The organism is Candidatus Neomarinimicrobiota bacterium, from assembly GCA_021734025.1.
In the GTDB taxonomy this organism is placed as follows: Bacteria; Fidelibacterota; JAANXI01; order JAANXI01; family JAANXI01; genus JAANXI01.
In genome coordinates, this window is the sequence record JAIPJS010000024.1 from 1 (window position 1) to 55,489 (window position 55,489).

Sequence of the window (55,489 nt, forward strand, 5' to 3'; positions counted from 1 at the left end):
TATATCGAGATCTTCTATAACCGCCAGCGGAAACACTCCACCCTCAACTACCAAAGTCCGGAACAATATGCACAGATGCTCCACAACCAAGCCGCCTAACTACTTCGGGTGTCCATTTTATTGTTGCAACTCCAGGGAAAATATAGGTGATTCGAAATCATGTTCCCCTTCCTCTTCCGAAGAGGAAGGGGTTAGGGGATGGAGTTGTGTTGGGGTTCGAAGAGTGAAAATTCAAAATGTATAAGGAAAAAAGAGGAAGAGGAAAAGCCAAGGAACGGGAGCAATGGAATTGGACTACTTTAACACGGTAAGATCTTCAGTTGCTAAAACTAAAGAGGGCGGGCCCTATTTCTCCAACACTTGCTCCGGGAGGAGTCCCTTCCGGGAAACACCCGCCCCGAAGGGATCTCTTTAGGTAACATTTTATCACTCGAACACTTGAGAATACTTCGACACTCTGTCAATGCCGTTCAAACATGTGCCGGAGCTCGTCATTAAACGCCTGTTCCGTATTGTCGTCGAACAGCACAAACCGGACGTGATTCACCGATTCGGAGGACTGCAAAAACTCGATGGTCTGGTTCAGCATCACGCTGGCGCACTGATGGACTTCCACACCCCCGGTGCCGGCTCCGATGGCAGGCAGACTTATCGAGGTCAAACTATACTTTTCTGCCAGTTTCAGCGCAGCAAGTGTCGCCCTGCCGATATAATCGGTATTTGTCTTCAAATCCTGCCCCATACTCGCTGCATGAATCACATACTCAGCCTTCAAGTCTCCCGCTTCGGTTATGACGGCTTCCCCGATATTGATGGGGCCCTGTTTGATTGCATTCGCTTCAATCTGCTGGCCACCTTTTTTCTTGATGGCACCAGCAACACCCGAGCCCATCCAGAGATGGTTATTGGCAGCATTCACCACCGCTTTTGTTTCCTGTTCCGTAATATCGCCCTGAATTATCTCTACATTTTTATTATTAATCTGGATTTCCATACTTCACCACACTCCTATCCGCTTAAAATCATCTTTCGTATTTTCGAAATCTCATTTTTATGCGCTTTGTACGTAATGTGTACACTCGTATTTTCGTATTCCTTGCTAATGACGTCCGCATGCTCGTGCAGCGCGGCAATTTTGTCCCCGAATTTTACAGAAAGCGTCACCTCATCCTCCACGTACTCCTGCTCTTTTTTCGCAACAATTTGGTCCACCACTTCATTAACTCTGATATCTCGTGCCGCAGAGATGAGAACCGCATCCGGATATTCGCGGCGCACTTTAGCCAACATATTTTCGTCCTCCACCAGATCGATTTTGTTGAACACGGTTATCGATGGAATTTCCAGTGCGTTCATATCCTGCAGGACTTCGTCCACCGTCTCGAGATGGTCCGCATATTTCGGATGACTGATGTCCACGATTTTCAGCAGAAGATCAGCTTCGCGGACTTCTCCAAGCGTGGAGCGAAAAGAGGCCACCAGCTGATGCGGCAATTTTCGTATGAATCCGACGGTATCGGAGAGGAGAATTTTATGCGAATCCCGGAGTGATACCGACCGGACGGTCGTATCCAGCGTTGCAAATAGCTGATCCTGTACCAACACCCGCTCGTCGGCCATCTGATTCATCAGCGTAGATTTTCCGGCGTTGGTGTACCCGACCAGAGAAACGCGGTACTCGTCAGTCCGTGCATCCCTGCGGACGTCCCGCTGCTTTTCCATCTTCTCCAGTTCATCTTTCAGCTTGGCTATTTTATCACGGATCAGCCGCCGATCAATCTCGATCTGAGTTTCACCCATACCTGCGCGTACACCAATCCCACCGACCTGTCGCTCGAGATGGGTCCATCGCCGCGTCAGTCTCGGCAGCAGATACTCCAGCCGCGCCAGTTCCACCTGGGTTTTGGCCTCTCTGGTCCGGGCGTGCTGCTGGAAAATCAGCAGAATGAGCCCACTGCGATCCATCACCCGGGCATCCATGAGTTTTTCCAGGTTGCGCACCTGCGCCGGCGAGAGGTCGTCATCGAATATGACCACATTCAGATCCTGCTCGTCGACGATTTTTGCCACGGTTTCGGCCTTGCCCTCACCGATAAAATAGGTGGCATCGATAGAATCGCGGTTTTGAGTAATTGTGTCATGAACTTCAATGCCGGCCGTTTGTGCCAGCAGCTTGAGTTCCTTTAGGTAATCCTGAATCTGCCAGGTATCAGCGGCGGTCAGCGTCACACCTACCAGCAATCCGTAATCAACATCCGGTTTTCGTTCTTCAAACATTTTTTCTATCGGGACTCCTTTGTTGAATAATCCATTCTTGTCAAAAGCATCTCGCCGGCAATACAGAATATTGCCAGCACAAATAGCCACTGCCAAAGCGGTGTTCCGTGCACCAGACCAGCAGTCTGTAATTCCCCGGCACTTGTGCCGGGTTGCAGTAACGCGCCAAACTGTTCTCCAAATATAATCTGCCAGTCATTACGCGTCATCCGGGCCATATCCCGTTCCGACTCCGGAATATTTACTGAAAATGTTGCTAAAAGGTTCTCACCATCATACAGACCATACTGCCCGGGCACAGTTGCGGCGGTATATTCCACGGTTCCGCGCCTGACCGGCAACACTACTGACTGTCCTGACGGTGTTATAAGTGTCAGCTGGTTCCCAACATCGGCGTCCTTAATGCGATACTCGATAGGTTCGCCGGTGAGGAGTTGATTCTCGTATCGGCTTTCCGTGCCGCTCAGATAAAAACTCGCCCGCACCATCAATGGGATAAACAGTCCCCGTCTGGGTAAGTCAGTCCACTCCAGCGATGCCGCGGTCGACCAGTACCACACTTTGCTGCCGTTGTATTCTGTTTCCATAAGAAGGGGCACACCGTTATCCAGAGTCATAAGTGGGGAATAACTCCCCTGTGGTATCCTGAAGAACCGGGTGACCTGCGGTAACTGAATCGTATTCCGGTCCCGGTAGCTGAGATTCTGAAATACCGGATGCTCCCAGGTAACGCTGGTGACCGGCTGAAACGTGCCTTGCTCCAGTTGTACGAATTGCCCTGGCGGGATTTTTCCAGGCAAATCCTGGTTCCCGGTTTCACCCCGAAGGCTGTTTCCGGCAAAAATCATGATACCGAAATTCCGATTCTCTCCTGCCCCGGTAAGTTGAGCCCTGATTCGGGACGGCGGCACTCCGGCCAATACGACCAGATCGGTACCGCTCTGCAGGGTATTGCCCAGCTGTGCCGGCGCCGTCACCGTCACCTCCATCTGGCTGGTCTCCTCGGCGGCACTGCGAAACGCCCGTTCCAGGAACAGGCCATCTTCTGGTGACTCATAGGCCAGCACCACGTTGATTCGGCTCGCTACGTGGCCGTTCAGGTACCAGCGGTTATCAGCGGTGTATGCATCTTCTCCCAGCGATGCCTCCAGCTGGAAAAATCCGCTCTCATCCAGTGGGATTTCGAATTGCTCCGTCGTTTCAATGCCGCCCCCCCAATCGATAAGAGACTGCCCGATTTTTTCACCGTCCCGGGTAATCTGAATTGCCGTCGTGACAGGCGCGGCAGAATCGCTCCGGGCAACCTGTACCCGCAGCGGTAACGCAATCCCCGGCTGGAGCATCTCCGTGGGGAACTGCACGGAGGAAATTTTCGCCTGTTTTATATCGTGCTCGGGGTTAATGATAAACCAGCGGCTCTGTCCCCAGGAATCGAGCGAAAGCGATTGCACCGATTCAAATTGCGATTGCTGCCCATCGGTCAGTAGGAATACGTCCACGTCTCCGAATCGTTGCTCGTCCAGCCACTCGCGCAGGTTTTGAAACCACGTCAGTACGTCCGGATTTCCGTGAGTCGGTTGTAAATCACCTAAAAATTCCTCCGGAGCGGATTCGCCGCTGCTCACATATCGTTCCTCAGAATTCATTAGCGCCGTCCAGATCACCGTTTCTGAGGATTGCCGCTGCGCCGCCACATCTCTGGCAAGCGTTTTTAACCGGGTCAGGTACGGCTGTCCATTCTGCTCTGCCTGGCTGCTGATAGAATTATCCAGCACCAGGACGGTGACATCATGCGCGACGCCGGATGCGGACGACGGTGCGTATTTGGGCCCGGCAAACGCCAGGACGAGAAAAAGGATCAGGAGTGTCCTGAGGATAAGGACAAGAATTTGTTTGAGTTTCAGCGTACGGATCTGTTCCCGCTGTAACGCCTTGAGAAATCGGAGCGAACTAAATGCCACCTGTTTGGTTTTTCGCTTTCCGAACAGGTGGATAAGTATTGGCAGCGCTGCAGCCAGCGCCCCCCAGAGAATCCATGGTGTGGCAAACTGAATCATCTTAATAAGATAGAGTGCAGACCCATTTGACGCAAGGAACCGATTGCGTTACCCTACTGCCAGCAAGACAAGGACTATCCCGCTGGCAACGGGGATAAAGATATTGTCATCAACTACGTTGAAGAAGAGTTCCACGCATGCGCCCGCCACCGAGGAAAGTATGGCTGCCCAGATTGGGATTCCGGGGATGAGGCTCACTACAATCACAGAGCTTATCAGGAATGCAAGAGTCCCCTCCCAGGTTTTTTCCCCATAAAGCTTGTGCTTTCCGAAAGGGCGCCCAATCAGCGCGGCAGCTGAATCGCCAATAGACAAGGTCAGAAGTCCGGCGATCGCGATAAACTTTGGAAACAGGAGAATGGCGATAACTTCGGCCAGCATCACGTACGAGCCGCCGGTGAGCGAGTATTCTGCCTCTTCGTCGTCCCGGAGCACGTATCCGAATAAGAAATTAAAGAGGGTATCCATCCACTTAACGTAGCGGCGCCCGTAATCGATGGTGATGGTTAGTAATGTTGCGGGGATCAGCAGGCTCAGAATAAGTGGCTTGCTGACGAAAAAATAGGCAATAGGAATAATGGACGAACCGAGGTGGATGGCCTTGCGACCGAGTTCCTGCCGGTAAGTCATGCAATCCTGCCCAGTTTTTGGGACAATTCGGTATAAGATTGTCCGGGATCGGACTCTCCAAAGATGGAAGATCCCACCACAAAGTAATCCGCTCCGGCATCTCTGGCCGGCTCAATAGTCGTGAGATCCACGCCACCATCAATCTCAAGGATAATATCCCGATTTCCGATCATCTGCTTTGTCCTGCTGATTTTATCCAGCATGGATTCGATAAACGACTGTCCGCCGAATCCCGGATTCACTGTCATAATCAGGATCTGATCGATATAGGGCAGCACCTCGGCAATAGTTTCGATGGGCGTTCCCGGATTGAGCACCACGCCCGGCCTGGCGCCGGCGTCACGAATCCTTTCGAGATCCATGTGCAGATGCGGGCAGGTCTCCTGCTGAATCATGATGGTGTTGACGCCGGCATCAGCAAACCGAGGTATAAAATCCGATGGATTTTCCATCATCAGGTGAGCTTCGAGGTATGAGTCGGTGATACGCCGGACGGCCTCCACGATCATCGGGCCGAAGGTGAGGTTCGGGACAAAGTGACCGTCCATCACGTCCAGATGGAGACAGTCGGCGCCCTGGGATTCCACGCTCTTAATCTCCTGTGCCAGTTTCGAAAAATCCGCGGATAACAGGGACGGGATAACTTTTTTCTTCATAACTATTGCTGCCTCATCTGTTCATTAAAAATATCGTTCAGGTTCAGCACGCTGACCTTCAGATCCACCGGTCGCGGTTCGGTGAGCGTTTGTCCCGGTTCCCGTGATTGCTCCAGCACGGTATACGGTACCAAATCCGGCTTTTGGACGTATTCCAAACGACCAAGTTCTAGACCTTCCTCGCTGAGCCGGTTTTTGGCTTCTTCCAGACTCATATCTACCAAATCGGGCACTTCGAACACATTGGGATTTCTCCCCCTGCTCACCCGAAGCGTCACTTCTGACCCCCGGCGAATCAAGCCCTTCGGTTTGACGGACTGCCACGAGATGACATCCTCCGGGAATGTGTCCGAATATTCCTGTAATATGGTATCTACCTGGAGGCCAACCCGTGAGAGATCCAGTTTCGCTCCCCGAACGGTCTTGCCAACAAGGGTCGGCATTTCAATAAATTTTTCTGCGATGGCCACCGTGAGGTAAACCCGTCGGCCGGTTTTTACCGTGGCGCGCGGATCCGGCTGTTGATCGATAACCTGTCCCGGCTCGAACTCGGCATTATATTTCATGTCGCCCTTGACCGGCGTGAATTCCATAGAAGTCAGCAACTCGCTGGCTTCCTCGTATTTCATACCGCGAACATCCGGCAGGTTGACTTTTTGTCCGTGTTTGACGTACAACGGCATAATCACCTGGTCGACGAGCACTGCCAGCACCAGCCCAATCAGAAGAAAGGATCCAAGATAATGCAGGACCGGAATTAACTTCTTTTTCACTGCTCATTCTCCCGCTGAATTCTGACTGCAAAAGCACCATCCATATTATGAACGTGCGGTAATACCATTACTGCACCCTTTTCATCCTGAAATCGCTCTGGAATCATATCCGGTATCGGTATAATACGGAAGTTCGGATTCTCTTCAAGGAACTTTTCCACAACACCCCAATTTTCTTCGGGCTCCAGGGTGCAGGTACTGTAGACCAAAACGCCACCCGGTTTTACGCTTCTGGCGATATTCCGTAATATGGCTGACTGCGTCTCCACCATTCTTGGAATGTCTTCCGGCCGCCGCCGCCACCGGGCATCGGCCCGCTTGCCGAGGACGCCGGTGCCGGTGCATGGTACGTCCAGGAGCGCCCAATCCGTCACCGGGAAATCGTATTCCGTAGCATCGGCGGTCTCAATCTGCACATTGGGCTGGTGCAAGCGTTTTACCAGAGATTGCACTTTTTCCAGACGATTTTTATCGCTGTCATACGCCAGAATATCTGCCTCCGGAAATCGCTGGGCAATATACGTCGATTTACCGCCGGGTGCTGCGCAGCAATCCAAAACAGCCTCGCCATTCTCCGGTTCCACCAGCAGGGACGTCAAACCGGCCGCCTGATCCTGAACCGCGTACCATTCCGGACGAAAAACCTCTTCGTTCCAGAGTACATCCTGAGCCTGTCGCAGGATAATAAATTCGGACAGCAGCTTGGACCGCTGGTGAACGATGTTCTGCTTAATCAATAATTCCATAAACTCCGACACCGAAATTTGTTCGGTATTTATCCGGAGAGTTACCTTTTGTGACTGATTATCCCAGAGACAGAGCTGGAGCGCTCCTTCTTTTCCGTAGCGGTCGACCCAGCGGCTGACCAGCCACTCCGGATGCGACTGAGCTACACTAATCCGCTTCACGTCGTCCAGCGATAAAATCTCCTCCTGAATACCCTGCATATTCCGCTTTACCGAACGGAGCACACCGTTGATGAGCCCGGCGACCTTTCTGCGTCCGAACTTTTTGGCCAGTTCTACGGTTTCGTTTATAGCCACCGGCCCCGGAACCGAGTCCATCATCAGCATCTGGTACAGCCCACTCCGAAGCAGCATTTTGACCAGGTGTTCCGCCTTGTGAAATTGACCGTTATACTGTCCGGCGATCATAAAATCCAATTTTCCGCGCCACCGGGTGGTGCCGTAAGCTAATTCCTGAGCAAAGCGTCTGTCCCGATCTGAGCCATTCCAGGAACCAAACCGTCGGTGGAGTACCTCATCGATATACGAGTTGGACTGTTCCGCATCCACCAGAATCTCTACTGCCATCCGCCGGGCACTCAACCGAGTTGCTCTCCAATCTCGATGGTATATCCGTTAAGAAAGTCCTCCGCCTTCATCCGGCGCTTCCCTGCAGGCTGAAGTTCGGTAATTCCATAGATGCCTCTGGCACATGCGATACCTATAGTATCATCTTTCAAAGATACGACTGAACCGGGATCCCCGTCATCCGTAAATTTGTCCATAACGTGACCGCGCAGTATCTTCAGTTGATCGCCCTGCCACTGCGTAACAGCCCCCGGATACGGCGACAGCGCCCGGATATGATTGTGAACCTCGGAAGCCGGGGTGTCCCAATGGATTGTTCGGTGCTTTTTCCGGATCTTCGGCGCCGGCGATGCTTCGGAATCATCCTGCGGTGATGGCGTAATGGAGTCCTCTGCGATCCCAGTTACCGTTTTCAACACAACTTCTGCACCCAGTTCCGCCAGCCGATCGTGGACAGACCCCGCGGTCTCGTCCGGCCCGATTTCAATGGATTCCTGCAATAAAATATCGCCGGTATCCACGGACGGTTTCAGGAAAAATGTTGTAACGCCGGTTTCAGGTTCTCCGTTCATGATAGCGTGCTGGATCGGCGCGGCACCCCGATATTTTGGCAACAGCGATGCATGTAAATTAATGGCCCCCTGTGCTGGAATGGAATAGAGCGATTGCGGCAAAATCCGGAAGGCAACCACGACCATCAGATCCAGTTGGAGTGATTCGACAATTTCCAGAAAGTCGGGATCATCCAGCTTCTCTGGCTGATAAACGGGCAAACCATATTGGGTGGCAAATTTTTTCACTGCAGATGGGCGGACCCGCTGACCGCGTCCCCGGGGCTTATCCGGGACCGTCACCACTCCTGCGACGGTATGCCGGCTTTCGACAAGACTTCGGAGCGACGGTACTGCAAAATCCGGCGTTCCCATAAACAATATTCGCATAGTAGAACTGATGGGTGAGTTACTCTTCCTCGGCGGGAAAACCCTCGCGGGCAATGGTATTCAGTTTGCGTTGCAGAAATCTGCGCTTTATCGGACTAAGGCGATCAACAAAGAATGAACCATTGAGGTGATCCGTTTCATGTTGTATAACCCGTGCTTTGATATCCTCGGCCTCCTCCTCCACGGTTTCTCCCTCCGGTGTCTGGTAACAGACTGTAATGCGGTAAGCCCGTTTCACTTCTTCATGGACTCCCGGGATGCTCAGGCACCCCTCTTCCACAGCCTCGTCGCCCTCTGTCTCCAAAATTTCCGGATTGATGATTACAAATGGCTCAATAGATTCATCATACTGGGAAATATCGATGGTAGCGATAGCCTTATCGACACCGACTTGGTTGGCGGCGAGTCCAATACCGTCTGCGTCGTACATGGTCTCGAACATGTCCTCGATGAGCGGTTCCAGTGCCTCGCCGAATTCCCTCACCCGCCTGGTTTTCTTGCGCAGAATATCCTGCCCGTAGTGCGTAAGTTGCAAAATCATGGATCGTGCTTAGCTGCTCTTTTCATTGTCATCATCGCCAACGGTGGATGAAATGCTGTTCCGGGTGACATTGATCTTTACATCTTTGGCAATCCGGAGAATCACCTGGCCTTCCTTCTCCCGAAAGCCTTCAATTGTTCCGTGAATACCGCCCGCGGTTACAACCCGATCCCCCTTCTTCAGGGCCTCCAGCATCTGTTCCTTCTCCTTTTGCCGTTTGGACTGGGGGCGAATCATCAGAAAATAGATAATAGCAAAAATGATAATAATCGGTAACAGGGACATGAGCAGGCTCGGTTCCTGTCCTTCTGCGGTTTGTCCCATGGCGTACAATTGAGTAAACACAAGCGTCTCCTTTTTGTTTTACTTCCGACTTATTTTGCGAATTTTACGCTGCCACCCCATGAATGTCAAGGAAAGATAGGGATTCCCGGGCAGACCTGCGATTCGTATCCCGTATAAGATTGAGCCCCCGGCTTTACAGCCGGGGTTCCTGTTTCGACTCCGCCATTGGGCGGAGTCTGGGCGGAATCCCGCCCAGAAAACCATTCATCCACGAGTTTACACACGTGGTTTTCTGGATGGCGGGATAAAACGGGCACGTATTTTCGGCCATCCCATTAAACAAATCCTGAAATGATGAAAGGTTCTTTATGAAGTCCACTGCTTCCATTCCCATCACAAAACAACGTTCAGCTTATTGCAAATAATTCTCAATTTCACCCTTGACAACCTCGCAATATCGACTATTTTAATAACAATAATAATTACTAATTAAAATAATATAATATAATATTTGATAGATTATGGTGCCTGCAAAACGATATAGTCGTCAGCGTGCCGCAATACTCGAGGTTGTGAAGAGTGCCTCGAATCACCCAACAGCTGAAATGGTATACGAACAGGTGCGGGAGTCGATCCCGAATATCAGTCTGGGAACAGTTTACCGAAATCTCAGGGTGCTGACAGAGGAGGAAAAGATCCGTGAGGTCGTCTTTGACGATAACATAAAGCGCTACGAGGACTACATGGAGCAACACTACCATTGTATCTGTACCGAATGCGGCAAAATCCAGGATATCCCCGGGGCTTCCGATTCTGTAATCCAGGCAATCCAGACAAATATCCCGGATTTCGATATTTCTTCTCATCGCCTGGAGCTCTATGGCACCTGTGACGAATGTCAAGAATAACAAGGGTTCCCCAATAACATCTAACGCGGGCGGTGTAAATTGGCCGAAATGCAAAATGTCCCCCTTCTGCGTATGGTCGCTTTCCAAAGTGACATGTGAATTCCGCACCTATGACACTCAGGGCATTTCGCATTAACAAGACCTTATCGCTATCACGCGGGTCCTGAAAACAGGTCGTTCTCCCAAAAGATGACAGGTCAGCATTTGCATGATTCTCATGTTGCTTTTGATATCAGATTTTTCCAAAATGGACTTTTACAAATTTTAACACATAGCCGGTAAAATCTTATGGATGTAATTACATCGCTGACAGAAGTGATCCCTATATTTTATCTCGGCGTTTTTGCCAGTTTAGCGGCCGGTTTAGCCACCGGTGTTGGCGGACTTCCGATACTCTTCACAACTTCGATTTCCCAACGTGCTCAGGATACCATGCTCGGATTCGGTGCTGGTGTTATGCTGGCAGCCACATCCTTTTCACTGATTATCCCGGGTATTGATGCTGCCACTGCCGGCGGCGGAACAACAACCTATGCTGCGTTTGTTATGGTTGGCGGCATTATGCTCGGCGGATTTTTCCTCTTTCTCGGAGATAGGTACCTGCCGCATGAGCATTTTATAAAGGGGCGGGAAGGGCTTGACACGTATAAACTGCGACGTGTCTGGCTGTTTATCCTGGCAATTACGCTCCATAATTTTCCGGAAGGCATGGCCGTTGGCGTTGGATTCGGCACCGGGAATGTCCACGACGGCCTGGTGCTTGCCATCGGGATCGGACTTCAGAATATTCCTGAGGGTCTGGTCGTGGCTATGGCCTTAGTTTCTCACAATTACACCAAAGGTTATGCGCTTTGGATTGCGCTGCTCTCCGGACTTGTGGAACCGGTTGGAGGCGCCTTGGGCGCAGGCATCATTCAAATCTCCAGACCGCTGCTTCCCTGGGGACTGGCCTTTGCCGCCGGCGCCATGCTTTATGTTATCAGCAATGAAATTATTCCGGAGTCCCACCGGAAGGGATATGAACGTGAAGCGACTTTTGGTGTCTTAATCGGCTTCGTCGTCATGATGTTCCTGGATGTGACACTCGGCGGCTAATCTGTCTGTATTCGCGGATTTACCCGAACCACTTCTCTATTTTCCCGAAAAGTCGAACTACCGGCCTTGTCAAATATGGCACGCAAGATTTTCATTGGAAATCGCCCCTGTTTATAATAGTATTGATTACTGATACTTATATAACGGCGAAGCAGATGAACAGATCGTATTATAATAGAGGAAATACAATGGCCAAAGAGCGATACAGTCGACAACGTGAAGCTATCTTGGTTGCCGTGGAGGGTACCAAGCGGCACCCCACAGCAGAGTGGGTGTACGAGACCGTCCGGAAGCAAATCCCGAACATAAGTTTGGGTACCGTATACCGAAATCTCAATTACCTCGTCAAAAAGGGGCAGATTCGGGAAGTCATTTTAGACGACAATATTACCAGATATGATGGGAACCGCTCTAAACATTTTCACTGTGTTTGTGAGGAATGCGGCACAATTTACGACGTCGCAATGGATACGGATGAATTCGTTGAAAATCTGAGCGGCTCATTGGAAAGTTTCACGGTCAACTCCCACAAATTGGAAATGTACGGGATCTGTCAGGATTGCACCTCCGGATAATCTGAGCCAATTTCGGCTGTCCTGCGCAGTATTGACCGCTTTGTATTCTGTCGAAATCGTTGCATATTATTTTTATGCTAGAGATTACCCGGGAAAATGTCACAGATATCTATACCTTTGACAATCACCGCGAAGAGCAATTCAAAGAGTATCGTCAGGCGCAGGAGGTTCGTACGTTTTACCTTGGCCCCCACCTCATTTTGCGGATACACACCTATCGGACCGTATTGTTTCAGCTACAAGACTTTCTTCGGAGCCAGCGAATTGCGGATGATGATGCCTTACGGTCGGTCATAAAGGAGTACAATACCCTGTTGCCGGAGGACGGGCACCTGTCCGGTAACCTCGTACTCCGGATTCCAAAAAAAGAAAATATTCAACCCCGGTTGAACCTGCTACCGGCATTAGCCCAAACCGGATTGAAAATACAATTTAACGGCGAAGAAATCGTTACAGGAACCATTACTCCGGACCGGAGATCTCCGGTGGCTTTTGTCGAATTTCAGCTGACCGACGACGCAATCCAGGCGATTGCGAATGATACACGATCGATGGCTTTTGCGACTGAAAATCCGGAGTACACTCATACGGTAGAAGTCGAACCTGCTTCCAGGAAAGCACTCCTTGCTGACCTGAATGTGTAACTCTTTTACTCTGTCTAAAGATACCAACGAAATGTAGGGTGATACTGAAAAAGGACCTTACCAACTATATCCTCGGCCTTTACTCTGCCGAAGTGCCGACCGTCCGTGGAAGCGTTTATATTGTCTCCTTCCACGTAGAACTGGGTATCCAGACGCTGGACAATACGTTTGACTGTGTGAATTGTCTGTCGTGACGGATGCCGGAGAACTACGACATCACCAACCCGTTTCCTGCCCCAGCGGGTGACAAAAACACGAGCGCCCTCGCGAAGCGAGGGCGCCATGCTTTGACCGGTAATTCGATACAGTCTCATTTAGTATTCGTACGTGGCGCTGCTCCCCTGGACTTCCTCAAAAATCTTCGCGATCTCACCGACTGCGGCCTTCAGTTCCTTTGCGGCCTCAACGGTACCTTCACGCTTTACCTTGGAGCAGAGCTTGGTTGTATTCCAAACTTTGTTATGCAATTCCGGATACTTTTCCAGGTGCTCCGGCTTGAAAAAATCCGTCCAGAGAATTAGCAGCTGCTCTTTACATTCGTGTGCATATTCTTCTTTCACCTGGACATACCGTGACATGGTGTTGTGGTACGCCACGACTTCGTCGTGTGAAGCATCCGGCCCCGGCTGATCAAGGTCGTGCATTTTGGTTGCCATCTTGAAGACCGTCTCCGCGGCATGCTTGATGGAGTCGTTTTCATAGACGCCGCACGGGATATCACAGTGTGCTTCCGCGGTATGCGTACGAAATAATTTTTTCATATTCACTTCTCCTCTGCTATAATTTCATCGGGTTTGTAAGCTCTTTTGTATAAGAAAATTAGTGCCCACCGATGAAAGAATAAAGAGGTAATTCCAATAGATTGTGAGAACTGTCGTAATCGTCCGGGTCAGCCGCGGCTATTTCTCTTGTTTTTTCTGGAATCCAAAGATCCGGGATAGAGGGTGATGCGGATTTGTGTACCTTCGCCGGGCACAGAGTCAATAAGTTCCAGTTTCCCCTTATGATATTCCTCGATAATCCGTTTGGTTAACGAAAGCCCGAGCCCCCAGCCGCGCTTTTTCGTGGAATATCCCGGTTTAAAGATATTCTTACGATCGCCGGAATCGGCGATTCCTTTGCCGGTATCAATTACATCAATTGTCAATCTGTTCCCCTCAGGATGATCGCATTTGATCGTGATCGTACCGGTTTTTTTCTCGATGGCGTCGATCCCATTTTTAATGAGGTTTTCCAGCGCCCACGCCATGAGCTCCGGATTCATGGGAAATTCGAAATCCAAATCACAGTCCAGCTGCAACTCTACATTTTTACCGATGCGCGGCAGACGCCGCTCGATATATTCGGTGACGTTGCGGATTATTTCCCCCAAATTCTCTTCCTTGAGATGGGCCTGAGTACTGATTTGGGAAAACCGCGCGGCAATCTGCTCCAGCCGATGGACATCCTGGCGCATACTCGAAGTAATCTCCTTGATTGATTCGTCACCTTTTTGCTCACGCAGCAATTCAATCCACCCCAGCAGCGAGGAAATTGGCGTCCCGAGCTGATGTGCCGTCTCCCGGGCCATCCCCACCCAAATGAGCCGTTGTTCGCTCTTCCGGATGGTTTGGTAGCCCATGTAGCCAATCAGAATAAACAGGGCCACCACCCCAATCTCAATAAATGGAAGCCACTGGAGCTCCCGGATGAGATTCGAATCACCATAGTGGATGTATCCGAGGACAATATCTTCATATGTCAGCGGAATCGGGTCGGTGGATTCATCCATCTGGTGCATTCTTTCTGTGATTTTGTCGATGGCCTCCTGACTGTGATCCGTTGGATCGATTCCGATATTTTTCCACGCTGTCGGTCGGCTGTTCCGCTCATTACTGATGATTATGGGAAAGTTGATCCGCTGGATAATCTGCTCAAAGATGAAGCTGTAGTCCTCGCCTTCGAATTCAGACGCTGCCCGGGCGTACACATCGGCGTAGAAGTTCAGGAACTCCCGGGCGTCATCCCTCATCCGATTCACCAGTGACTGGGTATAGATCAACGCACCCAAAACAATCAGGATGGCGAGAATAAATAAAAAGGCCTTCATGCGGCCGGCGGTGCGGTAGGCTTTCATGGAAGCTTCTTTTCTTACCTGTTAATCGGTGATTGTTCGGTAATATAAAGAAATCCAGCTATGGATTATACTGCTGAATTGCTATAATTGCAGCATGTCGGGCGAAAAACTCAACCACAAACGACTCGTTCGGGGAATTGCTAAAGGAGCCGGGATAGTTTTTTTTAGCATGCTCCTTTCCCGTTTTCTAGGGTTTGTCATCCGTGCAATTATCGGCAGAGTATATGGGCCGGAAGGGTATGGCCATTTACAATCAGCTCTTGCGCTTTTTACAATTTTGTCTACGATTGCGCTCCTGGGATTTTCAACTTCTATACCACGACAAATTGCATATTATCTAAATACAGGCAAGAAAAAAAGCCTCAAAAATATGCTATTTGCCGGTTATTCATTAAGCACCACATTGAGCCTGTTTTTTGGTGTGTTATTAGTTTTATTCAGTGAACCGATTGCCCTTCACTATTTCCACAATAAGGCGATGGCCTCCTTCATTAATTATTTCGGAGTCGGGTTAACATTTTATGTGTGGTTGCAACTTTCGGCAAATGTGTATAGAGGCCTCAAAAAGATGGTTCCATTTTCCCTGATACGCGATGTCGGAAGATTTGCTCTGATTTTATTCTTTTTACTGATTCTTATTTGGCAAAACTTTCCAGTCCGTTATCTTGGACTAGTATATCTTTGCACCTTTTTTCTGATTGGAACCATCAGCACCATTGCTATTTTCTCGACCGAGCCCATTAGAACTACCAGACTTTCGTTCGAACTCCGCGAGGTTAAGGCACTCTTTCGATTCTCTTGGCCATTAGTTGTGGCAGCAATAGTTTATAAAATGCTCTTTAGGGTTGATACCTTAATGATTGCTTACTTTAAGAGCCAAGCAGATGTGGGAATTTACAACGCTGCTGTTCCGATCGGTGAACTATTAACACTCATCATCACTAGTTTTTCCCCATTCCTTTTGCCAGCCATGACAGAAAAGTTTGCGCAAAATGATTACTCAACCTTAGATTCAATTTATTCTATCTCCACTAAGTGGATTTATCTATTAACTGTTCCGTTGTTTTCCTTAATATTTTTTTTTCCGCGGTTTTTTATTCTGGTAGTATTCGGCAAACAATTTGCCGAGGCAACACTCGTTCTCCAGATTATTGCATTGGGTTACCTCTTTTCAGCCTCAGTGGGCCCAGCAAACAATCTGATGGTCGTCATCGGCCGAACAAAACTACATTTAATAAATACCTTGGTTTCCTTATCCGTGAATGTCATACTCAATTTTTTTCTCATTCAAAAATATGGAATCTTTGGTGGCGCAATCGCAACTGCTTTTTCATATTTCCTTTTTAATGCCATTACTCTGACTGAATTGTGGCTATTCTATAAAATCCAACCGTTTTCTATGGTATTTACGAAAATCACCTTGGTTGGGATTGGGTTATCGGGGCTTCTCTCATTGTTATATGAACCCCAGCGTATATGGCTAGGACTTTTAATATTTATAATCTATTTTGTTCTATATATTACCATATTAAAACTTTCTAATGCTTTTGACGAGAACGATGAAATTATTTTCATAGAACTTGAAAAAAAATACGGTCAAGGGTTAGAATTTATTAGAAAATTTTTACGATAGTCCTGATAGGTTGAAAAGAATACAATGCGAATAGGAATGGTTGTCGATAAAATTTTTCCTACTGATGAACGAGTGGAATATGAGGCACGTTCGCTTGCCCAGGATGGCCACCAAGTGAGTATCTTTTCTTATAGTCATCCAGGCAAAGATACTCAGGAAGATTTAGGGTACGCCAAGGTTGTGCGCCTTCCAGTCAATAGGTTTTTCGCAAAAAAATTCAAACAGATTACACCAATTTTACCTGTTTTCTCTATGCTTTGGAGGAAACCCCTTTCCCGGATACTTAAGTCCCAATCGATAGATATCTTCCACGCACATGATTTGTATATGGTGCCAGTTTGTCTTTTCCTTCGGGAGAAAATGGGTGCAAGAATCCCAATAATTGCAGATCTTCATGAAAATTATCCAGCAGCACTAGATGTTTATGATTTTGCAAATACTTTCCCGGGGAGTATAGTTATTGATAAATCTTCCTGGAAGAAGAAAGAACTGGAGTGGCTGAGGAAAACAAAAAAAATTATTGTGGTTATTGAAGAATCAAAACAATACTATATTCAAAGGGGGATACCTTCTCACAAAATTCACATCGTACCTAACTATGTTAACTTGCAGCGCTTTCATTTGCCCCAAGAAAAATTGCAGACTTCCAGAACCGACAACTTATCAACACGAGAGACTACCAATTTCTTATATATCGGAGCAATTAATTATCATCGCGGACTACAAGAAATAATAAACGCATTGGCTCAACCGAAATTAAAAGGACTCAAACTAAAACTTTGGATTGTGGGTGACGGAAGCTATTTAGACCATTTGCAATTCTTAACAAATGAACTTCACCTGGAGAATGTGTATTTCTTTGGACGAAAACCCCATACTGAATTGCCTAAATATATTCAGGATAGTGATATCTGTTTAATCCCTCATATCAAATCACTCCATACCGATACGACTATTCCACATAAACTGACCCAATACATGGCATTTAAAAAACCCGTTTTGGCTTCCAATTGCACTCCGATTAAAAGAATAATCCAGCAGGTAAAATCCGGATATACATATAAGTCTGGAGATATAGAGCATCTTGTTAACCAAATATTGCTATTGATTTCAAAAAGGCAAGAATGGCCGGTTATGGGAAAACGTGCATACGATGCTGTACAGAATTCTTTTAACTGGGGGGTTTCATCAACAAATCTGACTGAAATGTATAAGACTATATCCCACAATTATGAGTGAACGAACTTTTTACAACGAAAAGCAAGTCAGAGAAGAACACCATCTCAATAAGCACACCCAAGAGAAATTAGATCTTCTAAATAAATGGATTAAGGAATGTGATCCGAACACACTTCTTGATGTAGGGTGCGGTAATGGAGTTCTGACCAACAATTTCGTGGTCAATAATGGTGCACTATGTGGACTTGATTTTAGTCTTTCTTCATTACAAGAACTCGAAATGCCTGCAATATGTGGTGATATTACCCACCTACCAATTCGGCGAAATCATATAGATCTAGTGATTTGTAGTGAGGTTCTTGAACATTTGAATGATACCCAGCTACAGGATGCTGTTTTTCAGCTACAATCTCTGAATGCACCACATATAATCATTACAGTACCGAATGATGAGACCTTAGGAAAAAATAGCATCAAGTGTAAAAATTGCGGATTAATTTTTAATGTGTCTCATCATTTTCAGCGATTTGATCATAAAAAACTAGATTATCTCTTCCCTGATTACCGTCTGGCTAGATACAAAACCTGCGGGAGGTTAGTCCGATCTTATGTAAAGCCATTGCTTAGGATTCGACAAAACCTCGGTAATAGGTGGACTTACTTCAGCAAGCAGCGATATACACAATGCCCCAATTGTCAAACAGATCAAATAGCCCTCTACAAACCCAATCTGATTTCATTATTTACAGATGCATTTAATGCTGTTGTGACGCAAAAAAAACCTTACTGGCTTTGTGCAATATTCAAAAGAAAATAGTTAAAATCTCTGCTGCAATAATGATTCTGCCATTTCCAATTCACTGAATGTCATTGGTCTATGCAGTTTCATTTTTTCCGTTTGGGGCGTAGGATAAATCTCACCATTTTCCATCGCATAGAGTACTGACAACAATAATTTAGGAATTAGTTTATTCATTCGTCTCTGGAGCAGTCCTATTGTGTCACCTTTTTTTACCTTCATTGGATAGAATTCCAGAATTGGTCCGCTATCCACCCCTTCATCCAGTATATAAGCTGTCAAACCAATAGGATCACCTTCTAAGATGGACCATGGTAAGGAGTCTAATCCTCTGTGTTTTGGTAAAAATCCGGGATGCACATTAATAATTGAGAGAACATCCATTGAAAGCAATGGATCTTTGATAAGCCACTGACTCGACATGAGGAGAGCGTATTTTATCTGATATTTTTGCAAATATTTTTTTGATAAACTGGATGAATGACGTTTAACTTTTTTAACAGGTATACCCCGCTTACGGGCTTGATATTCTATGGAAAATTTGCGAAACAATGGTATGTGAACTATCTGATTTTTCACCATATCCTGGAGGTAAGTGGGGATGAAGTCCCAAAAAAATCTAGCAGTTCTTCTGTACCATGCATATTTTCGAAATTTCCGGTTATACTTATCATGATTGTGCCGAAATTGCCGTTCGCGTTCTGTGTAATGCTTCCTTTGACCGGTTTCAATTATAATCAACGATATTTTTTCGTTAAATTTCTCAAAATATTTTAAAGTCCGCAAAGACTGCTCGCAAATTGGGGTACTCAACAATGCCACTTTCATTTTTTTATTTCCTAGTTCTTGAAAGAAATTAGTTCTTCAGCGTTTGACGCAAAAATCCTTTTCAGCTTGTATGAAGGTAGTCCCAAGTTCATTATATATTCTTCCAATCCAATAAAAAAATTGTCTGTTCCAAATAGTATTTTTTTATAAAACTTTTCCATAAAAAGTTTGGCGAATTTTGTATCTCTTGTTAACGCGTTATAGCCACTTTTACCAGAAATATCAGCATGCAAATTATCGTAACTTTCCATTAATCTCCAAATGCGACCCTTCTTTTTAATATGCCCCCGGTCAAAATTCAAATCCATATCAAAACTATGGGCAATATTTCGCCAGAAATAGGGGCCATGTCCAATAAAATCTATGGTTGGAAATTTAGTTAACTGTTGCTCTAATGATTCAAAGTCCAGCATATATCCTGGAAATTGTACCAAATTTTCAGATAAACGCCTTTTTAGAAATGTAACTTTATTCATCAACATAAAGAGAAACTTACGAGGGATCCCATTCAGCCCTTCATTCATTAATTCATCCAACACATATTCAAGTGGATTATTGCTCTTTGGGATATAATAAGATTTCATTCCCTGCATATGAAATAAAATAGGAAGTTTGTGCTTTTGAAGTAATAAGAGAAGCGATTCTATTTCAGTTGAATCCCATCTTAGAGGCACTTTTACTTCACCATAACCTCGAATTCCTCTCTCGATGTATATTTCAATCTGATCACTCAGGTCATTACGCCTCGGATCTGGAGCATACAGGGGTATTATTCGTTCTGGATATTTCTCATATGCTTCCATCACATTTTCAATGGGTAAGTCTTTATAGTATTTAGGGATTACTGGATTTAGTTCTTCCCAACTCATTAGCCAGCATCTGTCAATTCCATTAGTATCAAGGTATTGTATAATATCCTCAACTGTAAACCCATTAAAATTAACATGCATGTGAGCATCAATTTTTAACATTTTCAAATGAATCTCTATTAGTGAAATTTAAATGTTTTTTTTGATATAATTTCCTTTACAATTCTCAATCAGGATTCATAGCACTAGCTTTATCAATTCAAACACTTCCACCAAATCCCGCTTGTTCTGCATACCACGGCTTCTGGCAATGGCACGAAAAAATTCCGGATCACTGTACGGGCGAAACCCCTGGGATTTGTAGCAACTCAGAGCCTCCGTTTTTTGCTCCAAATATTTTTCGTTCAATCCAACGACTGCCTGATTTTGAAAACTCAAATTATTCCAGGGAAGCTCATAGCCCCAAAGCGAAGAGAATCTGAACGCCCGGATACTCTCCTTCGAAATCACTTCATGATCCTGATGGACATCATCCGTGGAAGGAGTCAAAACCAGATCTGGCTGCAGGTCCTTTTTCAATTGTACCAAGTCTTCCAGGATATCCTGGCGGTGTTCCGGAAAGCGACGCACTGGATAATTGAAGATATGCCGGTTCTTTTGGGGAATGCCGAGAACATCTGCCGAAGCATGCATTTCGTGCAATAGCACATCATCAGGGAATCCTTCGGGGACTGATTCCTGACAAAGTGAAAATATTGCCGTATGTACCTCTGCTCCCTGTTCCAGGAGCCTAGATAAAGTTCCACCGCAGCCGAATTCGATATCGTCAGTATGCGGCGATAACGCAAGAACCTTCGTAAAGGGTAGAGTTTTCATGCTGTATTCATTTCCTCTGGTCTCAATGATTTATCTCGGGCAATTGATGCAGTTAATCCCCGCTCTCGAAGAAAATTGTAAGTAGGCTCAAATTCTTTCTCCAAAGCCATTCTAGTTTCGGGTGAAATCGGTTCCTTTCGGGCTGTTCCAAGCACCCGGAGCAACGAATTCTTGGCCCATCGCATAAATTGGCTTTGGAGTAGCCACTTGTAGAGTCCCGGGAAATATACTTTTACTGGTCGAATCGTCAGCCGGTAGACGAGCCGAAACCACCTGTTTCCTGTTGCGTTTTCCGATCTGCTGCGTTCACCGGGAAACTGAATTATCTGAAGCCCCAGAAATCTCTGGACTTCTTCCCAAACCTTTTTCTCATCCGCTTTGGCTTCCTCGAGACTGACGAGCAAAACCTGCTCACTGCCAAATATTTCTTCGAATACCGGAAGCGTTTTCTCGTAATGGCTGTCCGAAATGAGGTGATTTTCTACTTCGACCGCTTCCTCTACCTTCTTATTCTCCGCAACCAGGTTGAGCTGCTTATGGTAATAGAACTGCGAATGTAATCTTTGAATCGGATCCCGGACGATCGTCAAAATTTTTGCCTCCGGGCAATATTCATGGATATTTCGTGCCGTCCCCTCATCCCGATAATATGTTGGTGTTGCCTCACCATAGAATTTGTATTCAGTGCTAAAATCAAAGTTACGATGATACTTTTTCAGATTTTCCGGGTATTCGGAGCCAAAATAGTACAACTCCTTCACTTCGGACATAAAAATATCCGGATGTTCATTCAGCAGGTAATATAACCAACTGGAACCAGCTTTATTCACTCCGATGACAAACAGATTCACTTTGGGGTTCTGGGAATCCATCTTACGCCTCCACCGATTCGGCAAACCACTGTTGCACCTTATCGATCACGGAAGACAGCCCGGAGTTGACAAAAATAAAATCCTGTACCGCCCAGTCCGGATTGTACTGTACATGCATCCGTTTTCTATAGGAGGAGTTAAAAAATGTCAAATTGGTGCGGTTGGAATCAACTGTTACAGTTTGCTCATCATTCCAGTGACTGGTCTGGAGCCATTCCAGGTCCCGGACCGCCTCAGATTTTCCGGGAAGTCCCGCAAAACGAAACTCTCTCATACCGGCAGCATCCTGCTGAACAACTCGTCCGCCTGCCGTATCCGTGGCGAGGTACCCTGAGTGATACGGCATACCCCCATGCGGCTTTTCAAGCCCGGAAATGATTGTCTCCATTTTGCCTGTAGATTTATCGATCCGGCGAACCTCGCCAAAATGAAAAAACGTAGCAACCACAGAATCCGATCTTTCATATTCTGCCGAGTTCATAAAAGCGGCCCGCATGGCAGTCGGCAATTTTTCTTCCCCGGGATTTCGTATTAGCAGAACGTTCTTTCCCTGAGATTTCAGTTGGTCCGCTTCGTTTGGATCCCTGGTGAGAAAATGCGATTCACCGGTTTCGGGATTTTCCCCCTGCTGCAACCCGTGCTCCCAGGCCACCCACTCCCACACGCATTCGCCGGTTTCCACATCGAACTCAAGCAGCGTATCTACCCCGGAGGAGGCAACCAACAGCCGGTCGGCATTCGTATTAAACTTCACCGTATGAATATACGACAGCCACGGATGGTTTATTATTGTCGGTTTCTCCGTATCCCCGGAGAAAATGTAAATTTCATCTTCTGAAGAAAACGCAACCTTGCCACTTCGCACATCAATGCCGCGGGCCTCGGTGTATTTTCCGATGATCTTCCGGGAGATAATTTGCCCGTCTTCGATATTGACGGAGACCAGTCCGCCTATGGCTGGCTCACGTCGCTCAACGCTCCCGCTTTTGGAGCGGGACTTCGATTTAAGATACCGCTTCCGGATCTCTCGCAGGTTAAAACTTTTCACCGTCAAAAGCAGATCGGATGCACCAAAAAAGGGCGCATCCACATCGTAATCTGTCAAGTTTATCGATTCATTGAAATCTGTCATTAATTCGCTCTGTTTAGTGCTTCCTCCAGGAGAACAGATAATATACGCGATTGTTCGCTTCGTTCAAACCGTTGAACTTCGTGGAGATTCGGAAGAAAGGTTTCCATATCCTGATTTTTCCAGTGCCGGTATAATTTTCCGAGTGACTCGACAAAATTTGTTTCGTCACTATAATTAAGCATGGACCCTGCTTCTGCATCTTTCAGGATCCGGGCGGCGTCGCCATCTGGTGGACCGATAGAGAAAATGGGCCGCCCTGCCGCGAGATACTCGAACAGTTTCCCCGTCAGAATGCCCTCATTATCCTCCGCATCGGGCACAATAAACAACAATGCTCCAGCCGATTGCATTCGCCGGGTGGCTTCATGGTGCGGCACATATCCGTCAATTTTCACATAATCAGCCAACCCGTATTTCTCCAATAATGTCTCCACCTGCGGATGAGTTTTTCCAGTTAAATACAGCTGGAAATCGTCGGCGAATCCTGGTATCTGTTCGATCAATTTTCCGATAGCCTTCCACAACGCCGGTGGATTCTGATTCGCCTTGAGATTGCCAATATAGGAGAGGGTAAACCGTTCATAACTGTGCGAAACGCTCCGGTCAAAATCGCCGGCATCATAGCCATTGGGAAGCAGCGTGACCTTCTGGTTCGCTGCCCGGCTCTGAATTTGATCGACCAACGATGGACTGACCGTCAATACGCCATCAGGTGACTTGAACACTTTGCGTTCCAGGTATCGGTCAAGGGAACGCGTCAACCGGCTCCGGTTCAATTCCTGGTAATAATAGATATCAGTCCAAGGATCACGTAAATCGGCAATCCACGGGAGGTTGAATTTCCTGGCTAGGCGGTAAGCTGCTAGATGGACGGAATGGGGCGGTGAACTGCACAGAATCGCATCCACCTTGTAACGAGGAATGACATTTGATGCCCGGCGTATCACCGGCCATATCCATCCAATTCTGGCATCCGGGACAAACAGGTTGGCGCGTATCCAGCGGGCAACACGTTCTGTGAGTCCCGTGTTTGCATCCTCTTTTGCAAGAGTGCCGACGGGAATATGCTCGTCTTCGGATTTGCCGGTAAATTTGCGATACAGGGAATACGGCTCCAGAGCGGGTACCCGAAAAACCGGAACATCGTTGGGGATTTCATCCGCCAGTGATGCATCTCTGGCAGGAAAGTCACCGCCATCGACCGTGATGACCACCGGATCCCAGCCGAATTCCGGGAGGTATTTTACATGTTTGAGAACCCGCTGAACGCCCGGCCCGCCAGCCGGCGGAAAATAATAGGTTAAAACCAGCAGCGTTTTTCGTTCACTACTCACTGTTCCTGGCGCTCAATTTTTCCCTGACGGCCGGGATTTGCTTAATAAAGAAAATCAGCAGGATAACATGCACTATCCACAAGAAGACATTCGCGGAAATCAGGCTGGCATGAAAGACGGTTGCCTCGATGTTCATAGTCACTGAGTGGCTGCCCTCCGGAATAACCACACCCCGCTGAAACGCATTGACCTTGTGGATTTCCACAGGTTCTCCATCAATCGTCGCCTCCCACCAGATCGGCAAATAATTTTCACTCAGTACCAGCAGACCTTCTCGTGGTGTCTCTACTTCCACTTTAATGCTGTTCGCATCAAATGAACTTACATCCGCTGTATACGCAACCGAATCGGTGGTAGTCTGGCTCAAAAACGCGGATCCCGCCACCGCTTCTCGAAGAGGGTTAAATGATGATTGATTGAGCACCTGACGCTGCGCCGACGCTTTCGGAACAACCCGCGTATTATAGACCATCCAGGCGCGCGGTCCGGGATTTTTGACTTCATGCAGCACCCATTTTTGCTGCGGGTCCTGTCCAAGAATGTTGACGTGTTCGCTGGGAATTTGTCCGTCTGCCACCAGGTATTTCACGTTCAACATCTTCACGATATTCCAGTTAATAGAGTTCCCCTGCTCGGTGCCCTGATACAGGTTCTCTTCGATCATCTTCTGATAGTTGAACATTTTGGCCGCATGATAGCCGCCGACAGACTGGTGAAAATATGCCCAGCGATTACTGTTAAACAGGTTTCCCACGGGAAATACCCGGTATAATCCGGTATCCTGTTGTATATAATTATCGACCTGCGTCTTCTGGATAGCCCGTTCGGTCTGTGTTTGTGGCACGAATTCCCGCAGATACCGTCGGTCGACGCCGTACATATCGATGACCATCAGCACTAGCAGGATAGGGGCCAACACTTTCGCGTTCAAATAATTTTTGAGATACGCATACAGGGCTCCGCCTGCAAAGAAAAGAAGAATCAGAACCCGCCAGGCATCAGTTTTCAGCATATCCAATCTAGCGTTTTGAATCATCTGCAAGACTTGATCCCGATATTGTTGTGCCTCCATCGATTTCATCAGTTCGAATTGGTTTCCCATGAGCAGCGGAATAAGTGCGATGACAGCCATCCCACCGGCGACCCCGCCCAGTAATTTCAGGTGCTGTTTCCACTGGGACTTATCAAGATCCAGCACATACTGTAAACCAAATGCTGCCAATATGGGCGCCGAAATGCGTACCAGATACAATATCATCGATGGAGCTCGAAATTTGTCGAACAATGGCATAAAGTTGAAAAAGAGATCGAACACAGGCGAAAAATGGCGTCCAAACGAAATAAGCAGTGCTGCAACGGTCAACACAAGTAACGCCTTCACAATGTTATTCTTCCAAAAACTGATAATGCCGATAAGTGCGAGGAAAACACTCAAAATTCCAAGATACTGTGTAGTGCTGGTAAACGGCATATCACCCCAGTATGCCGGTATGGTTCTCCCCTGCAATTGCGGGACGGCACTACCAGTATATTCATACTGTGAACTCCCGCCGAAGTAATTCGGGATAATAAATGTGGTAATTTCTTCAGGAGGGAAGGACCATTTTGTCGCATACCCTTTATCGAGTCCGCCCCCTTGGGCAGTGTTTTCTGTCTCTCCGCTGGATCCACGTATGCTGTACGGCAGATATTGCTCCGTCAGTACCATCCTTGGAGCAGAAATGACGCCGGCCACTAGAATGACGCCAATAAGTAATCCGAGTTGCAATCCCAGTTTGTTCCACTCTTTGTTTTGGACGTATTGGATAATAAATGGAACGCCGAGCGCCAACAGGAAAAACCCCGAATAATACACAATTTGATAATGGTTTGTCCTCACCATCAGTGCCAACGCCAGTGTAAACGCACCAAAAGAAAAAATCGAAGTCTTTTTCACATAAAACAGGAATGTGCTGGCCAAGAGCGGTGTAAACATGATTGCCCTCATCTTGGTATTGTGCCCAGCGTTAATCAATCCGAGATGGTGTGGTACCAGAACGAATATCAACGCACCGAACACACTTACGAACCAAGATAAACCGACTTGTCGCAAAAACAGATAAAAGAAAAATCCGCCCACCAGGAAATATAGAAATGTCCAGGGCACCGGCATTTTTTGTATTAGCGTATCCACTGAATATACAGCAATCGGAACGGAGATATTCACAGCCGGCATACCGGCAAACATGTTCGTAGCCCACAGGGCAAGGTCATCATGAGTAGCGTTGTAATCACGTATACTTTTAGAAGCACCTTTCCATGCGATAGTATCTTCCGCATGCGGTCCCATATTCTGGAAAATGACTGGAGAGAAATAGAGCAACATTGCCACCATTATAATGACAAAGGCAAGCCCGTGCTGTTTCCATTTCGCCAGATTCCCGGTAAAAATATTCCTTGATGTCTGCATACTCTGTTTTACCTGATTGGTTGAATTGTATTTGTTCAGATTAATTTCAGGAGTGTATCCCGAAGTGAATCCCAGCTAAACATGTCCAAATGTTTCACAATATTTCCCCGAAAATCAATACTGTTCCGCTGCTCCGAATATTTGTAGACAGCCCCAGCAAGCGAGACGGCGTCGTTGGGCGGCACCAAATACCCGGTCTCGTCTTCGAACACTACGTCCGGCAATCCGCCAACCTCTGTGGCAATCACCGGCCTGTTAAAGTGATATGCTATTGGAATTATCCCGCTCTGTGTTGCGTTAAGGTAAGGCAAAACGACTATATCCGCATTCTGAAAATACCATCCGACTTCGGCATCCGGGACATACTCGTCCACCACCGTAACATCATTGGAAAGCCCTAATTCTTGTATCTGCTGTAAATAGCCCTCCTTCTCCTCATAAAATTCTCCAACTACCAAGAGATGAGTATCCAGAGATTCCAGGATCTTAGGCATAGCCTCCAACAGAACATGCAGCCCTTTATACGGTCGAATGAGCCCAAAGTATAATAAGGTGATTTCCGTCTCAGGAATTTCCACTGGTGGAATCATATCCGGTGCTGGTTCCGGGAAAAATGAGTAGACTGGATGAGTATGGACTCTGGTCTCCGCATTCGGCTTGTATTCCAGTAGCCGCTCCATTTCCAGAGAGGACTGTACCAGAAATTTCTTTACAGGATTATATGCATATCGCAATAGCTGCTTATCGAAAAACGAAGACTCATGGGGTTCCACATTGTGACACAGGAAAATAATCGAGGTGTGTTCACTCCCGACCCGTCGTGCAATAAAATGGTACGCCGGAGCAAAGAACGGATGCCACCACTGAAAAATTACCGCCCTGGGACTTCGCTCGTTGATATAACTGGATACGGAGTACCAGGTGAGTGGATTCGCCGAAGATAACTTCCGGGTGTTCGGTACAGACAACTCCTGTGGATTGGGAGCAAACTGCGTTTTGCCCGGAAAGAGGATTTCGGGATATAAATAGGTGAAGTTGACGATCTCGGTCGGCAAGACTTCATTTAACGAAGTCGATAATTGCCCCGTATAGTTCGCAATCCCGCCCCGATAGGGAGAAGCCGGACCTACAACGATGACTTCCGGCGAAGCAGCCACGATATCTATTCGATGATTTCACGGATTTGCGGTTTGTCCCTACCGCGTTCCTGATAGGCCAGCATCTCGCCCAACAATCCAATGGAAAAGAGCTGCACACCGACAATTACTAATAATACCGCCAGGAATAACAGCGGACGATTACTTAATGAGCCGCCCATAAACCAATAGATCGCAAGATAAAGGTTAATTCCCAGTCCCAGTCCTGTCATGATAAGGCCGCCCATACCAAAGAAGTGCATGGGGCGTTTGGTGTATTTACTGAGGAAAAGGACGGTAATAAAATCAAAAAACCCGCGGAAAAACCGAGCCACCCCGTACTTCGTTTTGCCGTACTGCCGCGGGTGATGTTGTACCACTTTCTCGCCAATACTATATCCCAGAAAATGCGCCATGACCGGGATATATCGATGGAGCTCCCCATGGATGTTGAGGTCTTTTACCACATTCTTCCGGTAGGCTTTTAAACCACAGTTAAAATCATGGATATTGATGCCAGTGGTCCAGCGGGTCACCGCGTTAAACAGTTTCGACGGCAGCCTCTTCGATAGGGGATCGTGCCGGACCTTTTTCCAGCCGGAGACTAGATCTGTGCCATTCTCCAGCATCTCTACCAGTTCCGGAATTTCTTCAGGATCGTCCTGGAGGTCCGCATCCATGGTAATCACGTATTCGCCCCGGACCCGGCGGAAACCCTCCATGAGCGCCGCGGCTTTGCCGTAATTCCTGCGAAATCGAACATAATTCAAACTCGGATATTGAGTAACAAGTCGTTCCATTTCGCCGGCTGTTCCGTCCGAGCTGCCGTCGTCAATAACCCATATATCATAGTTCTCGGAAGCATAATCCGTTAATACCGTGGTAATCCGGTCCATTAACTCGGGCAGCGATTCCACTTCATTGAAGGCCGGAATAATTACGGAAACCTTCACAGGATTGTCAGCTGGCATGGGCCTGTCCGTTTCGTTGAATGTTTATCTCATGGTAATTGATGCTGAAAAACCGCTTGAGTGCCGATTGCTCCACCTGAATGGTTCGGGGCAGTTTTATCCCATCGACTTCCGCGTAATCGGTAAGTGTAATTGTGGTTTCCACCCCCGTACTCTTATTGGTTTCTTCATACTTCGTAATCTTTCGGCTCATCGGATCAACCCAATACTGCAACGTTGCATCCTCCGTTTGATACCGGAGTATATACGAACTTTCCGTCATCTCATCCTGTATCAGTTCTGTCGTAGCATCACTGGGGAAATTGATGGCTCCAATGAGAATCCGGAGGAGGTCCTGACGTCCCGTCATAATCGCCGGCATTCCGGGGATTCCTAATTCATCAGGTGCGCCGATGTAATCCAGTTCACCCTTCGCATTATAAAAGGACAGATAGTTTTTCCGCACCTCCAATGTCCCGAATTGTCCTCCGAATGGCGTCTTAATTTCAACAATGGCCAGGGTAAAAGGCGTTACCATGATCTGACTGCGAATCCGACCGGACTGTTCCGGAGTATCGAGGGTCAGTGTGGCACTCCCCTGGAAAGATTTGATGGTATTGAAATCCGCTTCGATTTCTTCGGACAGTTGTTGAGGAGTTTGATCAGTTGGCATTAACCGAAAGCCAGGGCGTCCGGCACAATTCATAAACAGGACGGTCAGAATCATCACAGATAATGTTAATCGAAGCGAGGGCATAGTTACCTGATTTTCTGCCGGATTTCCTGGTTGTCCGGATCCAGTTTGAGCGCCTGGTCGTATAATTCATTCGCCCTGGCGGATTGGCCGAGTTTGGAGTAGACATCCCCTAAGTGCTCCAATACTTCAACATTCGCCCCGCTGATCTGCAGGGCTTTTTCAATATATTTCTTTGCCTTGGCATACTTGCCCTGCTGGAAATACACCCATCCCTTGGTATCCAGATAGGATGCATTTTTCGGTTCAAGTTCCAAAGCGCGGTTCACCATTTCCAGCGCTTTATCCAGATTTTTGCCCTCGACTGCATACATATATGCCAAATTATTCAGATAGAGCGGCTCTTCCGGCGCGGCCTCTAACAACTCCTTGTAAATGACCTCCGCAGAATCTTTTTTTCCTAATTGATCATAGGTGAACGCCAGGAAATGCCGCGAACGCATGGAGGTGCTATCCATTTGCAATGCAGTCGTCAGCTTGGATCTCGCAGAATCGTATTGCTGGGAGATGTAATAGGATATCCCCTGATGTTCATAGAGTTCCACCTCCTCCGGAAATTGTGTGATTCCCTCTTCCAGAATTTGCACAGACGCGCCATACTCTTCCTGCTGGCGCAATGAAATCCCGAGCCCCAGATACCCCCCCAGGATAGAGTCGTTCTGCCTGAGTAGTTGCCGATAATATTTTTCCGATTCATCAAAAAAGGATTGAGCCCGGGCAGAATCTCCGTCAGCCAACGCCTGCTCACCGATGTTGAGCGCAGAGCCGCCAAGGTAATAGAGTACCCGGTTCTCGGTCGAATCCTCATCAAAGAATGGCCTAAGTATTGTATAGGCTGAATCGGCGCTCCCGGTACGGAAATACAATTCACCGAGCAACAATTTGTACTCATCATTTGGATTTTGCTTATCCAATTTTTGCAGAATTGTAATTGCCGAATCCGTTGCTCCACTCTCGGCATAAACCTTGGCCATTTCCAGCGGGTAGTTTTCTCCCTCCGGATGGTCCGTGGCCAGCATCTGGATAAGGCGCTTCACATCATCAAACCGGCCCAACTGCAGATAAATTCGCTGGGCTTTCTTCAGATAATCAATACGATCTGTATCATATTGATACAACCGTTCATAAATTTCAGCCACTTTCGGATATTTCTGTTGGCGAGCATAAATTTCGCCAAGCCGGGCTAACGCCTCTCTTTTGACCGTTTCGTCACTCAGTTCGTTGAGAATCTGCTGATTCGTTTCAATCGCCTTCTGAAACTGTTGAGAAATGGTATACACTTCTCCCAGCATCGGCAGGAATTCCGCCTTATCACCCGTCTGCCCCAGTCCAGCCAGAATTGTCCGTTCCGCCTGATCGTATTTCCGCAGCATGAGATAAGTCTGCGCGAGTTCACTGTAGATAGTGGCAGATGTGGAGTCAAAGTGGAGTGCTTCCTGAAACTCCAGCGCCGCCATGGCATAGTTCCCCTGCATCTGCGCGGAGACACCCTCCATGTAGTGCTGAATCGCCCGCGAATTATACTCCCGGAGTTCCTGCTTCTCGTCCGCCGCATCACGCTCCTGCTGGGGCGTGGTATCCGGCCCGGTTCCCGCACAAGCTGCAAGCAGTGCACTTACAAAAAGGAATCCAACGGCACGAAAAATCCCAGACACAGAAAAAGGGCTGTGACTAAGAGCGTCCAGCCCCTCTCGTTTCCAAATCGTCACTGGTATGTTAACCTAGGACTTCTGAACGATTACAATTGCAGACTGCGGTCATTTTTTGGTTAAATTTCCAGCTCGTTTGTGTTTCATTCTGTACAGAAGATACCTGCTGCACAAATTCATACAATTCGCCACATTCGGGACAATGTCGTCCCTTATCTTCCGTTGCTGCTGCAACCTTATCGGCGAATGATTTTGGTTTTTTGGCCATTATGCCTCCTCAATTGACTTCTTTTGTTGATATGTTTGTACCGAATTTCCACCAATTTGTTTCACCTGATACATTGCTTCATCCGCCCGCTCAATTAAGCCTTCTGCTGTCTCGGCGTGTGACGGATACTCAGCAATGCCAACACTGATAGTTATTCGCTCCTTGATGCTATTTTTTTCAAATTGAAATTGTTTTATACCTTCCCGGATCCTGTTTGCCGTTTTCTCGGAATTTTTGGCCGAAGCGTTCACTAAAATAATCGCAAATTCTTCCCCGCCATACCGGGCAACCATGTCGATATTCCTCACGGACTCTTTAATGATCCGGGCGACCTCCTTCAGCATATAGTCTCCGTAGAGGTGTCCATGGGTATCGTTAATCCGCTTGAACTTATCCAAATCCGCAATGAACAATGTAAAGGGGGAATCATACCGATCACTCCGCTGAATTTCATCCTCAAGGCGCTCCCGGAAGGCCCGATAATTCGAGACTCCGGTTAATTCATCCTTCGTCGCAATATTTTTCATATAGCGATAAAGATAAAAACGATTGAGCCCAGCACCAAACACCGAACCAACCATCATCAGGATATCCTGTTCCTGCTCGCTAAAGGCCCCTGGCTTTTTGCTCTGCAGAATGATTGCCCCGTAAGTTTCAGAGTGGCTTTGAATTGGAACCAATAAAGTGGACTGGTGTTCTGTCCATTCACTCTGGAGTTCCGGCATAACCGATTCGCTCTCCGCAGATTCGGTAAACAACTGCGGTTGCCCGGAATGGATAACCTCCGCTAACCGTGATTCCCGTAATTCAAACCGGTATCCCTTGCCGGGGTGCTCCACTGTCCCGTCGACAGCGGCCACTTCCGCCTGGCTCGAATTCTGAGCCTGGAGCAAAACAACAGTGACGCTTTCATATTCGAACAGTTCCCGGTTCACCTGGACGATTTGCTGGAGGAGTTCCTCCTGGTTATCCGTCAAACTTAACCGGGAATTTACCTTGCAGAGCCTGGCATATAATCGTTTTTGTTCAATCAATTGATCCAGAGAATCCAGCTGGACCATCGCGTCAGAAATAATTTGCGCATATTCATTGAGCAATGTTTGATCTGCTGCGCCATAACTCCCCCTGGCCGTATCATCGACGGCGAGTACACCAATAGGCTGCCCCCGATATCGAAGCGGGACGGCCATATACGATTGTACTCCGGACGCGGGCTCCTCATAGTATCCGAGCGTTTCTTCCTCCTGCCGGACATCGGAAATGATCACCGGCTCATTGGTTACAAAAGCTTTACTGAGGAGCGTTTGGCCTGCACGAACTTTAAATTTTAGTGTTTCATCGTTTGGGAGATAACTATCCTGAAGGACCAATTGCCCGGTAGCCCCGTCAGTGATATAAAGCATAACTGCATGGCTTACCATGGTTTCACTAATTACATGCAAGAGCTGACCGAGGAATTCATTGTAGGCTTCTGTAGCATCGACCTGATCTTCCGAGGATTTACTATCGGGAATAATTTGGAAATCGAATTCCATCTGAGAAAGTTGGGACCCAGATTCCGTCGAAGCACCGGATCCAGACTGTGAGAATTCCGTAACGGCAATGGATGTAACCTGTAGATCCTGTAACAATATCCAGAGATACACCCCGAAGCCAGCGAGCATCAGTGCTTTGACAATCCATCCTAAACCGGTCTGAGGAACACCAGGATACAAAAAAACACCAACGGCAAGCACGCCGAATACCAACGCTAAAACTATATATAAACGAATGTTAACCCCGCTGGGCATAAGCGCAAAACCCCTCCATTGGCTGCAAGTCTATGGTCGAGGGGAATTTTAATACCGATCCCCCCCAAAATCAACGACAAAAGGGAGTCGGGTAGAAGACCGAAAGCCGAACGATCAGTCGCTCTTCACGTACTTAATTTGTTCCTCATAAGACCGCTTACGCTCCGGAGAAACGACCCGGTTTGTATCTTGTGCCGGGACTGTTTCGTCGTCCGGAGAAACGGACTCCGCCTGATTGGTTACGGTCGGCTGCTGAACATTCAACGCTGGTGGCGGAACAACCGATTTTTGAACCGGAGTACGGGTGTCGCTGTTATCCTGGAGAGATGTAAAACCCACAGTAGCCACCACTAGTACAAATGCCGTGGCTACCACATAACGCGGTACTCGTAAATCAGGGATCAGATCCTGGATTTTGCTCCAAACGCTCGACTGCTCCTCCTGTTTGATCCGGGCGTACAATTTCTGATTAAAATTCGGGGCAACCCGCTTTTTCGGCAGGGACTGGAGAGAATTCAGCGCCCGTTTGAACTCCCGAAGCTGCTCTTCACATTGAGGGCAGTTTGATTTATGCTGGAGGAACTCTTTTCGCAACTGTGATGGCATATCGCCATCGACGAAAGCGGATAGGTGTGACTCGTAATCGTAACAATTCATTCGATAGAATACCTCCTTCGTTACATTTTCGATATTGGGGATTTTGGGAAGTCATGGTCTTTTCAGGAAGCTTTTTCACTTTCCGAACTTCTGAGGTGCCGGAGCTGTTCCTGCAATTTTATTCTCGCCCGGTTAATTCGGGATTTCACTGTTCCAACTGGAACATCGACTATATTACTGATCTCATCGTAACTAAGTTCCTGAATATCTCGCAAAATAATGACCGTTTTGAACTTTTCTGATAATCCGTCTATTGCCGTCTGAATTTCCGCCTCTGTAAACTCCCCCTCCACACCTTCTTCCGGCGCAAAATCCTCTGACGGGATTTCGTATTCTTTGTCTTCCAGGCCAAGGTCCTCAAGGGAATACATTTTACGCCGCTTCCGCTTGCGGAGTTCTGTTTTTGCCAGATTTCCGGCGATAGTATAAATCCAGGTAGAAAACTTGGCAATATTCCGGTACATATGCTTCTTCTGGTAGACCCGGAGAAAAGTATCCTGCACCACATCTTCGGCGGCTTCCTCACTGCTGAGATACCGGTACACGAAGTTCTTGAGCCGATCCTTAAACCGGTTTACGATCTCCTCAAAGGCGTACTCATCCCCCTGCTGAAAACGGGCAATCAGTTCTTCGTCAGTGTATTTGTCCATGAAATCATTCATGGAGAGCCACCTGCTCCTGCTTAAAAAGTTCAATAAAAAGCGCCGACATATAGTTCTTTTCTTCCAGAGCGCTTGTGGTTTTGGTCAGCAGATCGGCCTCTTCCAACAGCGGAAAAGCCCGCTGAATCTCCCGGCTCTGAAACCGGTTCCCCAACTTCTTGTATTTCCAGGCCAGATTGCGTCCGTTAAACACTTCCCGGTTAATTTCCTTATCCGATTTATTTGCTGCCATCATTTCGCTTATAATCCACATGCGTTCATAGAAATCTGCCGTTGTTTTTAAAATATAGCTAACGCTCACACCCTCATCAAGCAATGAAAACAGGTACTCCAGTATCTCCGGCAGGGACTTTGATCCCAGTACATCGGCAAATTCAAACACCGAGTGTGTGCGAGTTTCGCCTACGAACTCATTGAGCAATTCCGGCGTGAGTGCCGGAGTGTTTTCAGGAAGATATATTTTGAGCTTTTCCAGCTCATTTGCCAGTTGCTGGAGCGATTCTCCGGCCATATCAATAAGACGACTTCGGGTCTCCATATCCGCTTGAATCCCTTTTTCCCGGAGAAAATGCTGCACCCAGGCATCCATCTCCCGCATCCAGGGAATCCGAACTTCGATAGGAACGGCTGCTTTCTTGAGTTTTTTGGAAAATTTATCCGAGACGCGGGTGGACTCTTTAAGTAACACCAGTGTAATATCACCGCTGGGATTCCCCAGATAGTCAAGCAAGGCCGCTTTGCCGCCCTGTTTCTTGTCATCGAATGAGTCCAGCTCTTTGATAACGATAACCTTCGGCTCGCTGAATAACGAATCCGATACTAGTTGCTCAAGGATAGTTTCCGGCTCAATTTCGGTACAGTGATAGACATATTTTGTCCACTGGGAGCCGTATCGATCCTGAAATGCATTATACACAGCCTCAAGAAAGGTGTCCTGGAGATACACTTCTTCACCATAGAGAAAATATGCCGGCTGCAGATCATCCTGCAACGCCTGGATTTTATCGAAATATTGTTCTACCGGGGATTGTCGCGCCATTACAATTATTTACCGGTTAATTCACCATAGAAATTATAATTGTGAGCACCCCGACGAAACCACAATATATCGCAAACCAGCTGAATTTCCCCTTCCGCAGCAGATCCATAAGGAAAACAATGGCAATCCATCCCGAAAGAAATGCGGCGAGCGTCCCCGCCACCAACGGCCACAATGCCGCACTGGCGATGCCTGTCTGCAGGATCTCGATAAATTTGATAAGACTCGCACCGAGAATAACCGGTATCGCCAGGAAGAATGAAAACTTCGCTGCCCGTTCCGGATTCAATTTCAGCCACATCCCTGCGGTAATTGTTGTTCCGCTTCGGGAGATCCCGGGAATAATTGCCAACGCCTGTGCAAATCCCACGGCGATGCTCTTCTTCCAGTTGAGGTCCGCATCCTGGTTCACTGCAAAGCGGCTACTCCACAATATGAGCGCCGTGCCGATAAGCATAAAACCGACCAAAACAGGACTCCCGAAAGCCTGATCCACCAAGTCCTCCACGACGAATCCGATTACGCCGGCCGGAATAATCCCGATGAGAATCATCCAGTTCATCCGAAAGTCAGGATCGTTCGCCCATAATGAATGCCATTCTCCAGGCCGGATTATTCCACGAAATAACGCGCCGAGTATCTCTGAAATATCCTTTCGGAAGGCGACTAAAACACTTACTACCGTGCCGAAATGGACAAAGACTTCAAATACGAGGCCGGTCGCCTGGCGACCAAACAACGCCTGGGCCAGCGCCAGATGTCCCGAACTGCTAATCGGGAGAAATTCTGTTAATCCCTGAATCACGCCAAGGAAGATTGCGCGTGTCAATTCCATCTATTTTTTCCCGCCTTCCGTCTTCGCGATGACTCCCCACATGCGTCCGGTATTTCCATCATCCCGGCGATAGGAGTACCACTTTTCCGATTCACAGCTCGTACAGTGCTCGTTTGAAATTATTTGCGATCCTGGAATTCCGAGCGCTTTCGCCTGTTTCACGATGGCACCGGATAAATCCAGATAGGTTGAATGCTCGCGCCGTTCAATAACGTCCGCCGGAAACCGGCTCACAACGTCTGGACCCACCTCATAACAGCAAGGACCTATCCCGGGGCCGATCGCCAATTCAACCTCTGACGAGGAATAGCCAAATTGTTCGGAGATATTCGAAAGAGCACTGTCCAAAATATTGCCGGCAATGCCCCGCCAACCGGCATGCAGCGCACCAACCACGGAGTAATCTTTGGTATGAAGAAAGAGTGTATGGCAGTCCGCAACTCCAATAATAAGGTACAGGTTGTTCTCATCCGTGAGTAGTCCGTCACAATAGCCAATTACTCCGGGATCCCGAACGATTTGGACGGTGGTACCGTGCACCTGTTTTGCCTGCACTGTCCTGTCTGGTGGGACCTCAGTCGCCTGAAAAAACCGCCGCCGGTTTTCCATCAGTGTACTTTCGGACTCGTATTCGGAGCGCCCTAGATTCAGACTCGCAAGTTTTCCTTCGGAGTCCCCTCCGTTCCGGGTCGTAAATGCGTGGAAAATCTCTGGCGTATTTTCCCACTGACTAAAGACAGCCCATTCAACCTGATTTTCCGTGTGGAAAATCATTCGGCGAAATACAATTCCATGGGATGCACTTGCCGGGGCCCCGTGGTAATGACATCTAATGGGACAAACTCGCGACGCAAATACTGTAAGACGTTCAGCGACTGGTTCACCCGGATTCGGGAACCATTTAACGTGTAATTTCGGATTTGCCCCTGCACGCGGGAAATACTTTCCAGTGATTCCTCCAATGACAGGCGGGTCGTATTACCATCCTCGATGGCTTGCATCAATAACTGCATCGCATCGTATCCGTATAAATCGATTGTTGTCGGTGTGGCATTCGTCATTTTCCGATAATCCGTGACGAAATCCGAGTATGATTGCGTCCCCTCCGGTATATAGTGATCTGATATCACGACCATACTGTCCACGTAACTGGAATACTGTTGTAAGGTAGCTTCGTCATACCAGTCTACATTTCCGATAACCTGAGTATCAAAGTTATAGAGCGCAAATTGTGGAGCAATGTAATCAATATCGCTGTTTCGAATTGGGAAATACATGCCGTCATACTGCTTCAGTTTAATTTCGGTGGAGTCAATTTCTTCCGCTTTTCCCGCCATCCGTTCGTTGAATAACGCCACGAATTCCGAATCAGGCATTGTTGCCCGGAGGCTGTCTGACACAATTTTAGCGGTATCAATGGTCGCCGCATATTCATCTCTGAGCCGAAATGCGACTTCTCTGAGGTGTGTAAATTGATCCCCCAGGTCCTGTGGAGTGCCACTATACCATACCTGTTCTAAAACGTCGCCACCCCGCTGTTCTACTTCGGCGGTAAAGGCATCCGTCAGCGCCTTTCCCTGAGGATCGGCCGGACTGACTGTTGCAAAGGTCTGGAGATTCAGGGAGTCCGTTGCGTATTGAGCTGCCGCTTTACCGCGGGTTTCGTAATCGGGACTGAGCTGAAAAATATATTTATTTAACCCGGCGAGCCCATTTCCGGATGCTGTCGGAGAAATTAACGGAAGCTGAGCTTTTCCTGCCAACGCTGCGCCGGCTATCACGTTTTCGGAATACATCGGTCCAATCACGGCAACAACCCGGGTATGCTTCACAATGCGCTGCAACTGACGCACTGTTTCAAGAGCCGTGCCAGCATTATCCAATGGAACAATACTAATCCGGTCCACCGAAGACTGGGAAAGCGCAAATCGGATTCCGCGTAATAAATCTTCCCCAATATCAGCTTGCTGACCACTCAACGGTGCGATAACCGCAATGGCCAAACGCTGGTTACCGCCTTCATACTGGATTGCTTTTCTCAGCGCCTGAAATGTCGGCTTGAGTATCTCCGGCAGGGATTCTTCTTCGAGTTCTTGCGCTGTTGTACTGGCTAAACTCATTTCTCCAGCCTGGATATACTCCTGTAAAAGCGCCAGATGAAACAGGAGCTTTTCACGGCTCTCAATTGCGCCATCTGCCAGCGCCTGGACTTCTTCCATCGTCAGAAAAATATCTGTGGTCTTCAGCAGGTGGTCTAACGCAATTCGGGCCAGAGCCTCGTCCCGGGAAACGACGATTGAAAAGCCAAAATAATTGGCTCCGTTAATATACTGGGACATCGCCAGATACGACTGTGCCATAGCAAAATAAATATCGTCCAGATAACTGCTGTTGGAGTATGCGGCAATAAACTCCTTACCATATTTAATACTCTGTCGATCTAAACCGTTCTGATGATACGTTTTCACTAACATCAAATGCGTCGCCGTCGCCTGCGGATTCTCATCTCCCAGTGTATAAAGATTCTGGAAGATTTGAAGCGCTTGATCATATTCCTGATTATTATATGCCTCAACGCCGGCTTCAAAACGCTTTTCCGTCTCGGACTTAGAGAAAAATTGCGACGAGGCTGACGGAACGTCGAATAGGAAAATACAGCCAATTATTCCAATGAGGGTAACACGTCGTAGCACAGTAACATCAATTCCAGGTTTCATCATTCGACAGTAACACTCTTGGCGAGATTTCTGGGCTGATCCACATCGCAGTCACGCTCTACGGCGATATAATACGCCAACAACTGGAGAGGAATGGACGTAAGAATTGGTGTCAGAAAATGTTCGGTATCCGGGATATAGATTACGTGGTCAGCCAGGTTCTTTATTTCCGTATCACCTTCAGTTGCCACCGCAATAATATGCCCGCCGCGCGCTTTTACCTCTTCCATATTGCTCTGGACTTTGTCGTAGTTCTTGTCGTTAGTGGCAATAAATACGACCGGCATTTCTTCATCGATGAGGGCGATCGGTCCGTGTTTCATCTCCGCCGCCGGATATCCCTCTGCGTGGATATAGGAAATTTCCTTGAGTTTGAGCGCACCTTCAAGCGCAACCGGATAATTGTATCCCCGGCCCAGATACAGAAAATTCCGGCGGTCACTGAATTCTTTGGCAATTGCTTCAATCTGATCGGTGTTCCCCAGGATTTGTTCTGCTTTTTGTGGCAAATTACTTAATTCCCTTACAATGCGTTCGCCGTTTGATCGGTTGAGTCCATCACGGCGTCCCAACAACACAGTCAGCAACGTCAGGACGGAGACCTGGCCGGTAAATGCTTTCGTGGAGGCCACACCGATTTCCGGCCCGGCATGGATATATACTCCGGCCGAAGTTTCACGGGATATGGTGCTTCCCACTACGTTACAGATACCAAGACAGAGTGCGCCGTGTTCTTTCGCAATGCGCAGCGCTCCAAGTGTATCGGCGGTTTCTCCGGACTGGCTGATTGCGATTACCACCGTATCCGGCGTGATAATCGGGTTCCGATAGCGAAACTCCGAGGCATATTCCACCTCCACCGGCGTCCGGACAAACTCTTCAATCAGATATTCCCCGATAAGAGCAGCATGCCAGCTGGTTCCGCAGGCCGTCAGATAAATTTGATCCGCGTTTTCGATGTCTTCAAGAACATCAGCAATGCCACCAAGCCGCACATTCGCTTTTTCCGGGAGCAGGCGTCCACGCATTGAATCCCTGAGCGTATCCGGCTGCTCATGAATCTCCTTCAGCATAAAATGCGGGTATCCGCTCTTTTCAATCTGCTTCAGGTCATACGGAATGGTGTGCTTATCCGCTTCCACTTCATTGGTATACTGGACATCATACGTTTTAGCCTCTTCCGGGGTGATAACGGCCATCTGTCCATCTTCCAGATAAAAAACTTCCCTGGTGTATTTCACCAGCGCAGCCGTATCCGAACCGACAAAATATTCTCCTTCACCGACTCCTACGACAATTGGACTGCCCGCACGGGCCACGACAATTTTGTTTGGATCATCCCTGGAAATTACCGCAATTCCATAAGCACCGATGACTTTTTTCAACGCCTTGGATACGGATTCTTCCAGCGAACCCGTCCAATTTTCTTCAATGAGGTGGACGAGGGTTTCCGTATCGGTTTGACTTCTGAAAGAATGCCCCTGCTTTTCCAGTTCCCTTTTCAGCGAGGCGTAATTTTCAACAATCCCGTTATGTACCAGAGCCAACCGGTTGTTACAATCGGTATGGGGATGCGCGTTAATCTGGTCCGGGACTCCGTGCGTGGCCCAACGGGTATGTCCAATACCAAGTGTGCTGTTGATCTCCGTCTCATTAATTACCTTATTCAACTTATTCAACTTGCCCTTTTGCTTCTGTACGGTAATCTCGGAATCCTGCAGATATGCCACCCCTGCGGAATCGTATCCCCTGTACTCCAGGCGGGCGAGTCCATCCATGAGTATCGGAACGCTTTGTCTGGGTCCGACATAGCCAACTATTCCACACATAGGTTACACTCCAATTTATCCAATTTTCAAACTACTGTTATTCCCATTCGATAGTGCCAGGCGGCTTCGACGTAATATCATAAACCACCCGGTTAATGCCATTTACTCCGTTGACAATTTTTGATGATGCCTCCTGGAGCAGGTCAGGCGATAATTTTGCCCAGTCAGCCGTCATACCATCGACACTGACGACTGCTCGTACTGCAATCACATGTTCATACGTCCGGTTATCCCCCATTACGCCTACAGTGTTCACCGGGAGCAGAACGGTCAGTGCTTGCCATACGTCATCATAGGCTTCATGTTTATACAGCATTTCGGTAAAAATTTGGTCTGCTTCCCGGACCATACGCAATCGCTCCCGGGTGACTTCTCCAAGGATACGAACGGCAAGTCCCGGTCCCGGGAAGGGATGCCGGCCCAAGATTCGTTGGGGAATTTGTAACAACCGGCCAATTTTCCGGACCTCGTCCTTAAACATGTCCCGGAAAGGTTCAACCAGCTCCAGGTCCATCTGTTCCGGTAAACCTCCAACGTTATGGTGCGTTTTAATCGTATCGGACGGTCCGGTGACCATCTGGCTTTCGATAACGTCCGGGTACAACGTTCCCTGGGCAAGAAAACTCAAATTATCGTATTCATCAGCAATCTGCTGAAATTCTTCGATAAACTGATGGCCGATCACCTTGCGCTTTTTCTCCGGATCGGTCACGCCGGCAAGCGCATCCAGGAAGGCATCAGAAGCATCGTGATACCTGATGGGTAGATCGAGTTCTTTCGCGAGAATTTCGGTGACGTTTTCGATATCATCATAGCGCAATAAGCCGGTATCGATGAATACCGGTACCGACTGTTCTTCAATAGCTTGGTTCAATAATACCGCTAGCACAGAGCTATCCACTCCGCCACTCACGGCACAAATAACTCGATCGGTACCAACGCGCTCCCGGATCTGCCGGGTGGACTGTGAAATAAATTCTTCCGGAGTCCACTCTCCCGTGCATCCGGCAATATCAAATAAGAAATGTTTCAGCACATCCCGGCCGTAAGTCGTATGCGTCACTTCCGGATGAAATTGCAGTCCGTAGCGCTGCTTTTGTTCATTCCCCATGGCGGCCACAATCCCGGTGCTCCTGGCGAGGACTGTATACCCTGACGGGGCTACATCCACGTGGTCGCCATGGCTCATCCAAACCTGGGATTCGTCCATTTCCTGCGATAAAAGCGGGGACGACTTCAATACTTTTATATTCGCCTTTCCGTATTCGCGGTTATCGCTGTGTCCAATCGCACCGCCCTCAGCATTGGCCAACCACTGCATCCCGTAACAAATCCCCAACACCGGAATTTCCAGTTTTAATAGTTCGGCATCAGGATGCGGGGCATCCGGATTATCAATCGAAGCGGGCCCGCCGGATAAAATCACTGCCGCCGGTTCTTTCGAGCGCAGTTCTTCTATGGAAATAAACGGAGAGTAAATCTCGGAATAGACACCCAGTTCCCGCACACGCCGGGCGATCAATTGGGTATACTGGGACCCAAAATCAAGGATGGCGATCAATTGGCTCACGACACTTTCCTGACATCAAAATTACCGTCATCGAACAGCGACCAATTCTTTAAACGTGTGAGATATTCATAATGCGTTAAATCATAATAAACAGGGGTGACCGAAACATACCCCTCCCTGACCATGCGCTCATCGGAATCATCGTCCTCTTCCATTGCGCGACGCTCACCGGACATCCAGTAGTATACCCTGTTCCGAGGATCAGTCCGCTTATCGAATTTTTCATCATAGAACCCCTTACCCTGTTTGGCGACCACAATTCCCTTAATTTCACCGGCCGGAATCGGTGGAATATTCACATTCAACAGCGTATTGTCCGGGAGGCCATGCTCCAACACCTCCCTGACCACTTGCTGCGTAATCTGTCCTGCGGGATTAAAATCGGCGTCCTGGTAAGTGGCCAATGAAAAGGCGACGCTCGGAATTCCAAGGATCACACCTTCGGTGGCTGCCGACACCGTCCCGGAATAAATGACGTTGATGCCGGTATTGCTCCCAAGATTGATACCGGAGACTACGATGTCCGGTGTCCTGTCCAGAACCGCCTTCACCGCAATTTTTACACAGTCAGCAGGTGTTCCGTTTACGGCATATCCGGTAACATTATCATCCAAACGGACTTCGGTTACGCGCAACGGATCCGAGAGTGTGATGGCATGGCCGGCTGCGCTCATCTCCCGATCAGGCGCCACCACGGCGACATCACCAATCTCCTGCATGCTTTTGTAGAGTTTTGTGATCCCCGGTGCGTTAATACCGTCGTCGTTGGTAACTAAAATAAACGGCTTATTCAACATTTGTCGTACAGAACTCGATAATTATCTTTAATTCGTGTTTCAATTGTTTCCGCGCCACAACCCGATCCACAAACCCCTTGTCCAGGAGAAATTCTGCGCGCTGGAATCCTTCAGGTAAATCCTGGCCAATGGTTTGTTTGATAACCCGTGGCCCGGCAAAACCGATAAGTGCTCCTGGTTCCGCCAGGATAAAGTCACCCAGCATGGCAAAGCTGGCGGTGACGCCTCCGGTGGTTGGATGGGTGAGCAGTGAGATAAAGGGTAAACCTTCGTTGGCATATTGCTTTAACTTGGCGCTGGTTTTTGCCATCTGCATCAGCGAAAAAGCCCCTTCCATCATCCGGGCACCTCCAGAGGACGAGATTATGAGCAGCGGCATTTTTTGCTCTCTTGCCCGGTCAATAGCTCGTGCAATTTTCTCACCCACGACCGACCCCATGGAACCGCCGATAAACGAAAAATCCATCACTGCCATGACCAGTGGATGGCTATGGACGGTGCCGGTCACCGTACGAACGGCTTCCTCCATTCCGGTCTTGTGCCGGGCATTCTTGAGCTGGTCACTGTATTTCTTGGAAGCTTTAAAATCCAGCGGATCGGTGGATTTAATGTGCTGATTAAATTCCTGAACACTATCGGTATCCAGGAGCATTTCGATATAATTTTGACTGCCGATCCGAAAATGGTATCCGCACTTGTGGCAGACGTGCAGGTTGTTCGCCAGTTCCTTTTTATAAATAATCTCCTCGCACCCGTCACACTTCACCCAGAGCCCATCCGGGATCTGCTTCTTCTCGGAAGAGAGGATGCTCTTTTTAACTCTGCGAAACCAATCCATAACTGATATCTGTTATCTCATTTGTGTCAAAAGATTGTCCACACCGCATTCCATCAACAAGGCATCCTCATCGCCGTAATATTTCTCCCGCCGACCGATCACATCAAATCCAAAATGCCGGTAAAATCGAAGTGCTTTTGTATTCGATTCCCGCACCTCGAGTCCCACGACGGAAATGCCCTGACGCTTGCCGTATTCCACAGCATGTCGCAGCATTTTCGCGCCAAGCCCCTTTCGCTGCAGCGCCTGAACCACGGCGATATTGTGAATATGCACCTCGCCCAGTTCTCCAGAATACCGGGAAATATACCATGCAATAAGATAACCCACAATACGTTCCTCCGCTTCCGCTACCCAGCATTGGGCCATCGGTTTACGATAGAGCGACGATAAAAAATGCAACTTTTTCCAGGGATGTAAAAACGTTTCCTGTTCGATCCGGAGCACATCAGACAGATCGCTGACGTCCATGTCTCGAATCACGATTTTCGGTTTTGGATCATCCGTATCCACATCAAGATCCGTATGTTGCAGTTCGATCATACGATACCTATTCAGCCCGGAGCGGATTTTTATATTTTTCCGCCTCGTATTTACGCAGATAATCCGGCTCCAGAGAATACGGATCCTCTACGTAAAATCGTTCAGAAAACGTGACCGCCAGAGATGCCACATGTACGGCACTCACCGGATTCAAAAAAATGACGCGATCACCGAGATCATCGATGAGAGCGTCGCCTGGATCGGTTTGGAGAAGAACAGGCTGCTGTGCATCAAGCAACTTCATCAGCTCATTGAGCTTATTCCGAACCGGTGCTGTAATTTCCCGCATCCCATTGCTGAAATCATATTGGGCGAGGAAGTAGTAATTCCGGTGTGAATGATGAAGTACGGCAACACTGTCGACAACATACCGGGCGCACCATGCCGAGGCAGCGAGCGTCGGAACCGCATAGAGGGCCGTATCCGACTCAAAGACCAATCCTTTTGCCGTGCTCACACCGATACGCATTCCGGTAAACGAACCCGGACCAACGGAAACGGCAATGCCCTCCAGGTCATCCATGTGTATATCCAGATTGGTCAACAGTTGCCGGATTTGCGTCGAGAGCAGTTCCGAGTGCTTCCGCGGCAACGTAACCGTACTATGTCCGATGACACGCCCGTCATCCGCCACGGCAACGCTGCAAACATCGGTGGCTGTTTCTATGGCTAAAAGCCTCATACAGCCGCCGGTTCCTTCCCGTGTTTATATTGAATTTGTCTCACCGATTCTCCGGAAAAGTCGTGTTGGAAAAAAAGCCGTATACATTCATTCGGCAGCAGTCCTTCCACCCGGTCAGCCCACTCGATTAGTACGATACCATCACCGTAAAAGTACTCTTCAAATCCCAGCGAATAGAGTTCTTCTTCGCTCTCAAGGCGGTAGCAATCGAAATGATAGACCGGGATTCGGCCCGTGTATTCGTTGATGAGCGTAAATGTAGGGCTAGTGACGGGTTCGGTGACGTTCAACGCCTCACAAAATCCCTGCACAAACGTCGTTTTTCCGCTCGCTAAATCGCCATACAGAGCAAAAATATCACCGGGATTTGCTGATTTGGCGAATCGCTGAGCGAGTTCCTTCGTCTCCTCCGGACTGTTCGTATTCCACGCGTGGGGTTCGCTCATGGCTTACCCTTTTGGTTCAAGTGTTACTACCGGTAAAATCATCTCTTCCAGAGAAATCCCGCCGTGTTGAAAGGTGTCGTAAAACTTATTCCGATAGCGGTTGTAATTTGTGGGATATACAAAATAATAATCTTCTTTGGCTAACAAGTAAGTCGAATTTACTCCTCGTCGTGGCAGTTTAAAATCTTCCGGATTGCCGACGAATACCGCCTGCTTTTGGCTCGCATTCAGATTCCGTCCGTATTTATACCGGAGGTTAGTTGAAGCATCCCGGTCGGCCTTGACCTTTGCGGGATTTTGCACCCGTATGCTGCCGTGGTCAGTGGTCAGCACGATGGTATAATCACTGTCGCTTAACTGCTTGAGCACCTGGAACAGCCAGGAGTGCTCGAACCAGGCCCGGACGATGGTACGATATCCCGCCTCGTCCGGGACCATTTCCTGTAAGAATTCCGATTCGGACCGCCGATGTGCCAGGATATCCACAAAATTAATCACCAGAGAAATCAGCGGAATATTCGACATGGACTTGATATTGCGCTCCACCGACCGGCCTTCCTCTGCATCCAGTACCTTCACGTATTTCGAGCCGCCATCCAGTGACATTCCCAACCGTTTGAGTTGCCGGTCTAGCAATTCATGCTCATGCCGGTTCATGCTCATATCATCATCTTCCGCCTTTTGCCAGATTTCCGGATAATATTCCGGAAGTTCGGACGGAAAAAGCCCGCTGAAGATGGCGTTTCTGGCGTATGGCGTGGCTGTGGGCAGGAGCGAATAATAGTAATTTTTCTGGAGTCGATAATAAGGATACAGCATTGGCTCAATAGTCAGCCACTGATCCAGCCGCATACAGTCAATCACAATAAACACGACTTTTTTCCCGGCATCCAACAGCGGTTTTACGTGCTCCGGAACCACATCCAGCGATAGATTAGGGCGTTCACCGCGTTCCTGGGTGACCCAGTCAGCATAGCGTTTTTCCACAAATTTTCCGAACTCAACGTTGCACTCTTTCTTCTGATCAGTCAGGGTCTGGTTTAATCCGAGATCTGGGTGATCGTCGAACTCCACCTCCCACTGCGATAGTTTAAAATGGAGGTCAGACCATTCCTCAATATCCGGACCAGACATCAAAAGCTGGGAAATCCGGTTAAACTCGTTGATATAGCTCTTGGACACCTGCTCCCCGGAAATTTTTCCCTGTTCCAGCGCCTTTTTACACGCCAGGAGAATTTGGCTCGGGTTTACGGGTTTGGTGAGGTAATCGGAAATTTTTGATCCGATGGCCTCTTCCATCAAAGATTCCTCTTCATTCTTGGTGATCATAATCACCGGAAGGCCGGGCGACGTCTCCTTGATTTGGGTCAGCGTTTCCAGGCCATCCTGCCCGGGCATCATCTCATCCAGCAGCACCAAATCGTAACGGTCATTCCGGATTTCTTCCACGGCATCGGGCCCGTTGGTTACCCCAGTCACGTCGTAGCCCTTCTCCTGCAGATACATCTGATGCGGCTTCAGAAGATCGATCTCATCATCCGCCCATAGTATTTTTGCCCGTACCTGATTCATTCTGATAGAAGTCTCCTTTTCATAGCTGTGCAAGTTATCAGTTTCCGCTTTAGGTGTCAAATCCAAAGCCCAATATATATAAACAACAAGATACTAACGAATTACCGTGGAGAGATTGGGAAGATCCGGGAATTATCCTATAAAAACCGCAGGGCAGGTCCTAATTTGTTACTTGGAGGTCATGGTAAAGGCGCCATCCCAGTCTTCCGGTGGTGGATTCTTTTTGTAGGATCGACACCTTTCCAGGAACAGTTGGGACGGTCCGTCGTCGGGATCGATTTCAAGCGCTTCCGTAAATGCCTGTATTCCGGCATCCCATTCACGATTAAAGTAGTGTTCAATGCCGGAATTGTACGGTTCCAGGATTGCCTTGTCTTTCAGGTGCGGCATCGTATCTTCGCCCAGGCGACCCAATAATTCGTATACCTTGATCGGTTCAGTTTTACCCTTCACCACAAGCGAGTCAAGAAAGCGGGTGCGGAAGTGTTCTTTGATTTCTTCACGGGTCGATTTGCTGATCATAATATAGGTGCCATACTGCTTGTTGGCGCTTTCCAGCCGGGCACCAAGATTGACGGTATCCCCCATGACTGTATAGTCGAAGACATCTTTCGAACCAAAATTCCCCAGCGCAACAATACCGCTGTTGATTCCAAACCGTGTATGGATTTCAGGAAGACCTTCATCAAGCCACTTTTCCCGGAGTTCTTTGAGTTTAAACTGGCAATCCAGCGCAGCACTACAGGCCTGTATCGCGTGATCGTCCGTTTCCAGCGGCGCCCCGAACTCTGCCATGATAGCGTCACCCTCGTATTTATCAATGATGCCGTTATAACTCAGTATGATATCGGTAAGCTCGGTTAAATATTCATTCAAAAATTCGGCCAGTGCTTCCGGTTCCATCTTCTCCGAGACGGTCGTAAATCCCTGGATATCGGAGAAGAGTACGGTTAAATACCGGCGCTCTCCCCCCAGGGAAAGCCGTTCCGGATCTTCCATGAGCTCTGAGACAACCTTGGGGCTCAGAAAGTGCCCGAATGCGTCTTTCACCCATCGTTTTTCCCGCTGCTCGGAGATGAACTGGTACACGACATTTCCGACATATGTCAAAATGATACCGAGCAATGGTACAACAACCGGAAGATATATCGATTCACCAAAATCCGGTGGCACAACTCCAAAATCCATGCCGAGGGCACCCGCCCATTTTTGGAACAATTCCACCCGACCAAGCGTGAAGTTAAACAATTTGGGGATGCTCCAGAAAAAGTCCTGAAAAAACAGCCCAAAAGCGTAGTCCACGTACGCCCAACCAAGCACGATGGAAACCAGCCCCCCAATGAGTGGCTTGGCATAGGCAACGACACCTGCTGTCAGCGCCACCAGCAGTATAAGCGCTGTTAGCAATGCTCCGGTGCCTGCATCCCGGATGTAATTCCCGTCCAGAATCGTCTGGACTGCGTTCGCATGCGTTTCCACTCCGGGCATCAGATGCTGGTATCCGCCGTAGCTCATATATGGCGTTTCCTTCACATCGTGGAAATCTTCCAGCGATACACCAACCATCACAATTTTGTCCTCAAACGGGCTCTGCTCTGTCAACCCGAATTGAGCGAGTGCTCCATCCTTATAAAACAGCTCCATCCAGTCGGAATCTTCCTGGGGAAATTTCAGTTCAAAATCGGAATCATCCAGAACATTGGATAGCGGATAGCGGTGAAACGTACCCCAGGGCCCGAGCGGCTTATCCGGTCCCCCTGCCGAGGGTGGCCCATAATAATTGATCAGAAACAGCGCCGGATGCTGAAATGTTCGGATATTCATGGGACCGTAATGGATATAGCCCTTTTCCTGTGATATTTTCGTCGATTCCGGAATACCACGGTATTCAGCCGCAGCTTTTGCTGCCAGAGAAAGGTAGGCTTGATCCTCATCAGGAAGATAGTGGAAGGCAATATACCGGCGGGAAAAGCCATCTAAATCTACCCGTTCGTTGATCAGCCCGAGTGCCGGTTCGGCTTCCATCAGTGTTTCAACGGGTTTCATCACATATTCCGGCGGCACCCGGGTTTTTTCCCGGACTAATTTCGCCGCCAAAACAACGTCGGTGCCCTGGTTCCGTGCCCTGCGTATGCTTTCGGCAAAGATTGAATCACCATGCGCCGACTTGTTATCCTCAGTATCAAACTCGATATCAAAGACAACTACCGAAGCGCCAGCACGCGTCAGATTATCGACGACCTGTGCCCAGATATCTCTGGGATACGGCCATCGGTAGGGTATGAGGCGCCAAGACTCATCATCGATATCTACCAGCACTACATCCAGACTATCGTTGGTCAGGTCAGTTTCGCTCGTCAGGCCCGTGTAAGGACCGCGCAACACAAATCGATAGTCCAGCGTTTTCAACTCCAGGGTATCGAGGAGATGGAAAGAGCGGAGGAAGATTAACAGGACGACAACAATCGCACCGATGCCTAGACTGATCCCCAACTGAACGATTGATTTTTTTGACATTACGATGTCAGGACTTTGGATTCATTCGATTGTCACAACATTCTCTTAAAATTGGTAGGAATACCGAAGTCGGTAAATCAAATTTGTGTATTGGCTCGATTCCGTTGGGCTAATGGTTTCATCCGTCCGGGATACTCTGATGTTGGTACTAAGTGTATGATCTTCAAGAAAGCGATATCGAATAGTGCCCTCGAACCCGGTTCGGACAAATTCGGTGGCGCCGGTAGATTTCGTGTACCGGCCTTGGCCATTCAAAATCAGGTTCCGATTAAACATCCGGTATTGTCCGCCGGCGGAGATAATCTGGAATCGAGTCAGGTTAGGGCCGGTTTCATTTTCATTCATACTGTATGACAACCGGGTCATTAACGGAATGTCGAACCGGCTCTGCAGAGAGACGGAAATGAGGTTCATGGAATAGGTAATATCCGGATAATCCTTACTTCGCACAATATTATCTTCCTTGAACGAGCGGAGATAATTCAGTCCGAGCTCGTGGTTAATACCGAACAGGTTTATCGGCTGGGAAATTGTAATCGTATTGGACATTGTCGTGTTATCCACGCGATTATCAATGTAGGTAGTATCGTAGATCGCCGTTGGCGGACTGGTCGAAGCATCTATAGTAGTATCAATACGGGTAAACCGTTCATCCAGGCCGTTGAACCGGTGATATTGGTTCAGGTTAAAGTTAATAGTGGGAAAATCCCCGCCGGGGTAAATTGACAGGCCGGTTCCGGCGTTATTGGAAGTAATCCGGTTCTGCACTTCCCTTGAAAGCCCTTCATCCAGGCTCTCGTATTTCAGCGTCAGATATACTTTATTTTTAAACATCCTGATTCTGTCAGAGAATTCAATTCCAGCGACATCTTTGCGGATATAGGGATTGGCAAACGAGTTATACGCCGCGCCAACCCTGCGATACTGCATGGTGAGGTAATTGTTAAAATAGTTCATACTCACCTTGGACTGATACGCCAGCGATCCGTAATCCTGGATATCTCCCGGCCGCAAGGTCAGATTAAAGTTACTGTCCACCGATGCCGGAACCGGAAGAAACGGCTGGATATGACTATTGATAATAAAAAGGTTTTGAATACTTGACGGGTCGATCGGAAAATCCGAGACGGGAATCTGGAAATCGGAACCGAATTCCAACGTATCCTCGGCTGTCAGCGCTCCTCCGAAAATGTCGTCGTTTTGCCAGCTGAGGGATGCACTGGATTCCCAGACGAAGCGCTGCCGATCGAAGGCAATTAATAAATCGCTTCCGACTACAATATTGTCCTTCGGTGTTGCACCATTCCATACAGCCCGGCTTGCGGTTACATTATCAAGGCCGGTATTAATTTGGGTGGTATCATCACGGGAGGAAATCAATGAGAAGCCCAGTTGGAAGTGCTTTCCGCTCCCGAAACTTGGCCGGACTGCCAACACCCGGCGCGGGAAGGTATATCCACGCAGATCATTGTAGTAATCATAGGTTGTATCGGCCATCAATGGATTTTGCTGGAGCGTGTCTATCTGTGCGATGGACGAATCAAGTACTCCGGTCCCCTGGATAGCCCGCTCGGAATAGCCATAGACCACGTGCAGATTCACGTAATCCAAAAGCAGCTGGGTGTTAACGCCCCGCACCCGTTTACCCCACATTCCCAGCCGCGAAAGCCTGGGATAAAAATCGCCAAATTGGAGCCGGAGCTTTGAGGAATTCAATCCCAGTCTATACCGATTCCGCGGCTGAACACTGGGATCTTCTTTGGACGTGAGGTACACATTTCCATTAAAATTCAAAAAACCGTACGAACCCCGGATATCTGCGTTAACCTTATTAATATTTTCCAGTCGATTCCGGATCTCGCTTCGGCTGGATTCAACATACATGCGCCCGCGCATATCGAGTTCGGCGCGCTGTCCTTCTTCCGCTCCGGTTACCCGGAATTGCCAAGACAGAGGCTCAAATGTTCTGCCGGCCACATCCTTAAATTGCATTCTCACGGTATGCAAACCCTGCCGCATCTGCGTATTCCTGTAAGTCACCAACTCAGGCGAAATCTCGGCCTGCTTCGTCACATTAGTTCCGTCCACTAAGAGTCTAATTGATTCGGGATCTACATCGGGGATCGTGTACAGGGTTACGGCGATCAATACTTCATTCTGTGGTACCGAGGAATTGGGGGTAGGTGACAAAATGAGTTCCTCGCTTTGTGTACTATAATCGTCAGAATACACCCGCTCCCTGGTTGTCTCAGTCTGTTGTCGCTGCGGTTGAGATGACTGGGATTGGGATTGCCCCGCCGCCGGTATAAAAACCGGATTATCGTATGGATTTTCTTCAGGAAAAGCGATCAGCTGTCCATCCACCAGTTCGGCGATGATGGCATACTTTATTCCGGCCTCCGTCGCAAACTCCGAGGGAATAGTTCCATAATAATAGCCGTATCGAAACTCCATCGTGGTTTCGGCGAATCCACTCTGGTTTGCTGGCTTATACAACAACCGGACTTCTTCAACATTGGCCGCCGTTCCCTCGACGACGGCTTCGAGTTCAATTTCCTGCCCTGGTATGTAATTTCGTGCAGGGGAATGTAATATCTGACCTTGCGCAAGTAGTCCTGATGCCCCGGTAAACACAATCAGCAACGGGACGATAATCAGACGAAGAAGCGCCCGACATAAATCCATATCTCTCCCAAGATGATATCCAATTTTTCAGTTGTTCTGACCGAAATCCGGGCTATCGAATTCGGAATTTATTTGTATTCAATCTCAAGTTTCCTTCGTTCACCGTCACTGTTTTCGAACTCAATTTCCATGCGATGCGTCTCTTCTACCACGCTTACGATATTCGCGGTGAATGTACCATCCTGGCGGAGTTGCCCATTGATGGTCACATTATCCCCGGCAGAGGGTTGGCCCCCTTCAAAGGTAGTAAAGTCGCCAATCGAAACATTTAACGGGCCGGCTCCCTCTATTGAGACGCCTTCTGGTGATTCACCCGAAACCAGGGACACATTGTTTACCGTCATACTGACGCCTTCGGTGTAAGACTGAATGGTCCCCGTAATTGTCAGGGTAATAGTAATTTCAACATTCCCTTCCTGGTTCGATGAACCGCTCTGGTTTGACTCCACTGTAACCGATTGCCCGGTGACATTATTCGTCAGCTCAACATTTCCGGATTCTACGACCACCTGATCCCCAAAAACCGGATCCACGATAATCCAAAAAATTGTTCCCTTCACCGAAGCAACAGAAGTCGGCGTTGCAATAACAAAGTCGCCACGTCGCTGTTCAGCAACTTCGGCCTTTAGTTTACCGGTATCAACATTAATACGTTTGCTAATACCTTCCTGATCTTCAGCGGAGGCCCCTTCAATTTGAACGACTGAATTCGGTTGCACCTTCAGCTGGGATTTGTCATCCAGAAAGACAACCACCGCATACCCATCTTCGCCGGTCTTTATCTGATCATTGTTATTGATGCGGGTGCCGATTTTCAGGCCGGAACTAAACTCTTCCTGATTTGCCCGTTTAAAACTGATGGAACCGGTAGTTTTTGTCGTGATAGCAATACTTTCCTGCGCGCTGAGTGAGGTACTACAAAACACTACCAACATGATGAGTGGGATATATTTTTTCATGGTCATTCGCCCTCCTAGCCAATCGTCACACGCTATTCCTGAACCTGAACGCTGATAATTGTGTGTTGGCCAGTGCTAAATTGTGTGGATAATTCCATTAATTCCGACATCGACACCACTTCACCATCTACCATAATATTTCCGGGGTCCGCAGAATATCCTGCCAATTCGCCGCCAACACCAAAATATTGGTCAAACATATCCTGTCCGAGAACCGATTGCAGCGCCAGACTCACGGGATCAACCTGTTCACCACCAACCGCAAATTTAAAAATTTCGCTCTCGACCGTTTCCATCCCACGGGTAGTTTCACAGTATTTCTGGATTTGCCAAACGTACTGGCGGCCCTCTTCAATTTCCTTTGCTCCGGTGAGAGGATACTGGAAGGACGTGGCACTGCTTAATTCAAAATACTCTCCATTATCCGGGAACGGAAGATTCGACTCATCGTTAAGTGCTTCCTCCAGGGAACTATGTTTTTCCGGATCAAATTCGCAAATCCGGATCCCGTAGTTACAGTTCCGAGTGGCCCCTGAAGACTCCCACTGGAATACCGGATAAGTGGTTTGAATTACCGCCTCATTTGCAGGAGCTACTAGCTGGACACTGGGACGGGATGCAAATTCGATAGAAATAACATCACTGACGTTGCCTTGATTCGTATGAATAGTATACCGAAAGGTATACACTCCCGGCGGTACCATCGGCATTGCCAAAATGGAATTTACCAATTCGTCCTGCCGTTCGCCCTGAATGTACTGCACATTTTCAGCGCGAGCGCCAATCTCCATTGGTCCATTGGAAGTACTAACGACATTTGATTGCTCAGCCAGGTCCCGATTATTGATAAGTACATCGCCAATGAGTTCAAACGGATTTGTTTCGACCCAAAAGATCTGCTCATTCGTTAATCCAAGGTCCGGTACATCTGCGGTAAATTCTGCCTCGATTGAGATTTCCGGGTCTGTGACTTTCGGTATTAGTCGAATCTGAAAAATTATCGGCGCATTTGCAGGATCGTTGATCAGGTCCGTCACATACATCATCGAATATTCGTCCGGTGTCTGCATCAATTCGACCCGGACGACATCATTCTCAACAACTTGTGCCTCAGACTTAATCAAAGGGAGAAAAACCAGGACTACCAAAAAGAGGATATATCGTTTCATACCACTATTCTCCTTACAATTTTCTTACGATGGATAGTCTGTATAGTCCATAGTATTGGAGTTCTCACCCACAATATGTGAGTGAGATCATCTGGTTCCGGCTCTCTGTGATGCACATCATTTGTATTGGGGTTGGATAAGCGGGATTTGATTTTCGCAATATACGTTGTGCTTAAAAAGCTGTCAACCAGAATAAGGGTAAATCAAATCCGAAGTCAATATATTTTCTTTCCCCCGTAGAATAAAAAAAGCCCCCGCCTTCACGGGGGCTTTGAATAAGAGATCCCGGCAACGACCTACTCTTCCACTCCGTCTCCGGAGTAGTACCATCGGCGCAAGAGGACTTTACTTCTCTGTTCGGAATGGGAAGAGGTGTTTCCCCTCTGCTATAGTCACCGGAAAAATCCAAAAATAATTTTGGGAAAGTAACTGATATACTTCTACCCGTCTAATCTCATAAAAGAATATTGATTAAACCTCACGGCTCATTAGTATCACTCGGCTTAACTCCTTGCGGAGCTTACACCTGTGACCTATCGACCTTGTCGTCTACAAGGAGCCTTCAGTCCCGATAAATCGGGAGGGAAATCTAATCTTGGGGTGGGTTTCGCACTTATATGCTTTCAGCGCTTATCCCATCCAGACATAGCTACCCAGCAATGCCCCTGACGGGACAACTGGTACACCAGAGGTCTGTCCACTC

The 55,489-nt window shown here is 48.0% G+C and carries 51 protein-coding genes and 2 rRNA genes; 7 read left to right on the forward strand and 46 right to left on the reverse strand.

The genetic code is table 11. The features are described from left to right. Positions 1 to 460: 460 nt before the first annotated feature. Genes K9N57_16255 through yajC form a run of 10 tightly spaced genes read right to left on the reverse strand, consistent with a single transcriptional unit; the run spans position 461 to position 9,512 of the window. Entirely contained in the window at positions 461 to 994 is a 534-nt protein-coding gene (locus K9N57_16255) for a macro domain-containing protein (protein MCF7805738.1), read from the reverse strand. Between the two features lie 14 nt (positions 995 to 1,008). Then, a complete protein-coding gene (gene hflX / locus K9N57_16260; protein MCF7805739.1) occupies positions 1,009 to 2,277 on the reverse strand; it encodes a GTPase HflX in 1,269 nt (422 codons plus the stop codon). A gap of 5 nt (positions 2,278 to 2,282) precedes the next feature. Continuing rightward, positions 2,283 to 4,334, reverse strand: coding sequence for a BatA domain-containing protein (locus K9N57_16265; protein MCF7805740.1), 2,052 nt, complete (start codon positions 4,332 to 4,334; stop codon positions 2,283 to 2,285). 48 nt (positions 4,335 to 4,382) lie between these two features. Continuing rightward, positions 4,383 to 4,964 (reverse strand): SEC59/DGK1/VTE5 family protein, encoded by a 582-nt coding sequence (locus K9N57_16270; protein ID MCF7805741.1) that lies wholly within the window; start codon positions 4,962 to 4,964, stop codon positions 4,383 to 4,385. Then, positions 4,961 to 5,620, reverse strand: coding sequence for a ribulose-phosphate 3-epimerase (gene rpe, locus K9N57_16275; GenBank protein MCF7805742.1), 660 nt, complete (start codon positions 5,618 to 5,620; stop codon positions 4,961 to 4,963). Before rpe ends, K9N57_16270 begins: the two co-directional genes overlap by 4 nt. A gap of 2 nt (positions 5,621 to 5,622) precedes the next feature. Then, positions 5,623 to 6,393 (reverse strand): PASTA domain-containing protein, encoded by a 771-nt coding sequence (locus tag K9N57_16280; GenBank protein ID MCF7805743.1) that lies wholly within the window; start codon positions 6,391 to 6,393, stop codon positions 5,623 to 5,625. Continuing rightward, entirely contained in the window at positions 6,390 to 7,706 is a 1,317-nt protein-coding gene (gene rsmB / locus K9N57_16285) for a 16S rRNA (cytosine(967)-C(5))-methyltransferase RsmB (protein ID MCF7805744.1), read from the reverse strand. The genes K9N57_16280 and rsmB overlap by 4 nt, the downstream gene beginning before the upstream one ends. An 11-nt stretch (positions 7,707 to 7,717) precedes the next feature. Continuing rightward, positions 7,718 to 8,647, reverse strand: a complete 930-nt coding sequence (fmt, locus tag K9N57_16290; protein MCF7805745.1) for a methionyl-tRNA formyltransferase — start codon at positions 8,645 to 8,647, stop codon at positions 7,718 to 7,720. 19 nt (positions 8,648 to 8,666) lie between these two features. Further along, the gene (gene def / locus K9N57_16295; GenBank protein MCF7805746.1) at positions 8,667 to 9,188 is read right to left on the reverse strand and encodes a peptide deformylase; all 522 of its coding nucleotides are present in this window, start codon (positions 9,186 to 9,188) and stop codon (positions 8,667 to 8,669) included. Between the two features lie 9 nt (positions 9,189 to 9,197). Beyond that, the gene (yajC, locus tag K9N57_16300) at positions 9,198 to 9,512 is read right to left on the reverse strand and encodes a preprotein translocase subunit YajC (protein ID MCF7805747.1); all 315 of its coding nucleotides are present in this window, start codon (positions 9,510 to 9,512) and stop codon (positions 9,198 to 9,200) included. Positions 9,513 to 9,994: 482 nt separating this feature from the next. On the opposite strand from yajC, the gene K9N57_16305 reads away from it, so the two are divergent. The 4 genes from K9N57_16305 to K9N57_16320 all read left to right on the forward strand — a co-directional run bounded on the left by K9N57_16305 (position 9,995) and on the right by K9N57_16320 (position 12,695). Further along, positions 9,995 to 10,381 (forward strand): transcriptional repressor, encoded by a 387-nt coding sequence (locus K9N57_16305; protein ID MCF7805748.1) that lies wholly within the window; start codon positions 9,995 to 9,997, stop codon positions 10,379 to 10,381. A gap of 288 nt (positions 10,382 to 10,669) precedes the next feature. Continuing rightward, positions 10,670 to 11,476, forward strand: coding sequence for a ZIP family metal transporter (locus K9N57_16310; GenBank protein MCF7805749.1), 807 nt, complete (start codon positions 10,670 to 10,672; stop codon positions 11,474 to 11,476). A gap of 188 nt (positions 11,477 to 11,664) precedes the next feature. Continuing rightward, positions 11,665 to 12,051 (forward strand): transcriptional repressor, encoded by a 387-nt coding sequence (locus K9N57_16315; protein ID MCF7805750.1) that lies wholly within the window; start codon positions 11,665 to 11,667, stop codon positions 12,049 to 12,051. 74 nt (positions 12,052 to 12,125) lie between these two features. Beyond that, entirely contained in the window at positions 12,126 to 12,695 is a 570-nt protein-coding gene (locus K9N57_16320) for a DUF3501 family protein (protein MCF7805751.1), read from the forward strand. Between the two features lie 14 nt (positions 12,696 to 12,709). Here the strand turns inward: K9N57_16320 and sodX are convergent, their stop codons facing one another. The 3 genes from sodX to K9N57_16335 all read right to left on the reverse strand — a co-directional run bounded on the left by sodX (position 12,710) and on the right by K9N57_16335 (position 14,811). Then, on the reverse strand, positions 12,710 to 13,009 hold the full coding sequence (gene sodX, locus K9N57_16325) for a nickel-type superoxide dismutase maturation protease (GenBank protein ID MCF7805752.1): 300 nt from the start codon (positions 13,007 to 13,009) through the stop codon (positions 12,710 to 12,712). Continuing rightward, positions 13,010 to 13,456: a superoxide dismutase, Ni gene (gene sodN / locus K9N57_16330; protein MCF7805753.1), complete on the reverse strand. Its 447-nt coding sequence runs from the start codon at positions 13,454 to 13,456 to the stop codon at positions 13,010 to 13,012. 128 nt (positions 13,457 to 13,584) lie between these two features. Then, positions 13,585 to 14,811, reverse strand: a complete 1,227-nt coding sequence (locus K9N57_16335; GenBank protein MCF7805754.1) for a HAMP domain-containing histidine kinase — start codon at positions 14,809 to 14,811, stop codon at positions 13,585 to 13,587. A 94-nt stretch (positions 14,812 to 14,905) separates the two neighbouring features. Here K9N57_16335 and K9N57_16340 point away from each other — a divergent pair, with 94 nt between their 5' ends. From K9N57_16340 to K9N57_16350, 3 genes are read left to right on the forward strand one after another with little or no spacing between them, the layout of a single operon-like run. Further along, positions 14,906 to 16,444, forward strand: coding sequence for a flippase (locus K9N57_16340; protein MCF7805755.1), 1,539 nt, complete (start codon positions 14,906 to 14,908; stop codon positions 16,442 to 16,444). A gap of 36 nt (positions 16,445 to 16,480) precedes the next feature. Next, positions 16,481 to 17,683, forward strand: a complete 1,203-nt coding sequence (locus tag K9N57_16345) for a glycosyltransferase family 4 protein (protein MCF7805756.1) — start codon at positions 16,481 to 16,483, stop codon at positions 17,681 to 17,683. Continuing rightward, positions 17,676 to 18,440, forward strand: coding sequence for a class I SAM-dependent methyltransferase (locus K9N57_16350; GenBank protein MCF7805757.1), 765 nt, complete (start codon positions 17,676 to 17,678; stop codon positions 18,438 to 18,440). Before K9N57_16345 ends, K9N57_16350 begins: the two co-directional genes overlap by 8 nt. Here K9N57_16350 and K9N57_16355 read toward each other — a convergent pair whose 3' ends face one another. The 33 genes from K9N57_16355 to K9N57_16515 all read right to left on the reverse strand — a co-directional run. Next, entirely contained in the window at positions 18,441 to 19,250 is an 810-nt protein-coding gene (locus tag K9N57_16355) for a hypothetical protein (protein ID MCF7805758.1), read from the reverse strand. Between the two features lie 11 nt (positions 19,251 to 19,261). Beyond that, positions 19,262 to 20,221 (reverse strand): amidohydrolase, encoded by a 960-nt coding sequence (locus K9N57_16360; GenBank protein ID MCF7805759.1) that lies wholly within the window; start codon positions 20,219 to 20,221, stop codon positions 19,262 to 19,264. 75 nt (positions 20,222 to 20,296) lie between these two features. After that, complete coding sequence (locus tag K9N57_16365; protein ID MCF7805760.1) at positions 20,297 to 20,935, reverse strand: PIG-L family deacetylase; 639 nt, start codon at positions 20,933 to 20,935, stop codon at positions 20,297 to 20,299. Continuing rightward, entirely contained in the window at positions 20,932 to 21,807 is an 876-nt protein-coding gene (locus K9N57_16370) for a sulfotransferase domain-containing protein (protein MCF7805761.1), read from the reverse strand. Before K9N57_16370 ends, K9N57_16365 begins: the two co-directional genes overlap by 4 nt. 1 nt (position 21,808) lies before the next feature. After that, entirely contained in the window at positions 21,809 to 22,939 is a 1,131-nt protein-coding gene (locus tag K9N57_16375) for a hypothetical protein (protein ID MCF7805762.1), read from the reverse strand. Next, positions 22,939 to 24,273: a glycosyltransferase family 4 protein gene (locus K9N57_16380; GenBank protein MCF7805763.1), complete on the reverse strand. Its 1,335-nt coding sequence runs from the start codon at positions 24,271 to 24,273 to the stop codon at positions 22,939 to 22,941. The genes K9N57_16375 and K9N57_16380 overlap by 1 nt, the downstream gene beginning before the upstream one ends. Beyond that, entirely contained in the window at positions 24,266 to 26,722 is a 2,457-nt protein-coding gene (locus K9N57_16385; GenBank protein MCF7805764.1) for a hypothetical protein, read from the reverse strand. The genes K9N57_16380 and K9N57_16385 overlap by 8 nt, the downstream gene beginning before the upstream one ends. Before the next feature lie 35 nt (positions 26,723 to 26,757). Continuing rightward, positions 26,758 to 27,879 carry a glycosyltransferase gene (locus tag K9N57_16390; GenBank protein ID MCF7805765.1) on the reverse strand — a complete coding sequence of 374 codons (1,122 nt, stop codon included), beginning with the start codon at positions 27,877 to 27,879 and terminating at the stop codon, positions 26,758 to 26,760. A 5-nt stretch (positions 27,880 to 27,884) separates the two neighbouring features. After that, positions 27,885 to 28,829, reverse strand: a complete 945-nt coding sequence (locus K9N57_16395) for a glycosyltransferase family 2 protein (GenBank protein MCF7805766.1) — start codon at positions 28,827 to 28,829, stop codon at positions 27,885 to 27,887. Continuing rightward, positions 28,819 to 29,481, reverse strand: coding sequence for a DUF4292 domain-containing protein (locus K9N57_16400; protein ID MCF7805767.1), 663 nt, complete (start codon positions 29,479 to 29,481; stop codon positions 28,819 to 28,821). The genes K9N57_16395 and K9N57_16400 overlap by 11 nt, the downstream gene beginning before the upstream one ends. 86 nt (positions 29,482 to 29,567) lie before the next feature. Beyond that, positions 29,568 to 31,271, reverse strand: coding sequence for a tetratricopeptide repeat protein (locus K9N57_16405; protein ID MCF7805768.1), 1,704 nt, complete (start codon positions 31,269 to 31,271; stop codon positions 29,568 to 29,570). A gap of 7 nt (positions 31,272 to 31,278) precedes the next feature. Next, a complete protein-coding gene (locus tag K9N57_16410) occupies positions 31,279 to 31,479 on the reverse strand; it encodes a hypothetical protein (protein MCF7805769.1) in 201 nt (66 codons plus the stop codon). Beyond that, a complete protein-coding gene (locus tag K9N57_16415) occupies positions 31,479 to 33,269 on the reverse strand; it encodes a diguanylate cyclase (protein MCF7805770.1) in 1,791 nt (596 codons plus the stop codon). Before K9N57_16415 ends, K9N57_16410 begins: the two co-directional genes overlap by 1 nt. A 114-nt stretch (positions 33,270 to 33,383) precedes the next feature. After that, positions 33,384 to 33,926, reverse strand: a complete 543-nt coding sequence (locus K9N57_16420) for a zf-HC2 domain-containing protein (protein MCF7805771.1) — start codon at positions 33,924 to 33,926, stop codon at positions 33,384 to 33,386. 62 nt (positions 33,927 to 33,988) lie between these two features. Beyond that, positions 33,989 to 34,588, reverse strand: a complete 600-nt coding sequence (locus K9N57_16425) for a sigma-70 family RNA polymerase sigma factor (GenBank protein MCF7805772.1) — start codon at positions 34,586 to 34,588, stop codon at positions 33,989 to 33,991. Next, positions 34,581 to 35,627 carry a DNA polymerase III subunit delta gene (gene holA, locus K9N57_16430; GenBank protein MCF7805773.1) on the reverse strand — a complete coding sequence of 349 codons (1,047 nt, stop codon included), beginning with the start codon at positions 35,625 to 35,627 and terminating at the stop codon, positions 34,581 to 34,583. The genes K9N57_16425 and holA overlap by 8 nt, the downstream gene beginning before the upstream one ends. Positions 35,628 to 35,643: 16 nt before the next feature. After that, positions 35,644 to 36,462: an undecaprenyl-diphosphate phosphatase gene (locus tag K9N57_16435; GenBank protein MCF7805774.1), complete on the reverse strand. Its 819-nt coding sequence runs from the start codon at positions 36,460 to 36,462 to the stop codon at positions 35,644 to 35,646. Further along, complete coding sequence (gene pgeF, locus K9N57_16440) at positions 36,463 to 37,236, reverse strand: peptidoglycan editing factor PgeF (protein ID MCF7805775.1); 774 nt, start codon at positions 37,234 to 37,236, stop codon at positions 36,463 to 36,465. Further along, complete coding sequence (locus K9N57_16445; protein MCF7805776.1) at positions 37,233 to 39,182, reverse strand: penicillin-binding protein activator; 1,950 nt, start codon at positions 39,180 to 39,182, stop codon at positions 37,233 to 37,235. The genes pgeF and K9N57_16445 overlap by 4 nt, the downstream gene beginning before the upstream one ends. Then, positions 39,179 to 41,008 (reverse strand): glutamine--fructose-6-phosphate transaminase (isomerizing), encoded by a 1,830-nt coding sequence (gene glmS / locus K9N57_16450; protein ID MCF7805777.1) that lies wholly within the window; start codon positions 41,006 to 41,008, stop codon positions 39,179 to 39,181. Before glmS ends, K9N57_16445 begins: the two co-directional genes overlap by 4 nt. 37 nt (positions 41,009 to 41,045) lie before the next feature. Continuing rightward, on the reverse strand, positions 41,046 to 42,578 hold the full coding sequence (guaA, locus tag K9N57_16455) for a glutamine-hydrolyzing GMP synthase (GenBank protein MCF7805778.1): 1,533 nt from the start codon (positions 42,576 to 42,578) through the stop codon (positions 41,046 to 41,048). After that, complete coding sequence (gene surE, locus K9N57_16460) at positions 42,575 to 43,375, reverse strand: 5'/3'-nucleotidase SurE (GenBank protein MCF7805779.1); 801 nt, start codon at positions 43,373 to 43,375, stop codon at positions 42,575 to 42,577. Before surE ends, guaA begins: the two co-directional genes overlap by 4 nt. Continuing rightward, positions 43,365 to 44,213: an acetyl-CoA carboxylase, carboxyltransferase subunit beta gene (accD, locus tag K9N57_16465; protein ID MCF7805780.1), complete on the reverse strand. Its 849-nt coding sequence runs from the start codon at positions 44,211 to 44,213 to the stop codon at positions 43,365 to 43,367. The genes surE and accD overlap by 11 nt, the downstream gene beginning before the upstream one ends. 12 nt (positions 44,214 to 44,225) lie before the next feature. After that, on the reverse strand, positions 44,226 to 44,756 hold the full coding sequence (gene rimI / locus K9N57_16470) for a ribosomal protein S18-alanine N-acetyltransferase (protein ID MCF7805781.1): 531 nt from the start codon (positions 44,754 to 44,756) through the stop codon (positions 44,226 to 44,228). 7 nt (positions 44,757 to 44,763) lie between these two features. Further along, positions 44,764 to 45,438 (reverse strand): tRNA (adenosine(37)-N6)-threonylcarbamoyltransferase complex dimerization subunit type 1 TsaB, encoded by a 675-nt coding sequence (gene tsaB, locus K9N57_16475; GenBank protein ID MCF7805782.1) that lies wholly within the window; start codon positions 45,436 to 45,438, stop codon positions 44,764 to 44,766. Next, complete coding sequence (gene tsaE / locus K9N57_16480; GenBank protein ID MCF7805783.1) at positions 45,435 to 45,884, reverse strand: tRNA (adenosine(37)-N6)-threonylcarbamoyltransferase complex ATPase subunit type 1 TsaE; 450 nt, start codon at positions 45,882 to 45,884, stop codon at positions 45,435 to 45,437. Before tsaE ends, tsaB begins: the two co-directional genes overlap by 4 nt. A gap of 3 nt (positions 45,885 to 45,887) precedes the next feature. Next, on the reverse strand, positions 45,888 to 47,456 hold the full coding sequence (locus K9N57_16485) for a response regulator (GenBank protein MCF7805784.1): 1,569 nt from the start codon (positions 47,454 to 47,456) through the stop codon (positions 45,888 to 45,890). Between the two features lie 168 nt (positions 47,457 to 47,624). Next, the gene (locus K9N57_16490; protein MCF7805785.1) at positions 47,625 to 49,973 is read right to left on the reverse strand and encodes an adenylate/guanylate cyclase domain-containing protein; all 2,349 of its coding nucleotides are present in this window, start codon (positions 49,971 to 49,973) and stop codon (positions 47,625 to 47,627) included. Between the two features lie 45 nt (positions 49,974 to 50,018). Then, on the reverse strand, positions 50,019 to 52,658 hold the full coding sequence (locus K9N57_16495) for a hypothetical protein (protein MCF7805786.1): 2,640 nt from the start codon (positions 52,656 to 52,658) through the stop codon (positions 50,019 to 50,021). A 68-nt stretch (positions 52,659 to 52,726) separates the two neighbouring features. After that, positions 52,727 to 53,623: a FecR family protein gene (locus K9N57_16500; protein MCF7805787.1), complete on the reverse strand. Its 897-nt coding sequence runs from the start codon at positions 53,621 to 53,623 to the stop codon at positions 52,727 to 52,729. A 26-nt stretch (positions 53,624 to 53,649) separates the two neighbouring features. Beyond that, positions 53,650 to 54,786, reverse strand: coding sequence for a hypothetical protein (locus K9N57_16505; GenBank protein ID MCF7805788.1), 1,137 nt, complete (start codon positions 54,784 to 54,786; stop codon positions 53,650 to 53,652). A 283-nt stretch (positions 54,787 to 55,069) separates the two neighbouring features. Then, positions 55,070 to 55,186: ribosomal RNA gene (gene rrf, locus K9N57_16510) — 5S ribosomal RNA — on the reverse strand. Positions 55,187 to 55,253: 67 nt separating this feature from the next. Next, positions 55,254 to 55,489 (reverse strand): 23S ribosomal RNA (locus K9N57_16515); the annotation flags it as partial.

Bases quoted from the DNA above. Each gene is read 5' to 3' on its own strand.
- K9N57_16490 (MCF7805785.1), bottom strand. From the start codon at position 49,973: ATGTCAAAAAAATCAATCGTTCAGTTGGGGATCAGTCTAGGCATCGGT.
- sodX (MCF7805752.1), bottom strand. From the start codon at position 13,009: ATGAGACTGTATCGAATTACCGGTCAAAGCATGGCGCCCTCGCTTCGC.
- K9N57_16350 (MCF7805757.1), top strand. From the start codon at position 17,676: ATGAGTGAACGAACTTTTTACAACGAAAAGCAAGTCAGAGAAGAACAC.
- K9N57_16425 (MCF7805772.1), bottom strand. From the start codon at position 34,588: ATGAATGATTTCATGGACAAATACACTGACGAAGAACTGATTGCCCGT.
- K9N57_16320 (MCF7805751.1), top strand. From the start codon at position 12,126: ATGCTAGAGATTACCCGGGAAAATGTCACAGATATCTATACCTTTGAC.
- K9N57_16505 (MCF7805788.1), bottom strand. From the start codon at position 54,786: ATGAAACGATATATCCTCTTTTTGGTAGTCCTGGTTTTTCTCCCTTTG.
- glmS (MCF7805777.1), bottom strand. From the start codon at position 41,008: ATGTGTGGAATAGTTGGCTATGTCGGACCCAGACAAAGCGTTCCGATA.
- sodN (MCF7805753.1), bottom strand. From the start codon at position 13,456: ATGAAAAAATTATTTCGTACGCATACCGCGGAAGCACACTGTGATATC.
- accD (MCF7805780.1), bottom strand. From the start codon at position 44,213: ATGGATTGGTTTCGCAGAGTTAAAAAGAGCATCCTCTCTTCCGAGAAG.
- K9N57_16370 (MCF7805761.1), bottom strand. From the start codon at position 21,807: ATGGATTCCCAGAACCCCAAAGTGAATCTGTTTGTCATCGGAGTGAAT.
- K9N57_16340 (MCF7805755.1), top strand. From the start codon at position 14,906: ATGTCGGGCGAAAAACTCAACCACAAACGACTCGTTCGGGGAATTGCT.
- K9N57_16500 (MCF7805787.1), bottom strand. From the start codon at position 53,623: ATGACCATGAAAAAATATATCCCACTCATCATGTTGGTAGTGTTTTGT.
- K9N57_16310 (MCF7805749.1), top strand. From the start codon at position 10,670: ATGGATGTAATTACATCGCTGACAGAAGTGATCCCTATATTTTATCTC.
- K9N57_16355 (MCF7805758.1), bottom strand. From the start codon at position 19,250: ATGAAAGTGGCATTGTTGAGTACCCCAATTTGCGAGCAGTCTTTGCGG.
- pgeF (MCF7805775.1), bottom strand. From the start codon at position 37,236: ATGATTTTCCACACGGAAAATCAGGTTGAATGGGCTGTCTTTAGTCAG.
- yajC (MCF7805747.1), bottom strand. From the start codon at position 9,512: ATGGGACAAACCGCAGAAGGACAGGAACCGAGCCTGCTCATGTCCCTG.
- K9N57_16395 (MCF7805766.1), bottom strand. From the start codon at position 28,829: ATGCCAGCTGACAATCCTGTGAAGGTTTCCGTAATTATTCCGGCCTTC.
- K9N57_16420 (MCF7805771.1), bottom strand. From the start codon at position 33,926: ATGAATTGTTACGATTACGAGTCACACCTATCCGCTTTCGTCGATGGC.
- fmt (MCF7805745.1), bottom strand. From the start codon at position 8,647: ATGCGAATATTGTTTATGGGAACGCCGGATTTTGCAGTACCGTCGCTC.
- rpe (MCF7805742.1), bottom strand. From the start codon at position 5,620: ATGAAGAAAAAAGTTATCCCGTCCCTGTTATCCGCGGATTTTTCGAAA.
- K9N57_16385 (MCF7805764.1), bottom strand. From the start codon at position 26,722: ATGCAGACATCAAGGAATATTTTTACCGGGAATCTGGCGAAATGGAAA.
- K9N57_16485 (MCF7805784.1), bottom strand. From the start codon at position 47,456: ATGAATCAGGTACGGGCAAAAATACTATGGGCGGATGATGAGATCGAT.
- K9N57_16315 (MCF7805750.1), top strand. From the start codon at position 11,665: ATGGCCAAAGAGCGATACAGTCGACAACGTGAAGCTATCTTGGTTGCC.
- K9N57_16400 (MCF7805767.1), bottom strand. From the start codon at position 29,481: ATGCCAACTGATCAAACTCCTCAACAACTGTCCGAAGAAATCGAAGCG.
- rsmB (MCF7805744.1), bottom strand. From the start codon at position 7,706: ATGGCAGTAGAGATTCTGGTGGATGCGGAACAGTCCAACTCGTATATC.
- K9N57_16415 (MCF7805770.1), bottom strand. From the start codon at position 33,269: ATGCCCAGCGGGGTTAACATTCGTTTATATATAGTTTTAGCGTTGGTA.
- tsaB (MCF7805782.1), bottom strand. From the start codon at position 45,438: ATGAGGCTTTTAGCCATAGAAACAGCCACCGATGTTTGCAGCGTTGCC.
- K9N57_16495 (MCF7805786.1), bottom strand. From the start codon at position 52,658: ATGGATTTATGTCGGGCGCTTCTTCGTCTGATTATCGTCCCGTTGCTG.
- K9N57_16375 (MCF7805762.1), bottom strand. From the start codon at position 22,939: ATGACAGATTTCAATGAATCGATAAACTTGACAGATTACGATGTGGAT.
- K9N57_16445 (MCF7805776.1), bottom strand. From the start codon at position 39,182: ATGATGAAACCTGGAATTGATGTTACTGTGCTACGACGTGTTACCCTC.
- K9N57_16345 (MCF7805756.1), top strand. From the start codon at position 16,481: ATGGTTGTCGATAAAATTTTTCCTACTGATGAACGAGTGGAATATGAG.
- K9N57_16360 (MCF7805759.1), bottom strand. From the start codon at position 20,221: ATGTTAAAAATTGATGCTCACATGCATGTTAATTTTAATGGGTTTACA.
- K9N57_16265 (MCF7805740.1), bottom strand. From the start codon at position 4,334: ATGATTCAGTTTGCCACACCATGGATTCTCTGGGGGGCGCTGGCTGCA.
- K9N57_16255 (MCF7805738.1), bottom strand. From the start codon at position 994: ATGGAAATCCAGATTAATAATAAAAATGTAGAGATAATTCAGGGCGAT.
- rimI (MCF7805781.1), bottom strand. From the start codon at position 44,756: ATGATCGAACTGCAACATACGGATCTTGATGTGGATACGGATGATCCA.
- hflX (MCF7805739.1), bottom strand. From the start codon at position 2,277: ATGTTTGAAGAACGAAAACCGGATGTTGATTACGGATTGCTGGTAGGT.
- K9N57_16435 (MCF7805774.1), bottom strand. From the start codon at position 36,462: ATGGAATTGACACGCGCAATCTTCCTTGGCGTGATTCAGGGATTAACA.
- def (MCF7805746.1), bottom strand. From the start codon at position 9,188: ATGATTTTGCAACTTACGCACTACGGGCAGGATATTCTGCGCAAGAAA.
- tsaE (MCF7805783.1), bottom strand. From the start codon at position 45,884: ATGAGCGAACCCCACGCGTGGAATACGAACAGTCCGGAGGAGACGAAG.
- K9N57_16410 (MCF7805769.1), bottom strand. From the start codon at position 31,479: ATGGCCAAAAAACCAAAATCATTCGCCGATAAGGTTGCAGCAGCAACG.
- K9N57_16305 (MCF7805748.1), top strand. From the start codon at position 9,995: ATGGTGCCTGCAAAACGATATAGTCGTCAGCGTGCCGCAATACTCGAG.
- holA (MCF7805773.1), bottom strand. From the start codon at position 35,627: ATGGCGCGACAATCCCCGGTAGAACAATATTTCGATAAAATCCAGGCG.
- K9N57_16365 (MCF7805760.1), bottom strand. From the start codon at position 20,935: ATGAAAACTCTACCCTTTACGAAGGTTCTTGCGTTATCGCCGCATACT.
- surE (MCF7805779.1), bottom strand. From the start codon at position 43,375: ATGTTGAATAAGCCGTTTATTTTAGTTACCAACGACGACGGTATTAAC.
- K9N57_16335 (MCF7805754.1), bottom strand. From the start codon at position 14,811: ATGAAAGCCTACCGCACCGCCGGCCGCATGAAGGCCTTTTTATTTATT.
- K9N57_16270 (MCF7805741.1), bottom strand. From the start codon at position 4,964: ATGACTTACCGGCAGGAACTCGGTCGCAAGGCCATCCACCTCGGTTCG.